The sequence below is a fragment of the Burkholderia sp. IT-111MI5 genome, from assembly GCF_949752865.1.
Classification (GTDB): Bacteria; Pseudomonadota; Gammaproteobacteria; order Burkholderiales; family Burkholderiaceae; genus Burkholderia; species Burkholderia pyrrocinia_C.
In genome coordinates, this window is record NZ_CATKIF010000007.1 from 1 (window position 1) to 54214 (window position 54214).

The window sequence follows — 54214 nt, forward strand, 5'->3', positions numbered from 1 at the left end:
TGCGGTGCGCGAAACGGCCGGTGTGCCGGCCGCGGCGTCAGTGCTGCCCGAACAGCGTCGCGAGCCGATCGACCGCCTCTTCGAGCCGCGAGTAGGCCGTCGCATAGGACAGACGGATATAGTCGCGCGGCGCATGGACGCCGAAGTCCATGCCGGGCACCAGCACGACGCCCGCGTCGTGCAGCATCGCCTGCGTGAGCGCGGCGCTGTCGCCGGCTGCCGGATGGGCGACGCCGCCGCAATGCGCATACACGTAGAACGCGCCGTCGGGCATCACCGGAACCGTGAAGCCGAGCCGTTCGAGCGCCGGTGCGATGAAATCGCGGCGGCGCTTGAATTCGAGCCGGCGCGCCTCGTAGATGTCGAGCGTGGCCGGCTCGAAGCACGCGAGCGCCGCGTGCTGCGCGAGTGCGGACGGGCAGATGAACAGGTTCTGCGCAAGCTTTTCGAACGTGCCGACCAGCGCGGGCGGCACGACGAGCCAGCCGAGCCGCCAGCCGGTCATGCTGAAATACTTCGAGAAGCTGTTCACCGTGATGACATCGTCGCCGAACGACAGTGCCGACACGGGCGCCGCGTCGTAGCTGAGCCCCTGGTAGATCTCGTCGACGATCGTGAAGCCGCCGCGTGCGCGCACGGCTGCGACGATTCGCTTCAGTTCGTCGGGTTCGAGCGACGTGCCGGTCGGGTTCGACGGCGACGCGAGCAGCACGCCGCGCGTGCGGTCGCCCCAGCGTGTGCGGACGTCGTCCTCGGTGAGCTGGAAGCGCGCGTCCGGGCCGCTCGGCACGAGCACCGCGCGGCCTTCGGCCGCCGCGACGAAGTGCCGGTTGCACGGATACGACGGGTCGGGCATCAGCACCTCGTCGTCGCGGCCGACGAGCGCGAGGCACGCGAGCAGCAGCGCGGCCGACGCGCCGGCCGTCACGACGATCCGTTCGGGGCTGATCGTGAGGCCGTACGCGCGCGCATAGTGCGCGGCGATCGCCTCGCGCAGCGGCGCAATGCCGAGTGCGCTCGTGTACTGCGTGACGCCGCGGCGCAGCGCGGCCGCGGCCGCTTCGACGACAGGCTCCGGCGCGGTGAAATCCGGTTCGCCGATGCCCATGTGGATAACATCGCGCCCGGAGGACTCGAGCCGCTGTGCCTCCTTCATCAGTTCCATCACATAGAAGGGCTGGATCGCGTCGACGCGTGCGGCGAGCGTGACGAGCGAATCGGCGGTGGTATTCATCGGTCGGGAGGGGGAGAGAATGAAAAACGGGCGCTTGCGCGCCCGTGGACAAACAAACGGTATCAGCCGTTGCGGCGCGCCTGCGTTTCGGCGGGGCGCAGCTTCGCGGCGAGCTTGTCGAGCACGCCGTTCACGTACTTGTAGCCGTCGGAGCCGCCGAACGTCTTCGCGAGTTCGACCGCTTCGTTGATGATCACGCGATACGGCGTTTCGACGTGGTGCGTGAGCTCGAACGTCGCGATCAGCAGCACGGCGCGTTCGACCGGCGACAACTGCTCGATCGGACGGTCCAGCGATGGCGTCAGCGCTTCGACGAGCGTCGCGTGCTCGCGGATCACGCCGTGCAGGATGGCTTCGAGCAGCTCCTTGTCAGCCTTGTCGTAACCGAGCGCGCCGCGCAGTTGCGCGTCGATCTCGCCGGAGGGCGCGCTCGACAGCAGCCACTGATACAGGCCCTGCGTCGCCAGCTCGCGCGATTGTCGGCGGGCGCTCTTCTTCATGCGCGCTCCTCTTCGTCGTCTTCGTCCTCTTCTTCGTCCTCGTCATCGTCGCCGAGCTGGTCGAGCGCCATCGTCAGGTTGGCCATCTCGACGGCGACGCGCGCCGCGTCACGACCCTTTTCGGTCATGCGCGCGACGGCCTGCTCGTCATTTTCGGTCGTCAGGACCGCGTTCGCGATCGGCAGGTTGAAGTCGAGGCCGATGCGGGTGATGCCCGCGCCGCTCTCGTTCGACACGAGTTCGAAGTGGTAGGTCTCGCCGCGGATCACCGCGCCGAGCGCGATCAGCGCGTCGAACTGGCCGCTTTCTGCCAGCTTCTGCAGCGCGAGCGGGATTTCCAGCGCGCCGGGCACCGACACGAGCAGCACGTCTTCACCGGTGACACCGAGGCGCTCCAGTTCCTCGACGCACGCGTCGGCGAGACCGTTGCACACGGGTTCGTTGAAGCGCGATTGCACGATGCCGATACGCAGGCCGTCGCCTTCGAGATTCGGTTGGTATTGTCCGATTTCCATGATCTTGTCCGTGGTGTGGATGAACGGTTATAGGGCGAAAGCGCCGTGGCGGGTTACGCGTTGGACGCCGGGCAGGACTTGGCTTCGCCGCCGGGCATCGGAATGAAGCCCGTGACTTCGAGGCCGTAGCCGGACATGCTGCCCAGCTTGCGCGGATTCGACAGCACCTGCATCTTGCCGACGCCGACATCGCGCAGGATCTGCGCGCCGATGCCGAACGTCTTGAAATCGACCGGCCGGCGCTTCAGCGCAGCGGCCTTTTCTTCCTCGTCGAACGCCTTGAAGACGTCGATCAGGTGTTCCTTCGTGTCGCCGCAGTTGAGCAGCACGATCACGCCGAGGTCGCGTTCCGCGATCTCGCGCATCGCGGCGTCGAGCGTCCACGAGTGCGTCGACACGCCGGTTTCGAGCAGGTCGAGCACCGACAGCGGCTCGTGCACGCGCACCGGCGTATCGACGTCGGGCGACGGCGCGCCGCGCACCAGCGCGATGTGCGGCGAACCGCTCGGCTGGTCGCGGTACAGCACCGCGCGGAACGTGCCGTGCGCGGTCTGCATCGTGCGCTCGGCGATCCGCTCGATGATCGATTCGGTGCGGCTGCGATAGTGGATCAGGTCGGCGATCGTGCCGATCTTCAGACCGTGTTCCTTCGCGAATTCGATCAGGTCGGGCAGGCGCGCCATCGTGCCGTCGTCCTTGATGATCTCGCAGATCACCGCGGCCGGCGTGAGGCCCGCGAGCGCGGTGAAGTCGCAGCCGGCCTCGGTGTGGCCCGCACGCACGAGCACGCCGCCCGGCTGCGCCATGATCGGGAACACGTGGCCCGGCTGCACGATGTGCTCGGGACGCACGTCGTGCGCGACCGCCGTGGCGATCGTGTGCGCACGGTCGGCGGCCGAGATGCCGGTCGTCACGCCTTCGGCCGCTTCGATGCTGACCGTGAACGCGGTGCCGTACTGCGTGCCGTTGCGGTAGGTCATCAGCGGCAGGTGCAGCTGCTTGCAGCGTTCCTGCGTCAACGTCAGACAAACCAGGCCGCGGCCGTACCTGGCCATGAAGTTGATCGCTTCCGGTGTGACGAATTCGGCGGCGATCACGAGGTCGCCCTCGTTTTCGCGGTCTTCTTCGTCGACCAGGATCACCATCCGGCCGGCTTTCAGCTCGGCGATGATGTCGAGCGTGGAGGCGAGCGTCATAAGGGGGCGAGAAAGAGGAAAGTGCGTATTTTACGCCAGCCGGACGGCGTTTCGGCTGGCGCGGGTTGCGCCCGGCCGGCAAGCGCTCCGGAAGTCGGTGCGGCCGGCCTGCGCGGCAGGCCCGGCCGGGCCGCCGCGCGTCATGCGTCACGCGTGCTCGTTGCGTCCGCCGAGGTAGTCGAGCTTGCCGAGCTCGACGCCGCTGTGGCGCAGGATGTCGTACGCGGTCGTCACGTGGAAGAAGAAATTGGGCAGCACGAAGTTCAGCAGGTACGACTGGCCGGTGAACTCGATCGGGCCGACGCGCATCTTCAGCACGATCTGGCGCGCCTCGCTGCCGTCGATCTGCGCGGCGTCGAAGCTTTTCAGGTAGTCGATCGTCTTCTGGATGCGCGCGTGCAGTTCGTCGAAAGTCTGCTCGACGTCCGGGTAGCTCGGAATCTCGGCGCCGGAGAGCCGCGCGGCGCAGCCCTTGGCCGTGTCGGTCGCGATGTAGACCTGGCGGACGAGCGGCAGCATGTCCGGGTAGAGGCGCGCGCCGACGAACACCGACGGGTCGATCTGCTTCTCGGCCGCGTGCGCCTGCGCCTTGCCGAGGATGTGCTGCAGGTTGGTCAGGCCGCGGATCAGGACGGGCAGCGAAGCCTGGTACATCGAGATGGACATGGGAACGACTCCTGTGGGAAGAGGGGCGGCCGGTACGCGGCGCGTCGTGCGTTGCGGCGTTGAAACCGCTGTCGACGCATCTTAGCGCGACGGCATGACCCGTGCGCGTCGTTGGCCGTTCGGCCGAGGATCGGGCCCGCGAGTCGACGAGCGGATGCGACGGGAATTGTTGCGATGGACCGCAGATATCGGAATCGACCGGCCGACCGGACAGGCGGCGGTTGGAAATGGGGCCAGGGAGTCGTCCCGTCATCGACGAGGCGGTGAAGCGCTGAAAGACGGATCGCCCGACGAGGCGGCAATGCGCTCATGGAGCGGCTCGCCGGTACACGTAGCGGTTCGCGCGCGACGGCCGGCGATTGTCGGAAAACGGCGGCGATGCGGACCCGGGCGGCCCGGGGCCGAACCGCCGGCCCCCATTCTCAAGAAAGCACGAAAAAGGACGATCAGTCCTGATGCATGCCTTGCGACGTCGACAGCATCCGCTCCACATACCGCGCGATCATGTCGACTTCGAGATTGACCTTGTCGCCGGCCTTCAGGTGGCGCAGCGTCGTGACCTCGACCGTATGCGGAATCAGGTTGATCGAGAATTCGCAGCCGTCCGCACGATCGTCGATCGTGTTGACGGTCAGGCTCACGCCGTTGACCGTGATCGACCCCTTGTACGCGAGATAGCGGCCGAGCTCGCGCGGCGCGACGATCCGCAGCTCGTGCGACTCGCCGACCGGAGCGAAGCGGGTCACGGTGCCGAGGCCGTCGACGTGGCCCGACACGATGTGCCCGCCGAGGCGGTCGTGCGCGCGCAGCGCCTTCTCGAGGTTCACTTCGCCGGGTTGCGCGAGGCCGACCGTGCGGTTCAGGCTTTCGCGCGACACGTCGACGTCGAACGCGGCGTCGGTCTTGTCGATCACCGTCATGCACGCGCCCTGGATCGCGATGCTGTCGCCCAGCGCGACATCGGCGAGGTCGAGCCCGCCGGCCAGCACGGTCAGGCGCACTCCGGCATCGGCCGACGTGCCGAGCGGATCGATCGATTCGATGCGGCCGACGGCCGCGACAATTCCGGTAAACATCGTGACGGTCCCGTTCAGTGCGTGGCGTCGGGCGGCGCGACACGCGCCAGGATCCGCAGATCGTCGCCGATCCGCTCGATACCGTGAAACGACAGTCGCGTGCGTGCGTCGAGGCTCGCCGGCGCGGCGAGGTCGAACATGCCGGCCGCGTCGGCGCCCAGCAGGCTCGGCGCGAGATAGACGAGCAATTCGTCGACGCAATGCTCGCGCAGCAGCGAGCCGTTCAGCTTGTGGCCGGCCTCGACGTGCAGTTCGTTGACGCCGCGCGCGCCGAGCGCCGCGAGCATCGCGGGCAGGTCGACCTTGCCGTGCGCATTCGCGAGCGACACGATTTCCGCGCCGCGCGACTTCAACACGTTCGCGCGCATTTCGCCGCTCGCATCGAGCCGGCCGCAGAAGATCAGCAGCGGAGGGCCTTCGAGCAGCCGTGCGTCGAGCGGCAGGTCGAGGCGGCTGTCGACCAGGATGCGCTGCGGCTGGCGCGGCGTGTCGATGCCGCGCACGGTCAGCAGCGGGTTGTCCTCGCGCACGGTGCCGATGCCGGTGAGGATCGCGCAGGCGCGCGCACGCCACGCGTGCCCGTCGAGGCGCGCGGCTTCGCCGGTGATCCACTGGCTTTCGCCGGACGGCAGCGCGGTGCGGCCGTCGAGCGACGCGGCGGTCTTCATCCGCACCCACGGGCGGCCGCGCGTCATCCGCGACACGAAGCCGATGTTCAGTTCGCCGGCTTCATGCGCGAGCAGCCCGCAGCGCACGTCGATGCCCGCGTCGCGCAGCATGCCGAGGCCGCGCCCCGACACCTGCGGATTCGGGTCTTCCATCGCGGCGACGACCTTCGCGACGCGCGCTTCGCTCAGCGCGTTCGCGCACGGCGGCGTGCGGCCGAAATGGCTGCACGGCTCGAGCGTCACGTAGACGGTCGAGCCCGCGACGTCGTGGCCGCGCGAGCGCGCGTCCTTCAGCGCCTGCACTTCCGCGTGGTCCTGGCCGGCCGGCTGCGTGAAGCCTTCGCCGATCACGTCGCCGTCCTTGACGATCACGCAGCCGACGCGCGGATTCGGCGCCGTCGTATACATGCCGCGCGCGGCGAGCGCGAGCGCGCGCTCCATATGGGCGAAATCGGTATCCGAGAACATGCGCGCGGCCCCGGGTCAGGCGGCGAGTGCCGCGAACGCGCGGCGCGCGGCCGCGAGCGTCGCGTCGATCACCGCGTCGTCGTGCGTGCTCGACACGAAACCTGCCTCGTACGCGGACGGCGCGAAGTACACGCCCTCGTCGAGCATCAGGTGGAAGAAGCGGTTGAAGCGCTCGGTGTCGCTCTTCGTGACTTCCGCGAAGCTGGTCGGCACGCGCTCCGCGAAGTAGAGGCCGAACATCGCGCCGATCGAGTCGGCCGCGAACGGCACGCCGGCCGCGCGCGCTTCGGCCGCGAGGCCGTCGGCGAGACGCTTCGTCTGCGCGGTGAGCGCGTCGTAGAAGCCCGGCGCCTGGATCAGCTGCAGCGTCTTCAGGCCCGCGGCGACCGCGATCGGGTTGCCCGACAGCGTGCCGGCCTGGTAGACGCCGCCGAGCGGCGCGAGGTGGGCCATGATGTCGCGGCGGCCGCCGAACGCGGCGGCCGGCATCCCGCCGCCGATCACCTTGCCGAGGCAGGTGAGGTCGGCCGTGATCCCGTAGTACGCCTGCGCGCCGCCGAGCGCGACGCGGAACCCGCACATCACCTCGTCGAAGATCAGCACGGCGCCGTGCTTCGTGCACAGCGCGCGCAGCGCATTCAGGAATTCGGGCGTGCCGCGCACGAGGTTCATGTTGCCGGCCACCGGCTCGACGATCACCGCGGCGATTTCATCGCCGAACGCGCCGAACGCTTCCTCGAGCGCGGCGACGTTGTTGTATTCGAGGACGGTCGTGTGCTTCGCGATGTCGGCGGGCACGCCGGCCGACGTCGGGTTGCCGAACGTCAGCAGGCCGGAGCCGGCCTTCACGAGCAGGCTGTCCGCGTGGCCGTGGTAGCAGCCCTCGAACTTGACGATGCGGCTGCGGCCCGTGAAGCCGCGCGCGAGACGCAGTGCGCTCATCGTGGCCTCGGTGCCGCTCGACACCATCCGCACCTGCTCGATCGACGGCACGAGCTTGCAGATTTCCTCGGCGATCTCGATCTCGGCCTCGGTCGGCGCGCCGAACGAGAAGCCGTCGGCCAGCACGTTCTGCACGGCCGACAGCACTTCCGGATGGACGTGGCCGACGATCATCGGGCCCCACGAGCCGATGTAGTCGATGTATTGCTTGCCGTCGGCATCCCAGAAATACGGGCCTTGCGCGCGCGCGACGAAACGCGGCGTGCCGCCGACCGAACGGAATGCGCGCACCGGCGAGTTGACGCCGCCGGGAATGGTATTCTGGGCGCGTTCGAAGAGGATCTGATTATTGGACATGGGCGAAACCTGCGAGAGAAGGGCGCGGGGGCCTGTGCACGGGCCGCGGCGCCTGGGCGGAACGATCGTCTGATTGTACCGGAGACGCGCGCGGCGGGCCCGCGAGACGGTCTGCGGCCTTTCGGCACGCGGACTGGAAAGGAGGGCCCGATTTGTCCCGGCGATCGGCCCGGTTATCGCGGCGGCTTGCGCTTGCCGGTCAGCTCCGCCCAACGCTTCTCGAGCGGGCCTTCGACCATCGGCTTGATCGACGTGCCGGAGCTCTGCGCATCCCAGGTCTGCACCGAGTACGGGTGGACGCGCAGCGCGTCGCGCGCGATCACGACGTCCTGGTGCGCGTCGACCAGCCAGTCGTACACGAAGTCGATGCATAGCCGGTAACCGCGCTTCGTCGACGGATCGGGCACCTCGTACGGCGCGCGCGTCACGTAGCCGGAGCCGAACACGCCCTTGGGCTCCTTCGCGACGCGGTGCAGGAATACGCGGTCGCCCGGCAGGATGCCGCGCGCGAAGCCGCAGCCCCACACGTCATGCACGGCCTCGCCGGCCTTCACGCGCGCGGCGACGTCGGGCAGTTCGGGCCATGGCCATTTCTTGGGGCTCCAGATCAGCAGGAAAGCGGTCATCGGTTCGGTCGTGCGTCGAATTGGTCAGACAAGAGAAGCAGGCAGCAGCAAGCTTAATCGAATCCGCGCGCGATCCCGCGAGACGGGCGCCGCGCCGGTGTTTCCCGGCCTGCTGCCGCACGCGGCCCGCAGCACGCAAAAAAGTTGCGCGTACAATCATGGGCCCGAGCGCGCCGTCCGCGGCGCGGCCTCCCGTCTTCACCGCCACGCGCGTCCCGATGCGCGCGGGCTCCATTCCGGATACCCATGTCTCACGTCGTCCGGCGCCGGCCCGATGCCCGGCTGATCCTGTTGCTCGGCGCGCTCGCCGCCTGCGGGCCGATCGCCACCGACATGTACCTGCCGAGCCTGCCGTCGATCGCCGACGGCTTCTCCGTCAGCCCCGGCGCCGCGCAGCGCACGCTGACGAGCTTCATGGCCGGCTTCTCGATCGGCATGCTGCTGTACGGCCCGCTGTCCGACACGTGGGGCCGCCGGCCCGTGCTGCTCGGCGGCATCGCGCTGTTCACGCTCGCGAGCATCGGCTGCTTCGTGTCGGGCTCGATCGACATGCTGATCGTCGTGCGCTTCCTGCAGGCGCTCGGCGCCGGCGCCGCGTCGGTGCTGGCACGCGCGATCGCGCGCGACGCGCACGAGCCGAGCGACGCGGCGAAGGTGCTGTCGATGGTCGCGATCGTCACCGCGGTCGGGCCGCTGCTCGCGCCGCTGATCGGCGGCCAGATCCTGCGCTTCTCGGGCTGGCGCGGCGTGTTTGTCGTGCTGGCCGTGTTCGGCGCGGTATGCGCGGCGACCGCGTACCTGCGCGTGCCCGAAACCTGGCCGAAGGAGCGGCGCAAGAGCACGGCCGTGCTCGCGTCGTTCGCGTCGTACGGGCGCATCCTGTCCGACCCCGTCGCATGGGGGCACATGCTGTGCGGCGGGATGGCATTCGCGTCGATGTTCTCGTACATCACCGCGACGCCGTTCGTGTACATCGAGTATTTCCACGTGTCGCCGCAGCACTACGGGCTGCTGTTCGGCCTGAACGTCGTCGGGATCATGATCGGCAACTTCGCGAACACGCGGCTCGTCGGCCGCGTCGGCTCGCTGCGCATCATCGCGGCCGCGTCGCTCGTGAGCTGCATCGCGTCGCTCGCGGTCGCGCTCGTCGCGCTGACCGGGTGGGGCGGGCTGTGGTCGATCGTCGTGTGCCTGTTCTTCGTCGTCGGCGTGGTCGGGATCCTGTCCGCGAACTGCACGACCGACCTCATGCATCGCTATCCGCACAACGCGGGCGCGTCGGCCGCCGTGTTCGGCGCGATGCAGCTCGCGCTCGGCGCGCTCGCGAGCGTCGCGATCGGCGCACTCGCGGACGGCACGCCGTTCGCGATGGGCGTGACGATCGGCGTCACGGGCGTGCTGTGTCTGGCCGGACGCTTCCTCGTGCTGCGCTGGCACGGGCGGCCGGTGAAAGCGGGCGCCTGAACCGGCGCAGCCGGGCGGCACAAAGAAAAACGCCACCGTGCGCGATGCGCCGGTGGCGTTTTTTCTTGGGGTGCGCGAAGCGGCTGACGCCGCGCCGTGCATCAATCCCGCGCGACGTCCTTCGCCGCCGGCGACGCGCCGTGGCTCAGCCAGTCGAGCACGTCGGCCGTTTCGTCGTCGCTCGCGCGCGCCTTCGCCTGCGCGACGGCCTCGGGCAGTTCGCCGTTCGGCGACGCGCGGCGGATCGCGACGCCGACCGCGAGGATGTCGATCATCAGCAGATGCAGGATCCGCGAGATCATCGACAGCTGCGACTCGCGCATCTCGATATGGTCGGTTTCGAGCGCGACGGTCGCGCGCTTCGCGAGCGGCGTGTTGCTCGACGTGATCGCGATCACCTTCGCGCCGGCCTGCATCGCGACGTCGAGCACGCGCAGCAGCTCGGGCGCACGCCCCGACTTCGACACCGCGACGATCACGTCGCCCTTGCCGAGCAGCGCGGCCGACGCGGCCTGCATGTACAGGTCGCCGTACGCGATCGTCGGGATCCCGAAGCGGAAGAACTTGTAGTGCGCGTCCTGCGCGACGATGTTCGAGTTGCCGAGCCCGTAGAACTCGATGCGCCGCGCGCCGTTCAGGATCTCGATCGCGTTCTCGACATGCTCGAAGTTCAGGTGCTCGCGCAACTGCAGGATCGCCGACACCGTGTTGTCGAGCACCTTCGCGCCGAAGTCGGTGGCCGTGTCGCCGAGATGCACCTGGCTGTGGCTCATCGGGATCGTGCCGGTGAGGCCGGTGGCGAGCTTCAGCTTGAAGTCCGACAGCCCCTGGCAGCCGAGCGAGCGGCAGAAGCGGATCACGGTCGGCTGGCTCACGTCGGCCTTGCGCGCGATGTCGACGATCGGATCGTTGATGATCGAGCGCGGATGGTTCAGCGCGAGATCGGCGACGCGGCGCTCGGCCGGCGTCAGCGCATCGCGCATCTGGCGGATCCGCTCGAACACGGCCGACGACGCGCCGCCCGAGCGGTTCGACAGTTGCTCCGCGAGGATCGCCGACACGCCGAGGAACGCCGGGTATTCGGCGGTGATCAGGTAGGTCGGGATGTTCTCGAGATAGTGCGTGAAGCGGCCCTTCGCCTCGAAGCGCGCGCGGAACGACGAGCGCGTGAACAGTTCGCCGAGCTTCAGCGCGACGCCGCCGCCGATGTACACGCCGCCGAGCGCGCCGAGCGTCAGCGCGACGCTGCCGGCGAACGCACCGAGAATCCCGCAGAAGCATTCGACCGTCTCGAGCGCGAGCGCTTCGCCCGCATGCGCGCGCTCGACGATCTCGACCGTGTCGACGCTTGCGGCGACGCGCTTCTTGTCGCGCGCGGCGAGCGCGCGATAGATGATCTCCATGCCGGGGCCCGCGCACACGCGCTCGAACGACACGTGCGGAAACTTCTTGCGCGCGTATTGCAGCACCAGGTCCTCGCGCTCGTCCTGCGGCGCGAACGACGCGTGGCCGCCCTCGCTGCCGAGCGCGATCCAGCGGTCGTCGGCCGGAATCAGCCCCGACACGCCGAGCCCGGTGCCGGGCCCGAGCAGCCCGATCACGCTGTTCTGGCGGCGCGTGCCGCCGCCGACCTGCACGCGCTGCGCGTCGGTCAGGCCCGGCAGCGCCATCGCGAGCGCGGTGAAATCGTTGACGACGAGCAGCGTGTCGAAGCCGAGCGCACGGCGCGTCGCCTCGATCGAGAAGCTCCAGTCGTGGTTGGTCATCGTGACCTGGTCGCCGTCGACCGGATTGGCGATCGCGATCGCCGCGTGGTTCACGCGGCTGATCTTCACGTCCTTCAGGTACTTGCGGATCGCGTCGGTGATCGTCGGATAGTCGGCGCCGGGATATACGCGGATCTGCGTGATCTCGCCCGGGCCGGTTTCCAGCGCGAAGCGCGCGTTGGTGCCGCCGACGTCCGCGAGCAGGCGCGGGCCGTCGGCATGCTGACCCGCGACGACCGCCTTAGTTTGCGCACCAGTAGACATCGAGCTGGGTCCCCTTGTCGTTGGCCAGTTGGGAAATCGCGTTCTTCTGCAGCGACGCGGCCGCGGCGTCGAGCACGGCGCGCTTGGCGGGGCCCGCGATCAGCAGGAACAGCCGGTCGACGCGCTTGAGCGCATCGAGCGAAAAGCTCACGCGCGCATGCGGCGCGGCGCCCGGATGTACGGCGACGAAACGCTCGGGCGTCGCGATCGCGTGGTCCCATTCGGGCGCGTCGGCGAAGATCGACGCGGTGTGGCCGTCTTCGCCCATGCCGAGCACCGCGACGTTCGGCACGCGGTAGTCGGCGTTCGCGTTCAGCGCGGCGACGTGCGCGTCGAGCGTGGCGCGCGTGTCGACGAGCGGCAGGAAGCGGGCAGGGGCCGCCGCGTGCTGCAGCAGCGTGTCGCGCACGAGGTGCGCGTTGCTGGCCGCGTCGTTTTCCGGCACCCAGCGGTCGTCGACCAGCGTCACGTCGACGCCGGCCCAGTCGAGCGCCGCATGCGACAGCGTTTGCAGGAACGGGCGCGGGCTCGTGCCGCCGGACACCGCGAGCGTCGGGCGCGCGGGGCCGGCGAGCGCGGCGCGCAGCGCGTCGCCGACGGCGCGCGCGAGCGCTTCGCTTTGCGCTTCCTGGGTGTCGAAAGCGTGGATCTCGATCACATCTCCTCCGGACTGCTTTGTATGTTCAAATCGTACGAATCGTGGGGCACGTTGCCGCACGCGGTCACGCGCGCGGCAACGGCCTGCATCAGTTTTCTTCTTCGAGCCAGCAGGTGTCGTGCTGCGCGAGCATCGCGCTCGCCGCGGCCGGCCCCCACGTGCCCGCCGCGTACGGCTTCGGCGGCTTCAGCGAGCGCGCCCATTCGTTCAGGATCGGCTCGACCCAGCGCCATGCGGCCTCCTGTTCGTCGCGCCGCACGAACAGCGCGAGCCGGCCGTTGATCACGTCGAGCAGCAGGCGCTGGTACGCCTCCATCTGCCCTTCCTTGAAGAACCGGTCGAACGCGAGGTCGAGGTGCACGCTCGCGAGGTTCATCCCTTCGCCGGGCTGCTTCGCGAGGCAGTACAGGCGGATCGTCTCGTTCGGCTGCAGCCGGATCACGAGGCGGTTCGAACCGGGACGCAGCGCGGTCGGCCCGAGCGCCGAATGCGGCACCGGGCGGAAGTTGACGACGATCTCCGCGACGCGGTCGGCGAGACGCTTGCCGGTGCGCAGGAAGAACGGCACGCCGGCCCAGCGCCAGTTCTCGATCTCGACCTTCAGCGCGACGAAGGTTTCGGTCTGGCTGTCGGGCTTCACGCCCGGCTCGGTCGCGTAGGCCGGCACCTGCGCGCCCTTGATCACGCCCGCATGATACTGGCCGCGCACGGCAACCTTGCCGATCTCGCGCGGATCGACCGGCTTCAGCGCGCGCAGCACGCGCAGCTTCTCGTCGCGCACCGAGTCGGAATCCATCGAGTGCGGCGGCTCCATCGCGACGATCGACAGCAGCTGCAGCAGGTGGTTCTGCACCATGTCGCGCAGCGCGCCGGTGTTGTCGTAGAAATCGCCGCGCGCTTCGACGCCGAGCTCCTCGGCGATCGTGATCTGGATGCTCTCGACCCATTCGCGGCGCCACAGCGGCTCGAACAGCGCATTGCCGAAGCGCAGCGCGAGCAGGTTCTGCACCGGCTCCTTGCCGAGGTAGTGGTCGATCCGGTAGATCTGGCCTTCCGCGAAGATCTCGCCGACCGCGTCGTTGATCGCATTCGACGAGCGCAGGTCGTAGCCGAGCGGCTTCTCGAGCACGATGCGCGAGCCTTCGCTCAGGCCGACCGACGCGAGCGCGTTGCAGATCGGCACGAACAGCGACGGGCCCGTCGCCAGATAGAACACGCGGATGCCGGGCAGCGATGCGATCGCATCGCGCAGCACGACGTAGTCTTCCGCGCGGCCGAGATCGAGCTTCACGTACTCGATGCGCTGGAGAAAGGACTTCCACGCGGCTTCGTCGAACGCCTTGCCGGCCGCCTTGACCGCATGCGGCTTCACATGCGTGTCGACCCACTCGAGATAACCCGCCTGATCCGATTCGTGCCGCGCCACGGCGACGATCCGGCCGCTCTCCGCCAGCATGTTCGCACGATGCGCTTCGAACAGCGCAGGCAGGATCTTGCGCATCGACAGATCGCCGGTGCCGCCGAAAAGTACGAAGGTAAAGCTGGAATCGGTATGCATGTGTCTCCGCCGGGTTTTGGGGTGCTGGGAAGCAATCCGTAGTGCGATAAAAATATTTTTGACACTGAATTGTAGTTTAACTACAATCCGCCGCAAGGGGTAGCACCTGGGTGAAGAAAAAAAGAAGTGCGGTCGATGAACTGCGCGAGCTTCGCCTTCGGGAGCGCCTTGTGCCGAATGTTATCGGACATTGACGGCGCGCATCGTCCGCGCACCGTTGGCCCCGGGCTCGCGTCGCATCATCGCGGCGGGCCAGAAACACAAAGAGGAGACACGCCGTTGAATCTCGATTCACGCTTTCTGTAAGAGCCCGGCCGGTCATCGGCCCCGTACGCTGCATGCGTCCCGCGGCTCGATTTCCCCGTCGTTATCAAGAAGCCGGTTCCCGGTCAGGGAACCTCACGAGTTGATTCAGTCTGGAGGAGATAAGTAATGAAAGTTCGCTCGATCATGGGTGCGCTCTGCGCGGCAGGTCTGATGGCTGGCGCCGTGGCGGCGCAGGCAGCCGAGAATGTAACGGTGCTGCACTGGTGGACCTCGGGCGGCGAGTCGAAGGCCGTCGGCGTGCTGAAGGACGACGTGCAGAAGCAGGGCTACGTGTGGAAGGACTTCGCGGTCGCGGGCGGCGCCGGCGCCGCGGCGATGACCGCGCTGAAGACCAAGGTGATCAGCGGCGACGCACCGTCGGCCGCGCAGATCAAGGGCCCGCTGATCCAGGACTGGGCCGACCAGGGCGTGCTCGTCAACATCGATTCCGCCGCCGGCGACTGGAAGCAGAACCTGCCGCCGGAAATCGACAAGATCATCAAGTACAAGGGCCACACCGTTGCCGCGCCGTTCTCGGTGCACCGCGTGAACTGGCTGTACATCAACAAGGCCGCGCTCGACAAGATCGGCGCGAAGGTGCCGACCACCTGGCCTGAATTCTTCGCGGTGGCCGACAAGCTGAAGGCCGCGGGCATCCAGCCGGTCGCGATGGGCGGCCAGCCGTGGCAGGACCTGACCCTGTGGGAAGACGTCGTGCTGTCGCAGGGCCCGGCGTTCTACAAGAAGGCGCTGGTCGATCTCGACCAGGCGACGCTGACGTCGCCGCAGATGCTGTCCGTGTTCGACACGGTGCGCAAGATCCAGGGCTACTTCGATACCGGCCGTAACGGCCGCGACTGGAACCTCGCGACCGCGATGGTCATCAACGGCAAGGCCGGCATGCAGTTCATGGGCGACTGGGCGAAGGGCGAGTTCGAGAACGCGGGCAAGAAGGCGGGCAAGGACTACATCTGCGCGGCGGTGCCGGGCACGGCGAATTCGTACACGTTCAACGTCGACTCGTTCGTGTTCTTCCAGCAGAAGGGCGACAAGGCCGCGACGCCGGGCCAGCTCGCGCTCGCGAAGACGATCATGACGCCGGACTTCCAGGAGCAGTTCAGCCTGCTGAAGGGCTCGGTGCCGGTGCGCCTCGGCGTGAAGATGGACAAGTTCGACGACTGCGCGAAGAAGTCGTATGCGGACGAACAGACCGCGATCAAGTCGGGCGGTTTCGTGCCGTCGCTCGCGCACGGGATGGCGCAGAGCGATGCGACCGCCGGCGCGATCACGGACGTCGTGACGAAGTTCATGAACTCGCAGCAGGATTCGAAGAGCGCGGTCGCCGCGCTCGCGAAGGCCGCGAAGGTCAAGTAACGCACGACAGGCGCCCGGCCGGACACGCTTCATCGGCCGGGCGTTTTTGCATGTGCAGCAAACGGGCTCGCCCGCGGGCCCGTGCCGTACCCGGCGCCGGCCCGGCCAGCGTCGCCCTCGTTCCAGGAGTCGAATCAAGTGGCTGCCCCTCTTAGCGGAAACGGATCCGGCGGTGCCGATGCACGGCGTACGTCGCCGATGTCGGCCCTCGCCGATCGCTGGATTCCGAAGCTCGTGCTCGCGCCGAGCGTCGCGATCGCCGTGGTGTTCATCTACGGCTTCATCCTGATTACCGGCTATCTGTCGCTGACCAACTCGCGACTGTTGCCGAACTACGAATTCGACGGCTTCGGCCGTTACTCGGACCTGTTCCAGAACGACGTGTGGTGGACCTCCGCCGCGAACCTCGGCTGGTTCGGGATTCCGTTCATCGCGATCTGCGTCGCGCTCGGGCTGTTCCTCGCGATCCTGCTCGACCAGCGGATCCGCAACGAAGGCGCGCTGCGCGCGATCTTCCTGTACCCGATGGCGCTGTCGTTCATCGTCACCGGCACCGCGTGGCAGTGGATCCTGAACCCGGGCCTCGGCCTCGAGAAGGTGATGCACGACTGGGGCTGGACGAGCTTCTCGTTCGGCTGGCTCGACGATCCGGACAAGGCGATCTTCTGCGTGGTGGTCGCGGCCGTGTGGCAGTCGACCGGCTTCGTGATGGCGCTGTTCCTGGCAGGGCTGCGCGGCGTCGACGCCGAGATCTTCAAGGCCGCACAGGTCGACGGCGCGACGCTGCCGACCATCTACCGCAAGATCGTGATCCCGAGCATGCGGCCGGTGTTCTTCTCGGTGCTGCTGATCCTGTGCCACATCACGATCAAGACCTTCGACCTCGTCGTCGCGCTGACGGCGGGCGGCCCGGGCACGTCGTCGTCGCTGCCGGCGATGTTCATGTATACGTTTTCGTTCAACCGCGGCCAGCTCGGGCTCGGCGCGGCGTCGTCGGTGATGATGCTCGCGACCGTGGTCGCGGTGCTGGTGCCGCTGATGTATATGGAATCGAGGAGCACCCGCAATGCAGCCTAAGATGACGATCAGCCGGGCAGTGATCTACGCGGCGCTGATCCTGTTCGCGCTGTATTTCCTGTTCCCGATCTACGTGATGCTGTCGACGTCGTTCAAGGACCTCGACCAGCTGCGCACCGGCAACCTGCTGACGCCGCCCACCAACTGGACCGTCGAGCCCTGGGTGAAGGCGTGGAGCGGTGCGTGTACCGGCGTGCGCTGCGACGGGATGAAGCCGTTCTTCCTGAATTCGCTGCAGATGGTGATCCCGGCCGTGCTGATCTCGTCGCTGATCGGCGCGTTCAACGGCTACGTGCTCACGCACTGGCGCTTTCGCGGCGCGGACGCGCTGTTCACGATGATGCTGGTCGGCTGCTTCATCCCGTTCCAGGTGATCCTGCTGCCGATGGCGCGCCTGCAGGGGATGCTCGGCCTCGCCAATACGATTCCCGGCCTCGTGTTCGTGCACGTCGTGTACGGGATCGCGTTCACGACGATGTTCTTCCGCAACTTCTACGTGAGCGTGCCGTCCGAGCTCGTGAAGGCCGCGCGCATCGACGGCGCGGGCTTCTTCACGATCTTCACGAAGATCCTGCTGCCCGTGTCGCTGCCGATCTTCATGGTGTGCCTGATCTGGCAGTTCACGCAGATCTGGAACGACTTCCTGTTCGGGATCGTGTTCTCCGGCGTCGATTCGATGCCGATCACGGTGGCGCTGAACAACCTCGTCAACACGTCGACGGGCGTGAAGGAGTACAACGTCGACATGGCCGGCGCGATCATCGCCGCGCTGCCGACGCTGCTCGTCTACATCGTCGCCGGCCGCTACTTCGTGCGCGGGCTGACGGCGGGCGCGGTGAAGGGGTAGGCGCGGCCTTATCCGATACGACGAACCGGCCGCGCACGTCGCGCGGCGCATCGAAACGAACCCGACGCGGCGCCGTAGCGCCGCGCGAGACGAGACAGAGGATTCACAGCATGGCAAGCCTTTCCATCCGTGACGTGTACAAGACCTACCCGAACGGGGTGCCGGTCCTGAAGGGTGTCGACATCGAGATCGAGGACGGACAGTTCCTGATCCTGGTCGGCGGTTCGGGCTGCGGGAAATCGACGCTGCTCAACATGATCGCCGGGCTCGAGACCGTGACGAGCGGCGAGATCTGCATCGACGGCAAGGTCGTCAACGACCTGTCGCCGAAGGATCGCGACATCGCGATGGTGTTCCAGTCGTATGCGCTGTATCCGTCGATGACGGTGCGCGAGAACATCTCGTTCGGCCTGAACATCCGCAAGGTGCCGAAGAACGAGCAGCAGCAGATCGTCGACCGCGTGTCGCAGATGCTGCAGATTCAGCACCTGCTCGACCGCAAGCCGGGCCAGCTGTCGGGCGGCCAGCGCCAGCGCGTCGCGATGGGCCGCGCGCTCGCGCGCGATCCGTCGCTGTTCCTGTTCGACGAGCCGCTGTCGAACCTCGACGCGAAGCTGCGCATCGAGATGCGCGCGGAAATCAAGCTGCTGCACCAGCGCCTCGGCACGACGATCGTCTACGTGACGCACGACCAGATCGAGGCGATGACGCTCGGCGACCGGATCGCGGTGATGAAGGACGGCGTGGTCCAGCAGTTCGGCGCGCCGCAGGAGATCTACGATTCGCCGGCGAACCTGTTCGTTGCCGGCTTCATCGGCGCGCCGCCGATGAACTTCATCAACGGCAAGCTGGTCGAGCAGGGCAGCGGGATCGCGCTCGAGATCGACACGGGCCTCGCGCGCAGCGCGCTGAAGCTGCCGTTCGACGCGAAGCGGATGAACGGCCACGTCGGCCGCGAAGTGATCCTCGGCCTGCGTCCGGAGCGCATCACCGACGCACGCAACGCGCACAACGGCGAGGCGTCGAGCCTGCAGCCGATCGACGTGCGCGTCGACGTGACCGAGCCGACCGGGCCGGACACGCACGTGTTCGCGCAGGTGAACGGCAAGCGCATCGTGAGCCGCGTGCATCCGGCCGCGAACCCGCAGCCGGGGCAGACGCAGTCGCTGCTGTTCGACGTGTCGAAGGCCGTGCTGTTCGATCCGGCATCGGAAGAACGGATCGCGTGATGCGGCGTTCGCGCTGAATGAAGGAGAAGGGGCCGACTCGAATGAGCGGCCCCTTTTGTTCTGGCGCTGAAGTTGGCGCTGCGGCGGCAGTCAGTGCGGCAGCCGCACGTCGAACTTGAACGTCGCCAGCCGCGCGGCGAGGATGAAGCCGGTCGCGAGCAGCACGCTGTACACCGAATCGAACTGCAGCCACACGAGCAGCAGGTAGAACCAGCAGCCGACGAATGCGCAGGTCGCGTAAGGCCGCGAATCGCGCAGGATCAGCGGGATGTCGTTGCACAGCACGTCGCGGATGATCCCGCCGACCACGCCGGTGATCACGCCCATCATCACCGCGATGAAGCGCGGCATTTCGGCGTCGAGTGCGATCGACGTGCCCGAGATGCTGAAGATGCCGAGCCCGATCGCGTCGGCGACCAGCAGCAGCCGCTCGGCCGACAGCCGCGACAGCATCCGCAGCACGAACGGCGCGAACAGCGCGAGCACGAAGATCGCGATCACGTAGTCGTCGTGCACGACCCAGTAGAACGGCCGGCGCTCGAGCAGGATGTCGCGCAGCGTGCCGCCGCCGAACGCGGTGGCGAGCGCGACGACGAACGTGCCGACCGAGTCGAGGCGGTTCTTGCGTGCCTCGATGAAACCCGAAATCGCAAACGCCAGCGTGGCGATCGCCTCCAGTACGGCGATCGCGAGCGTCAGCCTAGGATGCGGCACGCGGCCCCCGGTCGGCCGGCGCCGCGAGTGGCTGCAGCAGCACGAGCACCGCGCCCGCGCCGCCGTCGATGCCGCGCGCCTCGCAGAACGCGATCACTTCTTCCTTCTGCACGAGCCACGCGCGCACCTTGCCCTTCAGCACGGGTTCCTTGCCGATCGAGCCGAGCCCCTTGCCGTGGATCACGCGCAGGCAGCGCAGCCCCTTCTTGCCGGCTTCGCGGATGAATTCGGCAAGCGCGTCGCGCGCCTCGTCGCGGCGCATCCCGTGCAGGTCGAGCTGCGCCTGCACGATCCACGCGCCGCTCCTCAGCTTGCGCACCACGTCGCGGCTGATGCCGGGGCGGTGGTAATACAGCGAGTCGTCGCTGTCGAGCAGCGTTTCGGGATCGAATTCGTCGGACAGTGTCGCGTTCAGCACGGCTTCCTCGTCGCGCTGCGTCTGCTTCGGCACCGGGTCGGGCGGCATGCGGCCGGACGCTGCGCGCGGCGGCGCGTTCAGCGGCCGGATCGCGCCGATTTCGTTGCGGAACAGGTTCGCGTCGGCTTCCGCCTTGCGCTCGGCCTTCGCGGTTTCGATGCGCTCGCGTTCGCGGCGATCGGCTTCGCCTTGCAGCGACTTGCGCAGCGCGCCGAGGCCGGCGAGGCCCTGGCCGCGCAATGCGGCCGGATCGGGCGCGGGCGGCGCGGCGGCCGGCGCGGGGTTCGCGGGACGGGCGGCGATCTGCCGCTTCGCGGGATCGCTCGGATGGGGCTGGTTCTTCGCCATGATTCGATAACAGGGCAGGCGCGTTCGGGCGCGCGGGCAAAAAAAAGCCGCTGCGCGGCGGCAGCGGCTTTCCGGTCGGGCCCGCTTCGCGGCAGCGGACGCCATTGTAGCGCCCGGCGCCGCACGGCTTGCGGCTTACTTCTTGTCGTGCAGGCTTTCGAGGTAGCGCTGCGCGTCGAGCGCGGCCATGCAGCCCGTGCCCGCGCTCGTGATCGCCTGGCGGTACACGTTGTCCTGCACGTCGCCTGCGGCGAACACGCCCGGCACGCTCGTCGACGTCGCGTTGCCGTGCAGGCCGCTCTTCGTCAGGATGTAGCCGTCCTTCATCTCGAGCTGGCCCTGGAACAGGTCGGTGTTCGGTTTGTGGCCGATCGCGACGAACACGCCCTGCACGTTCAGGTCTTCCGTCGCGCCGGTCTTCACGTTCTTGATGCGCAGGCCCGTGACGCCCGAATCCGCACCCGTCACTTCGTCGAGCACGTGATCCCACTTGATGTCGACGACGCCTTCCTTTTCCTTCTCCAGCAGGCGGTCGATCAGGATCGGCTCCGCGCGGAACTTGTCGCGGCGGTGGATCACCGTGACCTTCTTCGCGATGCCCGTCAGGTAGAGCGCTTCCTCGACGGCCGTGTTGCCGCCGCCGATCACCGCGACTTCCTGGCCGCGATAGAAGAAGCCGTCGCAGGTCGCGCAGGCCGACACGCCCTTGCCCATGAAGTGTTCTTCGGACGGCAGGCCGAGATACTGCGCGGACGCGCCGGTCGCGATGATCAGCGAGTCGCACGTGTATTCGCCCGAGTCGCCGATCAGGCGGATCGGCTGCTCGTGCAGTTTCGCGGTGTGGATGTGGTCGAAGACGATTTCGGTATTGAAGCGCTCGGCGTGCTCGAGGAAGCGCGCCATCAGCTCCGGACCCTGCACGCCTTTCGCATCTGCCGGCCAGTTTTCGACATCGGTCGTGGTCATCAGCTGGCCGCCCTGCGCGATGCCGGTGATCAGCACCGGGGACAGGTTGGCGCGTGCTGCATAGACGGCAGCCGTGTAGCCGGCGGGGCCGGAACCGAGAATCAGGACTTTGGCGTGTTTGGGCGTGGACATGTGCGAATCCGTAAAAGGCGGCCGCGGCGGGCGGGATAGGGCTCGCCGTACGATCCGGGGTTGACCGGGATGCCGTCATAGATGGGTATCAGTCGCGCATTATAAAGGCCCCGTTGCTGCGCTGCCGAACGAGAGTTTCAATCGTGCCGATAGCGTTTCGCGGCGAGCCTCCCGCGCCGGCGCGGCGGGCCGGGCAGGCGGCCGGCTTGCAGCGGTGCGTTGTCGCAGGTCCGGTCAAGGGAGCGGTCGTCCGGCCGGCTTGCGGTCGCCGGCGGCGCCCGGTTCGGCACCCCGTCCCCGTTATGTAACCGTCATTTACACTTGGCGGCCCGGTGCAGCGTTTACAATAAGCGCGATCGAACGACAGGCGGGCGCACGGCTCGTCCTCTTTATACGGATTCATGGCAAAAGCTCCTTATTCCGCCCAGGCACAGGCGTTGCCGCACCGGATGTCGAAGCTCCTCACGGAGATCCGCTGGATTCTCCAGGTCGCGCTATGCGCATTTCTGGTGATGGCCCTGCTGAGCTACAGCCGGCGCGATCCGAGCTGGACGCACGCCGCGCAGGTGGACCACATCTCGAACTGGGCCGGCCGCGTCGGCGCGTGGACGGCCGACATCATCCTGCTGCTGTTCGGCCTGTCGGCCTACTGGCTGATCGTGCCGCTCGGCCGGCGCATCGCCGTCAACTACCGCCGCATCACGCGCCACGAGGCGATTCCCGACGAACCGGAGCGGCCGATCGGCTGGCTCACCGAGATCTTCGCGTTCGTGCTCGTCGTGCTCGCGTGCGACGGCATCGAGGCGCTGCGGATGTGGTCGCTGAAGGTGCAGTTGCCGCGTGCGCCGGGCGGCGTCGTCGGCGAGGCCGTAGCCGGTGCGATGTCGCATGCGTTCGGCTTCACGGGCGGCACGCTGCTGCTGCTGATCGCGCTCGCGATCGGCCTGTCGCTGTATTTCCGCTTCTCGTGGCTGTCGGTCGCCGAGCGCGTCGGCGGCGCGATCCTGTCCGCCGTCAACGTCGCGAAGCTGCGCCGCGAGGCCGAGCGCGACCGCAAGCTCGGCGAGGCCGCGGCCGTGCGCCGCGAAGGCAAGGTCGAAGAGGAGCGCGTACGCATCGAGGATCACGAGCCCGTGACGATCGTGCCGCCGGTCGTCACGCCGGCGAAGTCCGAGCGCGTCGAGCGCGAGCGCCAGGTGCCGCTGTTCACCGACCTGCCGGGCGATTCGACGCTGCCGCCGGTGTCGCTGCTCGATCCCGCGCCGAAGACGCAGGAAGCGATTTCGGCCGATACGCTCGAATTCACGTCGCGCCTGATCGAGAAGAAGCTGAAGGATTTCGGTGTCGAGGCGAGTGTGGTCGCCGCGTATCCGGGCCCGGTCGTCACGCGCTACGAGATCGAGCCGGCCACCGGCGTGAAGGGCAGCCAGATCGTCAACCTCGCGAAGGATCTCGCGCGCTCGCTGTCGCTCGTGTCGATCCGCGTCGTCGAGACGATCCCCGGCAAGAACTACATGGCGCTCGAACTGCCGAACCAGCGCCGCCAGACCGTGCACCTGTCCGAGATCATCGGCTCCGAGGTGTATGCGGCCGCATCGTCGGCGCTGACGCTGAGCCTCGGCAAGGACATCGGCGGCAAGCCCGTGTGCGCGGATCTCGCGAAGATGCCGCACCTGCTCGTCGCCGGCACGACCGGTTCGGGCAAGTCGGTCGGGATCAACGCGATGATCCTGTCGCTGCTGTACAAGGCGACCGCCGAGCAGGTGCGCCTGATCCTGATCGATCCGAAGATGCTCGAAATGAGCGTCTACGAAGGCATCCCGCACCTGCTGTGCCCGGTCGTCACCGACATGCGCCAGGCCGGCCACGCGCTGAACTGGACGGTCGCGGAGATGGAGCGTCGCTACAAGCTGATGAGCAAGCTCGGCGTGCGCAACCTCGCGGGCTACAACAACAAGATCGACGACGCGGCCAAGCGCGAGGAAAAGCTGCCGAACCCGTTCAGCCTGACGCCGGAAGATCCCGAGCCGCTTGGCCGCCTGCCGAACATCGTCGTCGTGATCGACGAGCTGGCCGACCTGATGATGGTCGTCGGCAAGAAGGTCGAGGAACTGATCGCGCGGATCGCGCAGAAGGCGCGCGCGGCCGGCATCCACCTGATCCTCGCGACGCAGCGTCCGTCGGTCGACGTGATCACCGGCCTCATCAAGGCGAACGTGCCGACGCGGATCGCATTCCAGGTGTCGTCGAAGATCGACTCGCGCACGATTCTCGATCAGATGGGCGCCGAATCGCTGCTCGGGATGGGCGACATGCTGTACCTGCCGCCGGGCAGCGGGCTGCCCGTGCGCGTGCACGGCGCGTTCGTCGGCGACGACGAAGTGCATCGCGTCGTCGAGAAGCTCAAGGAGCAGGGCGAGCCGAATTACGTCGAAGGCCTGCTCGAAGGCGGCACCGCCGACGGCGACGAGGGCTCGGCCGGCGCGGGAACCGGCGAAGGCGGCGGCGAGTCTGATCCGCTGTACGACCAGGCGGTCGAGATCGTCATCAAGAACCGCCGCGCGTCGATCTCGCTCGTGCAGCGGCATCTGCGGATCGGCTATAACCGCGCGGCACGGCTGCTCGAGCAGATGGAGCAGTCGGGGCTCGTATCGGCGATGTCGTCGAGCGGCAACCGCGAAATTCTTGTGCCGGCGCGCGACGCGGAATGAGTCCGCGGCGCCCGCAGCGCCGGCCACCCACGGAGAAAACCGCAATATGCAGCAACATTCGTTCGCAATGTCTCTTCGTTCGACGCGGCGCTGGCTCGGTGCGGCGCTCGCCGGCGCATCGCTGATGCTCGCGGCGACGCACGCGTTCGCGGGCGGCACCGAGCAACTGAAGGCCTTCGTGTCGCAGGTGCGTTCGGCGAAGGGCGACTTCACGCAACAGATCGTCAAGGCACCGGCCAAGGGCGCGAGCGCCGTGCAGGCCGCGCCGAAGCCCACCGACAATTCGAGCGGCACGTTCGTATTCGCGCGGCCGGGCAAGTTCATCTGGACGTACCAGAAGCCGTACCAGCAGGTGCTGCAGGCCGACGGCGACAAGCTCTACGTGTACGACCGCGACCTGAACCAGGTCACCGAGCGCAAGCTGAACGGCGCGCTGGGCGCGAGCCCCGCCGCGATCCTGTTCGGCAGCAACGATCTCGACAAGAACTACACGCTGCGCGATGCCGGCGAGAAGGGCGGCATCGAATGGCTCGAGATGCTGCCGAAGGCGCAGGACACGCAATTCCAGCGGATCGGCATCGGCTTCCGGAACGGCACGCTCGCCGCGATGGAGCTGCATGACGTGTTCGGCAACGTCACGCTGCTGACGTTTACGAACATTCAGACGAATCCGCCGCTGAAGGGCGATACGTTCAAGTTCGTCGTGCCGAAGGGCGCCGACGTGATCAACGGCTGACCGGCGCCGCGCGCCGCTTTTCCGCAACGGGCCTGCCGGCGACGGCAGGCCCGTGTCGTTTCGGGAGCTGGCCGCAGGCGCGGGCCACTGGGCACCGGGCGCGGCGGCGCCGTTGCGCGGCTGTCATAATGTCGGGTCCGGCGGCCGGTTCGGCCGCCATCGTTTGATGTGGAGCGAGGGTTCATGTCCGACCTGTTTCAAGTCGAGCCGCGCCGGCCGCTCGCCGAGGCGCTGCGGCCGAAGACGCTCGCCGAGGTGATCGGCCAGACGCATTTGCTGGGCGAAGGCAAGCCGCTGCGGCTCGCGTTCGAATCGGGCAAGCCGCATTCGATGATCCTTTGGGGGCCGCCCGGCGTCGGCAAGACGACGCTCGCGCGGCTCACCGCGCTCGCGTTCGACTGCGAGTTCATTGCGCTGTCCGCGGTTCTCGGCGGCGTGAAGGACATCCGCGAATCGATGGAGCAGGCGAAGGACACGCTGAACCGCACCGGTCGCCACACCATCCTGTTCGTCGACGAGATCCACCGCTTCAACAAGGGGCAGCAGGATGCATTGCTGCCGTTCGTCGAGTCGGGGCTTGTGACCTTCATTGGAGCTACGACCGAGAACCCGAGCTTCGAGGTCAACTCGGCCTTGCTGTCGCGTGCGCAGGTGTACGTGCTGAAGTCGCTGGACGACGACGAGATGCGCCAGTTGCTGAAGCGCGCGCAGGAAATCGCGCTCGACGGCCTCGCGTTCGACGACAAGGCGATCGATACGCTGGTCGGTTATGCGGACGGCGACGCGCGGCGCTTCCTGAACCTGCTCGAACAGGCGCAGACGGCAGCATCGTCGGCCGGCGTCGCGACGATCGACGCCGATTTCGTCAGCAGCGCGATGACGCTGAACGCGCGTCGCTTCGACAAGGGCGGCGACAACTTCTACGACCAGATCTCGGCGCTGCACAAGTCGGTGCGCGGGTCGAGCCCCGACGGCGCGCTGTACTGGTTCTGCCGGATGATCGACGGCGGCGCGGATCCGAAGTATCTCGCGCGGCGCATCGTGCGGATGGCGTGGGAAGACATCGGCCTCGCCGATCCGCGCGCGCTGCAGATGGCGAACGACGCGGCAGAGACCTACGAGCGGCTCGGCTCGCCGGAAGGCGAACTCGCGCTCGGGCAGGCGGTGATCTATCTCGCGTGCGCGGCGAAGAGCAACGCGGGCTACAACGCGTTCAACCAGGCGATGGCGTTCGTGAAGCAGGACAAGTCGCGCGAGGTGCCCGTGCATCTGCGCAACGCGCCGACCAAGCTGATGAAGGAACTCGGCTACGGCCACGCGTACCGTTACGCGCACGACGAACCGAACGCGTATGCGGCCGGCGAGACGTACCTGCCGGACGGGGTGCGCGAGCCGCACTGGTACAAGCCGGTGCCGCGCGGGCTCGAATCGAAGATCGCCGACAAGCTCGCGTGGCTGCGCGAGCTCGACCGCGAGGCCGGCAAGAAGGGTTGACGGGCGACGCGCGGCCCGGCCGGCGCCGTTCCGGATGCGTCAGCGCTTGCGGCCCGGCTGTTGTTTCTTCCAGTACTCGAACGGCTCTTCGTGGCAGTCGATGTCGAGCTCGGCGACTCGCGCGTGCAGGCGTTCCTGCGCGTCGGCGATCGCGAGGTTGTAGATCGCGGGCGCGATCTCCTCGACGAAGAAGTGCAGCAGCGCGCCAGCCTGGATGTTGCCGATCGGCTCGTCCATGTTTTCTGTGAAATAGCGTTGCAGCGACGCGATTGCGCGGTCGCGTACTTCCTTGTCCAGTTCGATGGCCATCGGGTTCCTTTGAAGGGCGGTGATGCGGAGGCGGGGGCGTCGTACGGCGCGTTGCGTGCGGCCGGTGCAGGCGGTTCGCTGTCCGCAATGGTTTGGCACAATGTGACGCCCCGGCCGCTCAGGCGAGCCGGCATGGCGATACTGCCACGACCGGCCGTTTTCGGGCATCGTCCATCAGGCCGGTGCCGTGGCGGTCGCGCGGTGCGTTAGAATTCCCGTCTCATACAACGATTTTCCAAGTCCTCCCATGCTCGACATCCAGTTGCTGCGCAAAGACCTCGACGGCGTCGCGAAGCGCCTCGCCGATCGCGGCTACACCCTCGACATCGCCGCGTTCTCCGCACTCGAAGCGGAACGCCGCGCGATCCAGACCCGCACCGAAGAGCTCCAGGCGCGCCGCAACAGCCTGTCGAAGCAGATCGGCGCGATGAAGGGGAAGGGCGAGGACACGTCGGCCGTGATGGCCGAGGTCGGCGGGATCGGCGACGAGATGAAGGCGGGAGAAGCCAAGCTCGGCGACATCCAGGCACGCCTGTCCGACCTGATGCTGGGCATGCCGAACGTCGCGCACGAAAGCGTGCCGGTCGGCAACGACGAAGCCGACAACGTCGAGGCGCGCCGCTGGGGCACGCCGCGCCAGTTCGATTTCGAGGTGAAGGATCACGTCGATGTCGGCACGCCGCTCGGCCTCGATTTCGAGACGGGCGCGAAGCTCGCCGGCGCGCGCTTCACGATGCTGCGCGGCCCGATCGCACGCCTGCACCGCGCACTCGCGCAGTTCATGATCGACACGCACACGCAGCAGCACGGCTATACCGAGACGTACACGCCGTACATCGTGAACCCGGAGATCCTCTACGGCACGGGCCAGCTGCCGAAGTTCGCGGACGACATGTTCCGGGTCGAAAAGGGTGGCGCGGAGAACACGGTCACGCAATACCTGATCTCCACGTCCGAGATCTCGCTGACGAACACCGTGCGCGAGTCGATCGTCGACGCGTCCGCGCTGCCGATCAAGCTGACCGCGCATTCCCCGTGCTTCCGCTCGGAAGCCGGTTCGTATGGCCGCGACACGCGCGGGATGATCCGCCAGCACCAGTTCGACAAGGTCGAGATGGTGCAGGTCGTCGCGCCGGAAACGTCGTACGCGGCGCTCGACGAGATGGTCGGCCATGCGGAAGCGATCCTGCAGAAGCTCGGCTTGCCGTACCGCGTTATCACGCTGTGCACGGGCGACATGGGCTTCTCGGCCGCGAAGACGTTCGACCTCGAGGTGTGGCTGCCCGCGCAGAACACCTATCGCGAGATCTCGAGCTGCTCGAACACCGAGGCGTTCCAGGCGCGCCGGATGCAGGCGCGTTTCCGCAACGCGCAGGGCAAGCCCGAGCTCGTGCATACGCTGAACGGTTCGGGTCTTGCGGTTGGCCGTACGCTCGTCGCGGTGCTGGAGAACTACCAGAATGCGGACGGCTCGGTCACGGTGCCGGAAGTGCTGCGTCCGTACATGGGCGGCATGGAGCGGATCGACGCGCCTGCACAGGCGTCGTGAAATCGGCTGCCTAAGCCCTCGCAAAAAAATTTGCGGAAGGGGCTTGTCAGCTCAGAAAAGATCGTTTTATAATCTTTTCTTTCCCGGACATGACCAACCGGGAAATGCAGTAAAACGGAGAGGTGGCAGAGTGGTCGAATGTACCTGACTCGAAATCAGGCGTACGGTTTCCCCGTACCGTGGGTTCGAATCCCACCCTCTCCGCCAGAACACGAAACCCCTTGACCCGGAAGGATCAAGGGGTTTTTCGTTTTGGGGCTGCGGCGCGATGTGTCGATTGCCGTTGCAGTGGCAACGGTTTTGGCCATCGGCACATCGGACGTGCTGATGCGATGACGACGAACTGCGCGACACGAGCGTGTCGCGTCTTCGATGCAACTGCGCCGCATGGCAAGCACCGCGACCCAATGACGAACCAGCTGTCGAAAGCCCTGAAGGTTTTGCACAGCTGACTGCCGTCTCGCAGTCGTGGACATCCGCGGCGCTCGTCGAGCAGGCGAACGCGCTGCGGCACGCGGTGGCCGGGTTCCGAAGGAACCGGATGCCTGCGCGGCGGCAGCGTTCAGCGGTGTGCGCCATGGCGAGCGCGTGCCGACTCCCGCCGGCCCGCCATCCGCAATCACGCCGCGGCCGGATACTGCGCGAGCACCCTGTCGCGAATCGACGGCTTGATGTTCGATTGCGCCATGTCGCCGCGATAGTGCGCGACGACGCGCGGATTCATCACGCGATACCAGAGCGGCGGCACGTACGCGAACAGGATCATCGTCGCGTAGCCGGCCGGCAGTTGCGGCGAGTCGTCGAAGTGGCGCAGCGCCTGGTACGAGCGCGTCGGATTCGCGTGATGGTCGGCATGCCGCTGCAACTGGTACAGGAACAGGTTGGTGACGACGTGATTGCTGTTCCACGAATGCTGCGGCGTGCAGCGCTCGTAGCGGCCGCTCGGCAGCTTGCGGCGGCCGAGCCCGTAGTGCTCGACGTAGTTCACGACTTCGAGCAGCGACGCGCCGTAGACAGCCTGGATCACGAGGAACGGGATCACCACTTTGCCGGCCATCGCGATTGCGATGCCCCACACGACGACGGTCATCGCCCATGCGTGCAGCACCTCGTTGCGCCAGGTCCACGGCGAATGGCCAAGCCGCTCGAGGCGTGCTTTTTCAAGCCGCCATGCCGAGCGGATGCTGCCGGTCACGGTGCGCGGCAGGAACGCCCAGAACGACTCGCCGTAGCGCGCGCTCGCCGGGTCCTCGGCCGTCGCGACGCGTACGTGGTGGCCGCGGTTGTGCTCGACGTAGAAGTGACCGTACGCGACCGGCGCGAGCGTGATCTTCGCGAGCCAGCGTTCGAAGCGGTTCGTCTTGTGCCCGAGCTCGTGCGCGGTATTGATCGAGATGCCCGTCGCGGCGCCGAGCGACAGCGCGAAGCCGACGTAGTCGTACCACGCGAGCGTGTGCGTGCCGACGATCCATACGCACATGAAGAACGCGACGTACTCGACGAGCGTCGCGAGATAGACGATGAACCGGTAATAACGCTCCCGTTCGAGGTGCGGCACGACGGCTTCGGGCGGATTGTCGCGATCGTCGCCGATCAGCGTGTCGAGGATCGGGATCACGCCGAACGCGAACAGCGGGCCGAACCACCAGAACACGTGAAAGCCCGTCGAAAGCGCGAGCTGGGCGGAGAGGATCGGCAGCGTGATCGTCAGCGCGCCGAGCAGCCACAGATATCGCTTGCCATCCGACCAGCCCGAAGCCGATCCGTCGGTCATTGCCATTGTCTCCCTCCAGTCGGCCGGCCCGGTAGGCGACCGCATGCACGGTTGTTCGAATCCTCGTTGGCCCGCGACACGCGCGGTGGCACCGGATCGTCGTCCGGTTCTGCCTGTTATACGACCCGTGCGCACGCTTTCCAAACCCCGGCGCTAGGCGCGACGCTCCAAACGAAGGGGCGCGTGCGACGCATGTCGGGAAGGGCCGGCGCGCGCCGATTGAAACATGCCGGGGAGGCCGGATCGGCTCGCGTGATCCGCGTGTTTATCAGATGATTGGCGCGTGTGGCGCGCGGGTATCGCCTCGCGGGCTCGCAACGAATGTTGCGGCGCAATAAGCGAAATGGGGCTGGTATCGGCGGGGCACCTGTTTCGGCTACATATGTTACGGAACATTACGGCCTTCGGGACGAGATGCAAAGCGCCCGAAACGCGTCTGCCGCGTATCGCAAGGCGAACGAAGCGAGGCGTCGAACGAAGAGGCCGCGGCTGCCGTCCATCGACACGCGTCGATACGCCGATGCTGCACCTGCACACCGGTTGGTACACGCCGCCGGCGGCGACGCCTGTCGCCTTTCGATTCGCGCCGCCGTTTGAAAATTACGATTTGACTCATGCCCCGCTTTCGGTTGAAGCTACTAGCTTGCTGTCCGAAGGGGGCTGTGCCTGCATGAGTTCGACCTTGACCGTTCGTCGTATCGTTGCCGACCAGGGCGGCGTGTATCGCGAACTCCGCGCCGCGTCGCTGCGTGAGCCCTACGCACCCGGCGAAGCGCCGGAGGCCGAATTGCTGAACGTCGAAACGGACGCCGCGTCGGCAATTGCCGCGCAACGTGCCGTGTCCGACGAGTCGACGACTTTCCTGCTGTACACCGAAGGCCATCCGGCCGGCATGATCGGCGCGTATTTCGACAACACGCCCGATCGGCGTGCGTTCGTCAGCGAGCTGTGGGTCGCGCACGCGGTGCGTCACCTGCGCGGCGGCGTGCTGCTGCTGGAAACGGCCACCGCGTGGCTCGCCGAGCGCGGCGCTCAGGAGGTCTATGCATGGATCGCCGATGCGAACCGCAACGCGATCCGTTTCTACGAGCGCGCGGGTTTCGGCAACACCGGCGAACACGCGCCGATCGCGCGGATGCCCGGCGCGATGAAGTCGCTGTTCGTGTCGCAAGTGAAGCACTGAAGTGACGCCCGCGCGGCGCGATGAAGGTCTGGTCGCCCGCTTGCCTGCCCGCCTGCCGGTTGCGCGCCCGCCAGGGCCATCGCAACCCGGTGTCCCAAAAATAATGGCCGCGCGCGTGGACGCCTGTAAAATACGCAAAAAATTTTTGCAGAGTGTCCATGTCGCTTAAAAAATCGCCATTCTTCGAGCTGCGCAGCGGATCGGTCGATACGTTGCTGTTCACCGTGAAGACGACCGATCTCGACGCGTTGCGTGCCGAACTGGTCAAGCGCTTCGAAGCGACTCCCGAGTTTTTTGCCGACGATGTCGTCGCGATCGACGTCCGCCGTCTGGCGGAGGGCGAGCGCGTCGCGCTGGCCGATATCCGCCAGATGCTGAACGATGTGCGGATGCGTCCGGTGGGCGTGGTCGCATCGGCAACGCAGGGCTGGGCGGGGGAAGCCGGCCTGCCGTTGCTCGAGGCGCGCGATCGCCGCGCGCCGAAGCCGGCCGAGGGCTCGGAAGCGTCGCCGGTCGCCGAGGCCGTCGTCGCTGCAGCCGCCGCGGCGGCGCCCGAGCAGGCGTCCGAGCCGGCGCCGGCGTCGAACCAGACGGGCGGCCAGACGCTCGTGATCGACCGGCCGTTGCGTTCGGGGCAGCAGATTTACGCGAAAGGAGACCTCGTGGTGCTCGCGCCGGTCAGTCACGGCGCGGAGATCATCGCGGAAGGCAATATCCACATCTACGCGCCGTTGCGCGGCCGCGCACTCGCGGGCGTGCACGGCAATCACGACGCGCGCATTTTCTGCACGTGTCTCGAACCGGAACTGATTTCGATCGCGGGTATCTATCGAACAACCGAGAACCCGTTGCCCGCCGAAGTACTGGGCAAGGCGGTGCAGATCCGGCTCGAAGAGGAAAAACTGATGATCGAACCGCTGCGCCTGACGTAATTCACGCGGTGCGCGCCGGATCGATCGGCTCTCATTGACGAACACAGGGTATTGGGTAAATGGCAAAAATCATCGTGGTGACCTCGGGCAAGGGCGGCGTGGGCAAGACGACGACGAGCGCGAGCTTTGCGTCCGGTATCGCGCTGCGCGGCCACAAGACGGCCGTGATCGACTTCGACGTCGGCCTGCGCAACCTCGATCTCATCATGGGCTGCGAGCGCCGCGTGGTGTACGACCTCGTGAACGTGATCCAGGGCGAAGCGAACCTGAACCAGGCGCTGATCAAGGACAAGAAGTGCGAGAACCTGTTCATCCTGCCGGCGTCGCAGACGCGCGACAAGGATGCGCTGACGCGCGACGGCGTCGAGAAGGTGCTGAACGACCTGGTCGCGATGGACTTCGAATACATCGTCTGCGATTCGCCGGCCGGCATCGAGGCCGGCGCGCTGCACGCGATGTACTTTGCGGACGAAGCGCTGATCGTCACGAACCCGGAAGTGTCGTCGGTGCGCGACTCGGACCGCATTCTCGGCATCCTGTCGTCGAAGACGAAGCGCGCGACCGAAGGCAAGGATCCGATCAAGGAACACCTGCTGATCACGCGCTACAGCCCGAAGCGCGTGAGCGAAGGCGAGATGCTGTCGCTCGAGGACATCAGCGAGATCCTGCGCATCAAGCTGATCGGCGTGGTGCCCGAGTCGGAAGCCGTGCTGCACGCGTCGAACCAGGGCCTGCCGGCCGTGCACATCGACGGCACCGACGTCGCCGAAGCGTACAAGGACGTCGTCGCGCGCTTCCTCGGCGAGGACAAGCCGCTGCGCTTCACCGATTACCAGAAGCCGGGCCTGCTGCAGCGCCTCTTCGGCAGCAAGTAACGGAGGCCGCCCATGTCCATCCTTTCGTTTCTCCTCGGCGAGAAGAAGAAGTCCGCATCGGTCGCGAAGGAGCGCCTGCAGCTCATCATCGCGCACGAACGGGTCGGCGGCCGGCCGCCGGCCGACTACCTGCCGGCGCTGCAGAAGGAGCTCGTCGCGGTCATTTCGAAGTACGTCCATATTTCGGACGATGACATCCGCGTGAGCCTCGAGCGCCAGGACGATCTCGAAGTCCTCGAAGTGAAGATCGAGATCCCGCAAGCCTGACCCTTGCCTGTCCCTCCGCACGGCGGCATCCGCCGCCGTGCGCGTCTTACGCCCTGTTGCACTTTCGGGCACGCCGTAACAACGCGTCTGTCGGCCGTTATCGGTCCTCCCGCATTGAACGAATACGCTTTGCGTTACTTGTTCAACCAGGAGGTTGTGATGGCTGTCTCTACCGTTCACCGTCGTATCGTTTCGCTCGCGCTGTTTGCCGCGGGCCTGTCAGCCGTCGCCGCGCCGTTTGCCGCGCATGCGGACGAGATTCTCGTCGGCGCACCCGTGATCGCGCCGCAGGGCCGCGTGGTCGTCGCCGAGCCGGTCGCCGTGCGTACCGAGGAAATCGTCGTCGTCGCGCCGAATGCGCCGCCGCCCGTGCGCTACGAGGTCCTGCCGACGGTGCGGGCGGGCTATGTGTGGGAGCGCGGTCACTGGCACTGGGACCATGGGCGCTACGTGTGGATCGGTGGTCACTGGGAAGCCGAGCGCGTCGGCATGCAATGGGTGCCGGGCCATTGGGACCAGCGCGGTCCGAACTGGTTCTGGACCCGCGGCCACTGGGCGTGATGGAGGCGCGTGATGAAAAGAACCGCAATCGCCATCGCGCTCGTCGCGATCACGCTGGCCGGGTGCATCGTCGTGCCGGCGCGGCCCGTCTACTACCGGCCGGCACCCGTCGTGATCTACTGAGCGTCGCGTGGGCCGGGCTGCGCCGGGGCGTGCGTGCCGGGCGCCGCCGGCCCAGCGTCGTGCGCTGCCGTCGCGTGTGCGGCGTGTTCGCCCGGCGCAGCGGCAGCCGGCGCGTCGCTGCCTTCGTCGCGCAGCGTGTCGAGCGGATCGGCGGGCGCGGCGGTCGCATCCTGCGGCTCAGTGACGCCGGTCGTCGCGGCACCCGCCGCGGTGGCCGCGGCCGGTTCTGCGGCCGCAGCGGGCGGCGCGAGATAGCGCTGCGCGAGCGTTTCGTAGAGCGGCGGCGCGAAAAAGCGCGACACGCGGCTCGACACGAGCGCGGTGGCCATCAGCGAAATCACGAGCGCGTGGCCGTTGATCATCTCCATCACGATCACGAACGACGTGATCGGCGACTGCGTGACGGCCGCAAGATAGCCGACCATCGCGAGCGCGATCAGCATCGGCAGGCTCATGTTGCCGAACACGATGTGCAGCAGGTTGCCGAACCCGGCGCCGATCGACAGCGACGGTGCGAAGATCCCGCCCGGGATGCCCGGCAGGTACGACGCGACCATCGACACCATTTTCAGGAACGGGTAGAACACCGACAACTGCTCGCGGCCGTCGAGCAGGCCGCGCGCCTCGGCATAGCCGCTGCCGAACGTCGTGCCGCCCGACACGAGGCCGGCGACGGCGATCACGAAGCCGCATAGCGCGGCGAACGCGATCGGCCGCTCGCGATACAGGCCGAGCAGTTGCGCAGGCAGCCAGCGGCCCGTATTGAGCAGCAGCCAGCAGAACAGGCCGCCCGCGATGCCCGTCACGATCGCGGTGACCAGCACCGCGAGCGCCAGCAGCTTCGGAAAATGGAGGCCGGCATCGATCGTGCCGAAATACGTGTAGTTGCCGTTCAGGCCGAGCGCGACGACGCCGGCGAGGATGATCGCGGTGATCAGCACGCCGCTCGCGCGCGCGGAGAAGCTGCGGGTCAGCTCCTCGATCGCGAACACGATTCCGGCGAGCGGCGTATTGAATGCGGCCGACAGCCCGGCCGCCGCGCCGGCCAGCACCAGCTGGCGTTCGATCTGCGCGTTCGAGCGCGGGTAGAAGCGCCGCAGGTTGAACATCAGCGCCGCGCCGACCTGCACGGTCGGCCCTTCGCGGCCGATCGTGAAGCCGCCCAGAATGCCCAGGAACGAGACCAGCACCTTGCCGAACAGGATGCGCAGCGTCAGCAGCCGTGCGCCGAACGCACTCGGGCGCGCATGCAGCGTCGCGATTACCTGCGGGATGCCGCTGCCCTCGGCGCCGCGGAAGAAGCGGCGTGTGATCCATACCGACAGGGCGGCGATCGCCGGCGTCAGCAGCAGCGGCAGCCACGTGGCATGATCGCGCATCGTGCGGAACGTCTCGTAGCCCCAGTCGATCAGCCGCGCATAGAGCACGGCCGCGAGGCCGACGACGATCGCGCCTAGCCAGAAAACGCCGTACTGGCGCCAGATTCGCAGCGAGCGGCGGGTGAGAGCAGGAAACAGCGCGGGAAGGGCGGGGCGTGGCATCGGCGCGGGCCGGAAGGCAAAGACCGCATTATAAGAACGAACCGCAGCCACGCCGTGTGCGACAGCGTTTCGCAAGCTTGATGCATTTTGTTACAAACGTAATGTCGAAGTAATGTTCGCGCACGGCAACCGTCGCTAGCATGCCGAAATGGTCGTCAATCCCCACATATCGTGAAACGCATCCTCATCGTAAAAGTGACGTCGCTCGGCGACGTCGTCCAGACGCTACCCGTCGTCGCGGACCTGCATCGCGCCTTTCCCGGCGTGACGGTCGACTGGGCCGTCGACGAATCGTGCGCCGAGGTCGTGCGCTGGCACCCGGGCGTGAGCGCCGTCCTGTGCGCACCGCTGCGACGCTTCAAGAAGCTCCGGAATGCCGGCGACCTGAAGGCGATCTCGGCGTCGATCGGCGCGTTGCGCGCGCACCGCTACGATGCCGTCATCGACCTGCACGGCGTCTACAAGAGCGCGATCATTTCCGCGCTGGCGCGCGCCGCGCGCCGCTTCGGCTACCAGACGCAGGATCTCGGCGAAACGGGCGCACGCTTCGCGTATTCGCATCGCTTCGGCCCGCGGCCGGACTGCGACGCATGGCACGGGATGCGCGTGAGCGCCGGCGAGGCGTTCGGCTACGTGCCCGAAGGCGTCGCCACGTACGGCATCGTCGCGCCGCAGGACGCGAGCCTGCCGGCCGCCGTGACCGACGGCGCGCCGTTCATGCTGCTGTTCCATGCGACGTCCAATCCCGACAAGAAATGGCCGGCCGACCACTGGGCCGCGCTCGCCACGCAGATGATGGCGCGTGGCGTGCGCGTGCTGGTGCCGTGGGGATCGGCTGCCGAGCATGACGATGCGCAGGACATCGCCGCGCGCGCGCCGGGCGCGATCGTGCTGCCCGCGATGACCGTGCGCGAACTCGGTGCGGCGCTCGGCCGGGCCGCGCTCGTGGTGGGGGTCGATACGGGGTTCGTGCATATGGCGCACGCGCTGCAGCGGCCGACCGTGATGATTTTCGTCGCGACGTCGCGTCACCATTGCGGCATCGGCGGCGCACCGAATGCACTGTCGATCGGCGAGCCGGGCACGATCCCGTCCGTCGAGCAGGCGCTCGACGCGATCGATACGGTCGATCCTGCGTATGGCGCGCTGCGCGCGCGGCTGACCGCCTGACGCAGCGGGCCGGGCCGGTTCAGGCCAGCAGCGCCTCGACCGTGATGACGGCGGCGATGGCCGCCAGATTCGCCAGCAGCGCCTCGAACACGAGGCCGCGCCATGTCTTCGGCCGGAAGCGCAGCGCGAGCAGCAGCGCGCCACCCAGCGCGAGCGCGAGGATCAGGACGAGATCGGCATTGCCGAGGCGGATGTTCATGGCGGCGGCTCCTTCGGGGCGGGATCCGGGGGGCGCGCAGCGGCGCGCCCAGGATCGAGTATAGGTAGTGCCGGTCGCTGCACAACCCGGGCCGCCCCGGAGTCTCAGACGAGCGACGCGTCGCGCGTTTCGCGCATCAGCAGCACGCCGACCAGGCTGATCGCCGCCGCGACCGAGACGTAGCCGCCAACCCACGACAGCCCGCCGCGCGCAGCCAGCAGTTGCGCGATATACGGCGCGATCGATGCGCCGAGAATCCCGCCGAGGTTGTACGCGACGCCCGCGCCCGTGTAGCGGACGTTGGTCGGGAACAGTTCCGGCAGCAACGCGCCCATCGGCGCGAACGTCACGCCCATCAGGAACAGTTCGATCGTCAGGAACAGCGCGACGAGCGGCATCGAGCCGCTGCCGAGCAGCGGTTCCATTGCAAAACCCGACAGCAGCGCGGCGATTGCGCCGACCACGAGCACCGGCTTGCGGCCGAAACGGTCCGATGCCCACGCGGAAAGCGGCGTCGCGAGCCCCATGAACACGACCGCGAAACACAGCAGGCCGAGGAAGCTCTGGCGCGGAATATGCAGCGCCGACACGCCGTACGACAGCGAGAACACCGTCGAGATATAGAACAGCGTGTAGCAGACGACCATCGCGAGCGCGCCGAGCAGCGTCGGCTGCCAGTGTTGCGTGACGAGCGTCGCGACCGGCACGCGCACGCGCTCGTTGCGGTCGAGCGCCGCCTGGAACGCGGGCGTTTCGGTGATCTTGAGCCGCACGTACAGGCCGACCGCGACGAGCACTGCGCTGACCAGGAACGGGATGCGCCAGCCCCAGCTGCGGAACTGCTCGTCGGACAGCGATAGCGCGAGCGCGAAGAACAGCCCGTTCGACATCAGGAAGCCGACCGAGGGCCCGAGCTGCGGGAACATCCCGAACCAGCCGCGCTTGCCCTGCGGCGCGTGCTCGGTCGCGAGCAGCGCTGCGCCGCCCCATTCGCCGCCGAGGCCGATCCCCTGGCCGAAGCGCAGCACGCACAGCAGCACCGGCGCGAGCGTGCCGATCGCGTCGTAGCCGGGCACGAAGCCGATCGCGGTGGTGGACACGCCCATCACGAGCAGCGACGCGACGAGCGTCGATTTGCGGCCGATGCGGTCGCCGAAATGCCCGAACAGGAACGAGCCGATCGGGCGCGCAATGAACGCGATGCCGAACGTGACGAATGCGGACAGCGCCTGCGCGGTCGCGGAGCCGTGCGGGAAGAAGACGGGGCCGATGACGAGCGCGGCGGCCGTCGCGTACACATAGAAATCGTAGAACTCGATCGCGGTGCCGATGAAGCTCGCGAACACGATGCGCCGGTGGCTGACGGCGCCGGCCGAGCCGGTTGCGTGTGCAACGGCCGGGGGAGATGCGGACATGGATGTCTCCGTTTTGTCGTTGGGGCGGTCGGCTGTGCGTGCGCTCGGGCAGGCGGACGCCTGCCGGGGGCAGCCGAGCGGATGATGCGGTGGAGGCGTGGACGCGCGCCGTGGCGCGAACGTCACCCGCCGGTCGACGATGGAGACGGGTACGTCGCCGCCGCCCGGTGCCGGCGTGGTCGGCTCGCATGCCGGGTGGGGCGCGCGAACGCGCGCGCGGCGTGATGGCCGCGCGATTGCGGAAAATTATAGCCAGCGCCGCCGCACACCGGCAATCGCGGCGCGGCGGGCGGTCAGTCGAGCGATTGCGCCTGCGCGGACGCAGTGCTTTGCAACTGGAAGTGGCCGTCGTCGTTGAAGAGCCAGCCTTCCATCATTTCGATCTGACCGTTGCCGTCGAGCAGTCGCGACGGCGGCGCCGGCAGCGGCGCCGAGCGGCGCAGCGACGCGAGCGCGAGCGCTTCCGCTTCGCTGTCGCCGTTGCTGCGATAGACGGAGGCGTTGACGAGGCGGCCGTTGCGATCGACGGTGAATGCGACGACGACGAGCGAGCGGAGCATCGCCTGCGGTGTGCCGTGCAGTACGCCGGACGGATTGCGTTCGGCAACGCGTTGCGCGATCTCGACGCGATACTGGGCGCGGCTCGCGCTGCGCGTGATCGACGGAATCGTCAGGACCGGGTGCAGCGACGGCGGCGGCGTGATCGTGCATGCGGCAAGCATGGTGGCGACGGCCAGCGCAGCAACACGCAGCCGGTCGACGCGCGGATGGAGAACGGGGCGCATGGGAGATAGCCAGAAGTGACTATAAAAAAATGATAGGCGTGCGCACGCAAGCCGATATCGGGAGAAACGCATAACGCGCGATGCGAGACGTTGCGATCGCTGATGATGACGGTCGGGCGCCGCATCGCACGTCGCGATGTGACGTGACATGTGACAGCGCGCTCGACTCGCTCGCGTTACGGCAGCGCACGCGCATGCCGGCGCGCCATGTTGCAAGTTTGAAAGCTTGAAAGGCGCGGCGCGCGAGTCTCGCGCAGGCTCGCGTCGATCGTCCGGCTGCGCGTAGCGGTCGCCGAATGCGGCACTGCGACCGACACCCGCACAATCACATGCGATGTCCTTCGTCCGGTTCAGAAGCCGTGCGTGACGAGCGACAGCACCGACAGGTCGGGATGCGTGCCGTCGATGATGCTCTTGCCGATGTGCACGGCTTCGTGGACTGCTTCATCGATGCTCGCGAAGCTTTCCTCGCCGTCCGCGTGGAACGGCACTGCGTGGCCGGGCAGTGCGGGATTCGCGCCCGGATGGCACACGTAGCCGGTGTACGTGTAGCGCGTGTCGCTGCCGGGCGCGGCGGCCGGCACGACATGGATCTCGAAGCCTTCGTAATCGACGTGATCCGTCGGTGTCGACAGTTCGGTCATGGCGATCTCCGTGTGCCGCGCGCAGGGGTGGCGTGTGCGGCATCGAGTACGCGGCGGCGGTCGTGTCGCCGTGTTGAACGAATTCTAGGTGATCGCGGGGCGGGCCGGGAGGCTTCCGGCGGGGCGCGACAGCGGCCGTTGCGCGGATTCGGTTGTGCGCTGCCGCGAGCGCGAGTTCCGCCTCGACGGACGCGCTCGCGCGCATGGCTGCGTCACTGTTTGCAGCGCGCGTCCTTTCGCTGCACGACGACGATCACCGGGTACTTCTGGCCGTGGTCGAGCTCCACGCGCGCCACGACGGTCAGCGTTGCCGGATCGGAATCGTCGTATACGCTGACCTGTTCGTTCCGCAGGTAGGTCACGCCGGTGCAGTTCGACGTGCGCCCGTCGTCCGACACCTTGCACTGGAGATCGTTGTCCTTCAGGTAGTTGTAGGGCGACGGGCTCGCGAGGTATTCGCTCAGGCCGCGCGGCGAGCCGCCGACGCCGGTCACGTAAGCGATCGCGCACGACGCCTGCGCGCCGCTGCCGGAGGCGGTGTCGGCCGCCGCGTGCGTGCTGACGGCAGCCAGCATGGCGACGAGCGACGAGACGATGAAGGGTTTCATGACGTGGGTTTCCCGTTTTCGCGAATCGGAGCGCGGGATTGTAACGGCAACCGGTGCGATGCGTCGGAACGTTGGGGCAGGGGCGTGCGGACAAACAAAAACCCCGTCATTCAGCGAATGGACGGGGTTTGGCGAATTTCCTGGCGGAAGCGGTGAGATTCGAACTCACGGACAGTTTCCCGTCGCTGGTTTTCAAGACCAGTGCCTTAAACCGCTCGGCCACGCTTCCACGCGAGGCGGCATTGTAACCGAAATGCCGCCGCTGTCGACCGGAGTCGGCATCGCTTCAATCGTCGCGCAGGAACAATTCCTGCAGGTCGTTGAGGAAACGCTGGCCGAGCGGCGTCGGCGCGATCTGCGTGAAATCGCGCGTGATCAGCCCGCGCCGTTCCGCTTCCTTCAGCGCCGGCTCGATCGTGCTCATCGGCAGGCCCGTGCGTTCGGCGAAGCTGTGCACGGGGAAGCCCTCGACGAGCCGCAGCGTGTTCAGCATGAACTCGAACGGCAGGTCGCGCGCGCCGACTTCACGCTCTTCCTGCACGGCCGCGCCGGCCATCGCCTGCTCGATGAAGGTCGCCGGATGCTTGTAGCGTGCCTGCCGCAGGATCCGGTTCGGGAACGACAGCTTCGTGTGCGCGCCCGCGCCGATCCCGAGATAGTCGCCGAAGCGCCAGTAGTTCAGGTTGTGCTTGCACTGATGATTCGGCTTCGCGTAAGCGGAAACCTCGTAGCGCCCGTAGCCGGCCTCGGCCGTGCGCGCGTGGATCCATTCCTGCATGTCGGCCGACGCGTCGTCGTCGGGGACGACCGGCGGGAACTTCGCGAACAGCGTGTTCGGCTCGAGCGTCAGGTGATACAGCGACAGATGCGGCGGCGCGAACGACAGCGCGGTCTCGATGTCCGTGCGGCATTCGTCGAGCGTCTGGTTCGGCAGCGCGAACATCAGGTCGAGGTTGAAGTTGTCGAAGTTCTTCGCGGCGATCTCGACGGCCGCGCGCGCCTGCGCGGTGTCGTGAATCCGGCCGAGCGCCTTCAGGTGCGCCTCGTTGAAGCTCTGGATGCCGACCGACAGCCGGTTCACGCCGCTTGCGCGGAACTGCGCGAACTTCGCGGCCTCGAACGTGCCCGGATTCGCCTCGAGCGTGATCTCGGCATCGGCGTCGAGCGGCAGCAGCGCGCGCACGTCGGACAGCATCCGGTCGAGACCGGCCGCCGACAGCAGGCTCGGCGTGCCGCCGCCGATGAACACGGTATGCACCTGCCGTCCCCACACGAGCGGCAGCGCCTGCTCGAGATCGGCGCGCAGCGCGTCGAGATACTCGGTTTCAGGGAATCGTTCGCCTTTCCACTCGTGCGAGTTGAAATCGCAGTACGGGCACTTGCGCACGCACCACGGAAAATGCACGTACAGCGCGAGCGGCGGCAGCGACGTGAGCCGCACCTGTCCGGGCGACGTGAACGTCGCCACGACGCGCGCGCCGGTTTCCGCGGCCTGGCTCATGCGACCTCCCGCAGCGGATAGGTATCGGGCACGGTCATGCTTCCTCCGCGAGCCGCGCAAGCAGCGCCTTCAGCGCAAGCGCGCGATGGCTGTGCGTGTTCTTCACGGCCGGCTCGAGTTCGGCTGCCGTCGCGCCGAGCGACGGCAGGTAGAAATACGGGTCGTAGCCGAATCCGTGCTCGCCGCGCGGCGCGTCGACGATCTCGCCGGCCCAGCGCCCTTCGGCGAACAGCGGCTCGGGATCGTCCGCATGGCGCACGAGCGCGAGCACGCAGCAATAGTATGCGCGCCGGTCGTCGACGCCGCGCAACTGCTCGACGAGATACGCGTTGTTCGCCGCGTCGCCGTTGTCGCGGCCGGCGCGCTGCGCGTAGCGCGCCGAATAGACGCCCGGCGCGCCGCGCAGCACGCGCACGCACAGGCCCGAATCGTCGGCGATCGCCGGCAGCCCGGTGAGCCGCGACGCGTGCCGTGCCTTCGTCAGCGCGTTCTCGATGAACGTGCCGAAAGGTTCGTCCGCCTCGGGCACCGCAAGGTCGCCCTGCGGCACGATCTCGATGCCGACCGTCGAGAACAGCGCGGTGAATTCGCGCAGCTTGCCGGGGTTGTTCGACGCGAGAACGATGCGCGACAGCGGCGCGATGGTGCGATCGTCAGGCATGGCCGGCGCCCAGGACGTCCTTCTGCAGCTGCACGAGCTCGGCGATCCCGCCCTGCGCGAGGTCGAGCAGCGCGTTCATCTCGGCGCGCGAGAACGGCACGCCTTCGGCCGTGCCCTGGACTTCGACGAAACCGCCGGCGCCCGTCATCACGACGTTCATGTCGGTGTCGCAGCGCGAATCTTCCGCGTAGTCGAGGTCGAGCACCGGTGCGCCTTCGTACACGCCGACCGAGATCGCGGCGACGTGGTCGGTGAGCGGCGAGCGCGTGAGCTTGCCGGCCGCCATCAGCTTCGACACGGCATCGTGCGCGGCGACGAATGCGCCGGTGATGCTCGCCGTGCGCGTGCCGCCGTCAGCCTGGATCACGTCGCAGTCGATGTGGATCGTGCGCGGGCCGAGCGCCTCGAGATCGAACACCGCGCGCAGCGCGCGGCCGATCAGGCGCTGAATTTCCTGCGTGCGGCCCGTCTGCTTGCCGCGCGCGGCTTCGCGGTCGCTGCGCGTGTGCGTCGCGCGCGGCAGCATCCCGTATTCGGCGGTCAGCCAGCCTTGCCCGCGATCGCGCAGGAATTCGGGCACGCGCTCGGCGACGCTCGCGGTGCAGAGCACCTTGGTGTCGCCGAATTCGACCAGCACGGAGCCTTCCGCATGTTTCGTGTAGTGGCGCGTGAGGGCGACCTTGCGCAGTTCGTCGGCGCGGCGGCCGCTCGGGCGGGAAAGGGAGGACGTCATGTGGGAATCGCGGAAGGAGAGGAAACCCCGATTTTAGCGCCGAACGGCGGGCTTGCCCGGCGGGGTGGTCCGCAAAAATGGGATAATGCGCGCTTCCCGCCCCGCGCTGGTCCGATGCGCCGGGCGCCTCGACATATCCCCGCCCGCGAGGGCAACCAGACGGCGAGACGAACCATGATCTACAGCATGACGGGCTACGCGAGCGCGACGCGCGAACTCGCAACGGCCACCGGCAACGGCGGCACCAGCGTGTCGGTCGAACTGCGCACCGTGAACTCGCGCTTCCTCGACCTGAATTTCCGGATGCCGGACGACGTGCGCGCGTGCGAACCCGCGCTGCGCGAAATGCTGATGAACAAGCTGTCGCGCGGCAAGGTCGACGTGCGCATCAACCTGCAGCGCGGCGAACAGAGCATCGGCGCGGGCGCGCTGAACCAGTCGGCGCTCGGCCAGCTTGCCGATCTCGAGCGCGCGGTGCTCGACTCGTTCCCGGGCGTCGGCCGCCTGCGCGCGGGCGAGATCCTGCGCTGGCCCGGCGTGATCGCCGAAAGCGGCGTGTCGGCCGACGCGATCCGCGACGCGGTGCTCGCATGCGGCAAGGAAGCGATCGGCGAACTCGTCGTCGTGCGTTCGCGCGAAGGCGCGCAACTGGCGACGATGCTGCTGTCGAACGTCGCCGAGATGGAAGCGATCGTCGCGCGCATCACGCCGCTCGTGCCGGAGCTGATCGCGAAGCATCAGCAGAAGATCGTCGAGCGGCTGCAGGAAGCGCTCGGCATCGCGGCGCCCGAAGGCAGCGCGCCGATCGTGACGCGCGAGGAAGCCGCGGAACGCATTCGTCAGGAAGTGACGATGTACGGGATCCGGATCGACATCGCGGAAGAGCTGTCGCGGCTCACCGCGCACCTGAACGAAACGCGTCATGTGATCGAGAAGGGCGGCCGCGTCGGCAAGCGTCTCGACTTCATGATGCAGGAGCTGAATCGCGAAGCGAACACGCTCGGCTCGAAGGCGGCGGCGAAGGAACTGGCCGACGCGTCGATGGCGCTCAAGCTGTTGATCGAGCAGATGCGCGAGCAAGTGCAAAACCTGGAGTAACGCAACATGATCGAATCCACTCACGACGGCCACGCCGCGCATTCGCTGCACGGCGGCGTCTATCCCGGCAACCTGTTCATGGTCGTCGCACCGTCGGGCGCCGGCAAGTCGACGCTCGTGAATGCGCTGCTGTCGAAGGACAGCGACATCTGCCTGTCGATCTCGTACACGACGCGCAAGCCGCGCCCGGGCGAACAGGACGGCCAGCATTACCACTTCACGACCGTCGACGATTTCCGCACGCGTCACGCGGCGCACGAATTCCTCGAGAGCGCGGAAGTGCACGGCAACTATTACGGCACGTCGCGCGTCTGGATCGAAGAACAGATGAAGAACGGCCACGACGTGCTGCTCGAGATCGACTGGCAGGGCGCATTGCAGGTGAAGAAGCAGTTCCGCAATGCGGTCGGCATCTTCATCCTGCCGCCGTCGCTCGACGCGCTCGAGGAGCGTTTGAAGAAGCGCGGCCAGGACGAGCCGAACGTGATCACGCGGCGTCTGCTTGCCGCCGGCAGCGAGATCGCGCACGCGTCGGAAGCGGAATACGTGGTGATCAACGAGAATTTCGAGCGTGCGCTCGCGGAGCTCGAATGCATCGTCGCGGCGACGCGCCTGCGCTTTGCTTCGCAGTACGCGCGACACGCCGAGCTGTTCATCGAGCTCGGCATCCATCTGCCCCACGCGGAATGACGCGGGGCACGAGGGACATAAGGTAGAATAAGCACTATATTCAGAAGGAATTACCAACATGGCTCGCATTACCGTCGAAGACTGCCTGAAGCAAATCCCGAATCGCTTCGAACTGGCGCTCGCCGCCACCTATCGCGCGCGGCAGCTCGCGCAAGGCCATACGCCGAAGATCGAAAGCCGCGACAAGCCGACCGTCGTCGCGCTGCGCGAGATCGCCGCCGGCCAGGTCGGTGTCGAGATGCTGAAGAAGGTGCCGGTGTAACGCGCATCCGGCCCGTTCCAGCCATGTAGTCCACGCGCGCAACGACTCGACCTGGAGGCGAATATGAGCACCACCCCATCGTCCGCCTCCGCGGATTCGACCACCGAAGCCACGGCCCAGTCGCCTGCGCGCCAGTACATCGACGCGGTCCTCGAACAGTCCTTCCGGCATCTGTTCGGGCCGACCGCCACTCCGGAGCAGCCGCGCAAGCACGGCGTCGTTTCGATCGCGAAACTGACGGCCGCGCTTGCCGAGTATCTCGCCCCGGACGAAATCAAAGAGGTCAAGGCGGCGTTCCACTTCAGCGACGAAGCCCACCTCGGTCAATATCGCCAGAGCGGCGAACCCTACATCACCCATCCCGTCGCCGTCGCCGAAATCTGCGCCGGCTGGAAGCTCGACGCGCAGGCCGTGATGGCCGCGCTGCTGCACGACGTGATGGAAGACCAGGGCGTGACCAAGAACGAGCTGGCCGAACGGTTCGGCCCGAAGGTCGCCGAACTGGTCGACGGCTTGTCGAAGCTCGACAAGATGGAATTCCGCAGCCGCGAGGAAGCGCAGGCGGAAAACTTCCGCAAGATGCTGCTGGCGATGGCGCGCGACGTGCGGGTCATCCTCGTCAAGCTCGCCGACCGCCTGCACAACATGCGCACGCTCGGCGCGGTGCCGATGGAAAAGCGCCGCCGCGTCGCGCGGGAAACGCTCGACATCTATGCGCCGATCGCGCACCGGCTCGGGTTGAACAACACGTATCGCGAGCTGCAGGACATGAGCTTCGCGAACTTCAATCCGCATCGCTACGCGACGCTCGAGAAGGCCGTGAAGGCCGCGCGCGGCAACCGCCGCGAAGTGATCAGCAAGATCCTCGAGGCCGCGCAGCGCGCGATGGCCGACGCGAAGATCGACGCCGAGATCACCGGCCGCGAAAAAACCATCTACAGCGTCTACCGCAAGATGCGCGACAAGCAGTTGTCGTTCTCGCAGGTACTCGACGTGTACGGCTTTCGCGTCGTCGTAGACAGCCCGCTCGACTGCTACACGTGCATCGGCGCGCTGCACTCGCTGTACAAGCCGGTGCCCGGCAAGTTCAAGGACTACATCGCGATCCCGAAGATCAACGGCTATCAGTCGCTGCACACGACGCTCGTCGGCCCGTTCGGCGCGCCGATCGAGTTCCAGGTGCGCACGCGCAAGATGCACGAGATTGCCGAGGCGGGGGTCGCCGCGCACTGGCTGTACAAGAACGGCAGTGCGGATCTCAGCGACGTGCAGAAGCGCGCGCACCAGTGGCTGAAGTCGTTGCTCGACATCCAGAGCGAAGCCGGCGATTCGAGCGAATTCCTCGAGCACGTGAAGATCGACCTGTTCCCCGACGCGGTCTACGTGTTCACGCCGAAGTCGAAGATCATGGCGCTGCCGCGCGGCGCGACGGCGCTCGATTTCGCCTATTCGATCCACAGCGATCTCGGCAACCAGTGCGTGGCCGTGAAGATCAACAACGAACTGCTGCCGCTGCGCACCGAGCTGAAGAGCGGCGACATCGTCGAGGTGATCACCGCGCCGTACTCGAAGCCGAACCCCGCGTGGCTCGGCTTCGTGCGTACCGGCAAGGCGCGCTCGGCGATTCGTCACTACCTGAAGACGATGCGCCTGAACGAATCCGTGCAGCTTGGCGAGCGGCTCGTCGACCAGAGCCTGAAGGGCTATGGTCTCGCGCTGGCCGACGTTGCGCCGGAGGTGTGGGAAAAGCTCGTGCAGTGGACGGGCAACAAGAGCCGTCAGGAAATTTTCGCGGATATCGGCCTCGGCCGCCGCGTCGCCGCGGTGATGGCCAAGCGCATCGAGGTGCTGATGAGCGGCCGCGACGCGGACGACGACCTGCCGAAGTCCGAGCGGCATCCGGCGCATCATGCGCCGCCGGTCGTGATTACCGGTACCGAAGGGATGTCCGTGCAGTTGTCGGCATGCTGCCGGCCGATTCCGGGCGATGCGATCATGGGCTACATCGGCATCGGCTTGGGGATGGCGATTCATACGACCGATTGCCGCGTCGCGCAGCGCATCCATCGCCGCGATCCGGGCCGCTGGATCGACGTCGAATGGGCGCCGCAGCCGGGCCGACTGTTCGATGTCGCGGTGAAGGCGCTCGTGAAGAACACGAAGGGCATCTTTGCACGCGTCGCGGCGGACATCACGTCGGCCGACGCGAACATCGTCCATATCGCGATGGACGAGGATCTGACGCACGAATCGACGGTGCTGCGTTTCGTGATCCAGGTCAGCGATCGCGTGCATCTCGCGAACGTGATGCGGCGCGTGCGAACCAATCCGGACGTGATGCGGATCATGCGCGAGCGCTCGACCGACGACGGCGCGCATGCGCGCCACGACGGCGGCATGCGCATCGAGCGCGAACGGCAGGATTATTGACGCGTACCCGTCTTGCGGGAGATCGTTCAACGGCGGCCGATGGCCGCCGTTTTCATGTGTGCTGTGGAGCGAAGGTGCGGCCTTGCCGGCGCTCTTCCGAAGCGCATCGGGCGCTCGCAAATCGGGGCGTGAATGACGGGGGAGGGGCAGAAAAGAAAAAGGGCCTTCCCGGAGGAAAGCCCTTTTAAGGTGGCGCGGCTGGCAGGATTCGAACCCACGACCCCTTGGTTCGTAGCCAAGTACTCTATCCAACTGAGCTACAGCCGCACGCAAAACGGTACTGCTTCAACTGTCGGAACCTTCTGCGATGGGAAGGCCCCCAAAAAGGTGGCGCGGCTGGCAGGATTCGAACCCACGACCCCTTGGTTCGTAGCCAAGTACTCTATCCAACTGAGCTACAGCCGCACGCAAAACAAAACACTACTACTTCGAACTGAAAGGGCCTTCGGTTTGGAAGGCCCTCGAAAAGGTGGCGCGGCTGGCAGGATTCGAACCCACGACCCCTTGGTTCGTAGCCAAGTACTCTATCCAACTGAGCTACAGCCGCACGCAGAAGCGAAATTATAGCAGGGTTGTATAAAAAGGGAAGCCTTATTCGCGAATTACGCGGCGCGACCTTGGCGGGGCGCCCTTCGTGTACCCTTGGAGCATCAGTCATCCACGTGTTGAATCTGCATCATGAACAAGGCGTTTGTCAAAGAGTCGGACGGTGACGACGACGATCTCGACCAGGCTCAACCCGCGATTCCCGCGGGCGCGAAGAACTACATCACGCCGGCCGGCCACAAGCGGCTGCGGGACGAGCTGCTGAACCTGATCGACGTCGAGCGCCCCGAGGTCGTGCGGCTCGTGTCGTGGGCCGCGTCGAACGGCGACCGGTCGGAGAACGGCGACTACATCTACGGCAAGCGGCGGCTTCGCGAGATCGATCGCCGCATCCGCTTCCTGACGAAGCGGCTCGATCTCGCCGAAGTCGTCGACGCGAGTCGTCAGGAGAATGTCGACCAGGTGTTCTTCGGCGCAACGGTCGATTACGAGACGCCGGACGGCGAGGACCACACGGTCACGATCGTCGGGATCGACGAGGTCGATCTCGACCACGGCTGCGTCAGCTGGATTTCGCCGGTCGCGCGTGCGCTGATCAAGGCGAAGATCGGCGATACCGTTACGCTGATGACGCCGGCCGGCCCGCAGCCGATCGACATACTCGACGTCCGCTATCCGGCACCGGGCGCCTGAGCGGCGGCCCACGTATTCCGGCAAAGAAAAAGCGCCCCGGCGGGGCGCTTCGTCATCCGGCGTGAAGCGGATGCGCCGGTCGCTCAGAAGCGATGGCGCAGGCCGGTCGTGACCGCGATCTGCTTGTTGGTCGACGATGCGGCGCCCAGCCCGTTGATGTTGGCGCCGATCGGCAGGCCGTCCGCCAGCACCCGCTGATATTCGCCCTGCAGGTATACGTCGGTGCGCTTCGACAGCGCATAGTCGGCCTGCAGGTTGAACTGGTGCCAGCTCGGCTTCTGGCCGTCGAGACGGCCGTCGGTGTACGTGTACGAGCCCGCGAGCGACAGCGCCGGCGTGAGCGCATAGCGGCCGTTCAGTTCGTAGTTGTTGAAGCGGGTGCCGCCCGCCAGCGGAATGCCGCCCGACACGCCGGATTGGCCCGCGCTGATGCCGGCCGAATTGGTCAGGCGCGTCTGCGTGAACACGAAGCCCGCGGTCGCCGGCCCGAACGTGTAGTTGAGGCCCCCGCCCCAGGTGCGCTGGCGGCTGGCCGCGAAGGTCCAGTCGCCGGCGACCGCGCCAGGATCGGTTGCCGCGAGCGCCAGCGAATTGATGTTGTTGTTCAGCTGCATGTACGCGGCCGCGACGTTGAAGCCCATGAAGCTGTACGACGCGCCGACGCTGTACGCGCGGTTGTTCGAGAAGCTGGACGAATTCGAGAAGCCGTACAACGCGCCGAACTTCAGCCCGTTGTAGTTCGCGCTCTGGTACTTGACCGAGTTGTTGATCCGGAACGAGTTGTTCAGGTTGTCGTTGTCGAACGGGTGCGCGAACTGGGTGCCGCCGTACTGCGTACCGGTCAGCGACAGCGGGCCGAGATAGTCGACGACGCTGTCGTATTGCCGGCCCAAGGTCAGCGAACCGTAGCTGTCGTGCGCGAGGCCGACGAACGCTTGCCGGCCGAATTCGCGGCCGTTCTGCTTCAGCGTGCCGTTGTTGATGCCGAAGCCGTTTTCCAACGTGAAGATCGCTTTCAGGCCGCCGCCGAGATCCTCGGTGCCGCGCAGGCCCCAGCGACTGCCGTTGATCGAGCCGCTCGTTTCCTGCCACGCGCTGTGGCCGTGCTGGTTGTTCGTGTAGGTAATGCCGGCGTCGATCAGTCCGTATAGCGTGACGCTGCTTTGCGCATGGGCGACGGTCGCGAACGCGCCCGACAAGGCGGCGACAATCAGGGTCTTTTTCATGGATCTGTCTCCAAACAGGATGATATCGATCGAACCTGCTGCCGAACCGGCATGTTTGGGTGACGCTGTGACCGGCCCGGCAGAGCGGCGGTGCGCGTATCAGAAAGCCATTTGCAGTGTACGGAGTGCTCGGAGCGGACGAGGGTCACGCTTTAAGCAATAGTGTATTTTGGAATCCGCAAAGATAGACAAACATGTGGAAACCGTTATCCATCAAGGGTTTGCGGCAGCGCAGCGAATGGAAATGGTGATCAGGACTGCGTAACGGGCGTTGCGTGATCGCGACAGGCGATCAGAAGGAGGGGGCGGCAGCTCTAGCGCGATTATTGACGCATCGGCAATAGAGGTTTGTGTGGAGCATGGCTAATGAAAGGTTGTTCTCTCGCTATACTGCGATCTCTGCTTTCCGAAGCAGACTTTTTCGTTGACGGAAAAGATCTCCAAACCTTTGTCGGCGCGACTTCCCAGTCGCGCTTTTTTTTGCCCGCTTTCCGTGTGCTATTGCGCGTACGAGCGCCGCTTCTTGCGCTTGCCCGCCGGCGCAGCTTCCTCGGTCTCGGTGTGCGGCGGCGTATAGGTCCAGTCTTCCATCACGTAGTGGCGTGCGTCCAGCGGCGATGCGAGCAGGTTCTGCCAGTGATCGCCGTGCCACGTCGTATCGAACTCGGTGTCGCACGGCGCTTCGCGAGCGGACTCGGCCAAGGCGCGGGACTTGCGACGTACGCGTCCGAGCCGGCTCGCGAAGCGCTTGATTCCGTCCAGCCACATGACCTTCTCCTTCCTTTCGGCGTTACACCAGCATCGCAACGTCCCCGGATTTCCGCAACCCGGAAAAAACCCGAGGATTTTACCGAGTCGATTTGTCCCCGGTAGGATTTTCATGGCCGAGATTATTGCTGATCCGATCCCGGTAATATTGACAGGTTTTTGATGGGAATCAATTAATCAAAGGCGATGGGGTACCGATTCCAATGGCATTAGCGCTTTTTTGATAAAGAGGTCGTCAAAAATTTTCTTGACGCACCCGGATTGTCCAATTTATAAAGTCAGCACTCCGTCCTCGGGCGGCGTGCTGGTGCGGGTGCTGGCGCAATGTTTCGGGATTTCGGGAAACGGCTATAAAAATAGCTTTTTTGATCTAAACGAGTGGGGAACGAAGACATGGATACCGGTATCGTGAAATGGTTTAACGATGCTAAAGGTTTTGGCTTTATTACGTCGGACAATGGCGGCGAAGATTTGTTTGCGCACTTTTCCGAAATCCGGATGGACGGCTTCAAGACGTTGAAGGAAAATCAGCGTGTTTCATTCGACGTGAAAGTCGGGCCGAAAGGCAAGCAGGCAGCGAATATCCAGGCGGTCTGACGCGCCACGCATTGCCGATCACGTCCGGCCCCCGCATGGCGGGGGCTTTTTGTTTTCCGGGGGCGGATCGTTCCCGTCCGTGCTGGCGGCGAACACGCGTGCCGGTGCATACTCACGGAAGCATCGTTTCCGTGTCTTTTCATGTCCGATTCCCGCCTGTCCGATCCCGCCAGCGAACAACCGCTCGTCTTCGTCGACCTTGAAACCACCGGTGGCTCGTCCGCCGAGCATCGCATCACCGAAATCGGCGTGGTCGAAATCGGCCCGCTCGGCGTGTCGACGTGGACGACGCTCGTCAATCCGGGCCAGTCGATTCCGCCATTCATCCAGCAACTGACGGGCATTTCGGACGAGATGGTGCGCGACGCGCCGTCGTTCGCGTCGCTTGCGCCGGCGCTGTTCGAGCGGCTCGACGGCAAGCTGTTCGTTGCACACAACGCGAGTTTCGACCGCGGTTTCCTGCGCGCCGAGTTCGAGCGTGCCGGCTTCGCGTTCAATCCCGATGTGCTGTGTACGGTGCGGCTGTCACGCGCGCTGTTCCCGCGCGAATCGCGGCACGGGCTCGATGCGTTGATCGAACGGCATGGTCTCGTTCCGGCTGCGCGCCACCGGGCGCTCGCGGATGCCGACCTGCTCTGGCAGTTCTGGCGTCAGCTGCACGACATCGTGCCGCTCGAGCGGCTGCGCGACCAGATCGCGCGTACGACGCGCCATTTCCGTCTGGCCGGCGATCTGACCGAAGCCTGGCTCGACACCGCGCCGGCCGGGTGTGGCGCATACGCTTTGTTCGGGGAGGGTGACGCAGCGCTGTATGTCGGTCGCAGCGTGCGCGTGCGGCAGCGGCTGCGTGCGCTGCTGACGGGCGAGCGGCGCTCTTCGAAGGAAATGCGGCTCGCGCAGCAGGTGCGGCGTGTCGAATGGCACGAGACCGGTAATGAACTGGGCGCGATGCTGGCCGAAGCGCAATGGATCGCCCGGCTGCGTCCGTCGTACAACCGGCGCCCGGCGGCCGATACGGCCCGTGCGGGCGGTGCGCCCTGGCCGTTCGACGGGGCCGTTGCGTTCGAGGCGAACGGCGAGCGCCGCCTGTTCCATGTGATCGACGGCTGGCGCTACCTCGGTTCGGCCGAATCGCTCGATGCGGCCGTCCGGCTCGTGGCCGACGCGGCGGACGGCACGTTCGAACCCTTTACTCATCGCCTGCTGCAGACGCATCTCGCGCGCGGGCTTCAACTGATCCCGCTTGCTGCGCTGACGCCCGCAGGTTGAGCGCAGCGGCGCAATCCGCGCCTGCGGTGCCTGCCTGCCGCGTCAGCCGATCGCGCTTGCGCCGCCGGCCGAACAGACATGCGACAGCGCAGTGTCGAGCGCCCGCGTCTGCGTCGAGTCGTAGCGTGTGAGCGTCTTCCAGTTCGCGATGCTGCGAGCAAGCCGCGCCTGGCAATCGGGCGCATCGCGCAGCGGCGCGACTTGCGCGAGGCCCGCGAGCATTTTCTGCGTCAGCCGGTCGAGCGCCGGGCGCGTGCTGGTCGCGAGATCGGGTGGTGTGCCCTCGGGCGGCCGCGTCGCGCGCCAGGTCGCGAACAGTGCGTTCTGTATGTCCTTGCTCGCAGCGATCTGATCCTCGAAGAACGTCCGTGCGAACGCAGGATCGACGCCGGCCTCTGCCGCGCGCTTCTCGACCGACGTGAGCAGTGCCGCTTCGCGCGGCTGGTCCTCGATCGCCTTGTGATTCGCCCATTTCCATCGCGCGACCGGTTCGGCGAGCGCGAGGCGCTGTGACGCGAGCGCGACGACGTTGGTGAGGGCGGTGTCATCGCCGTCTGCGGTGGCGATGCGCGGCGACGAAAAGAGGGCGACGCCGAGCGCGGCGACAGCGACGCTGGCACGAATGGCTTGCTTCATCGGAATGATCGGGAGAGCCGGGCGGGCCGGACGTGGAAAACCAGAAGAATAGACGAAGACAGTCGCGCGGCGTAGCGACGCGACAGGAGAATCAGCAGGCGAGCTGATCCGGCACCGTCAGGCTGTTGCGGCCCGGGTGCGACGCGAATTGCGCGCGATGCGCAGCGATGAACCGCACGATAGCGATGATCGACACGCGGCGGTTACAGAACCGAACAGGCGTTCACTTCGGCGAGTACAGCTTGTGCTGCTCGTCGAAGAATGCCCGGACGTGCTCGGGCAATTCGGCGAGGAATTCCACGCCGACGGGTTCCGGATCCGGGCTCATCACTTGCTCGGGCGGTGGCATGCGAGTTGGTCTTTCGTCCATGGTTGTTTCTCCAGCAGGTTCGATGATTATCAACCTCGTGCTTGGATTTGTGCCAGAGACGAATCGTTAGATTTTGTCTCTGTTGTATTAACGGCACATGCGCTGCGATGCCGACTATTGCGTCCTGAGCGATCGGTAACGATCGGGCCGCTTGTTATACTTGCGCGCACTTTTTCCTGGACCGCGATGAAACGAACGACGCGATGGATCGGCCTTGTATGGCTGGCGTTGGTACTGAACGTACTGTCGCCCGTCATCGGCTATGCGCGTCTTGCGTCGAGCGGCTCCGGCGAGCTCACGCTCGAGTTGTGCAGTGCAGCGGGCGCCCGCCAGGTCGTGCTCGCGCAGTCGGGCGACGACCGCGACACATCGTCGTTCGATCATGCCGGCGTGCCGCACTGCGTGTACTGCCCGGGCTTCGCGGCGAACGTCGCACTCGGCGCGAGCCTGCCCGCTATGCCGGGCTTCGTACGGACGTTCGCCTACCGC

53 protein-coding genes and 5 tRNA genes (1 of these 58 cut by a window edge) are annotated in these 54214 nt (G+C 66.7%); 24 read left to right on the forward strand and 34 right to left on the reverse strand.

Annotation, left to right across the window (positions count from 1 at the left end):
• Window positions 1–37 precede the first annotated feature (37 nt).
• The 9 genes from ACM6JT_RS05670 to ACM6JT_RS05710 all read right to left on the reverse strand — a co-directional run bounded on the left by ACM6JT_RS05670 (window position 38) and on the right by ACM6JT_RS05710 (window position 8248).
• On the reverse strand, window positions 38–1234 hold the full coding sequence (locus ACM6JT_RS05670; protein WP_414856091.1) for a pyridoxal phosphate-dependent aminotransferase: 1197 nt from the start codon (window positions 1232–1234) through the stop codon (window positions 38–40).
• Between the two features lie 62 nt (window positions 1235–1296).
• The gene (gene nusB / locus ACM6JT_RS05675) at window positions 1297–1734 is read right to left on the reverse strand and encodes a transcription antitermination factor NusB (protein WP_034182947.1); all 438 of its coding nucleotides are present in this window, start codon (window positions 1732–1734) and stop codon (window positions 1297–1299) included.
• Window positions 1731–2249, reverse strand: a complete 519-nt coding sequence (ribH, locus tag ACM6JT_RS05680; RefSeq protein ID WP_011351235.1) for a 6,7-dimethyl-8-ribityllumazine synthase — start codon at window positions 2247–2249, stop codon at window positions 1731–1733. Before ribH ends, nusB begins: the two co-directional genes overlap by 4 nt.
• 53 nt (window positions 2250–2302) lie before the next feature.
• On the reverse strand, window positions 2303–3445 hold the full coding sequence (gene ribBA, locus ACM6JT_RS05685) for a bifunctional 3,4-dihydroxy-2-butanone-4-phosphate synthase/GTP cyclohydrolase II (protein ID WP_034182948.1): 1143 nt from the start codon (window positions 3443–3445) through the stop codon (window positions 2303–2305).
• Between the two features lie 147 nt (window positions 3446–3592).
• Entirely contained in the window at window positions 3593–4111 is a 519-nt protein-coding gene (locus tag ACM6JT_RS05690) for a DUF1993 domain-containing protein (protein WP_414856092.1), read from the reverse strand.
• Between the two features lie 446 nt (window positions 4112–4557).
• Window positions 4558–5187 carry a riboflavin synthase gene (locus ACM6JT_RS05695; protein ID WP_414856093.1) on the reverse strand — a complete coding sequence of 210 codons (630 nt, stop codon included), beginning with the start codon at window positions 5185–5187 and terminating at the stop codon, window positions 4558–4560.
• A 14-nt stretch (window positions 5188–5201) separates the two neighbouring features.
• Complete coding sequence (gene ribD, locus ACM6JT_RS05700; protein ID WP_034182951.1) at window positions 5202–6323, reverse strand: bifunctional diaminohydroxyphosphoribosylaminopyrimidine deaminase/5-amino-6-(5-phosphoribosylamino)uracil reductase RibD; 1122 nt, start codon at window positions 6321–6323, stop codon at window positions 5202–5204.
• Window positions 6324–6338: 15 nt separating this feature from the next.
• Window positions 6339–7622: a glutamate-1-semialdehyde 2,1-aminomutase gene (gene hemL / locus ACM6JT_RS05705; protein ID WP_414856094.1), complete on the reverse strand. Its 1284-nt coding sequence runs from the start codon at window positions 7620–7622 to the stop codon at window positions 6339–6341.
• Between the two features lie 173 nt (window positions 7623–7795).
• Window positions 7796–8248 (reverse strand): hypothetical protein, encoded by a 453-nt coding sequence (locus tag ACM6JT_RS05710; protein ID WP_034182952.1) that lies wholly within the window; start codon window positions 8246–8248, stop codon window positions 7796–7798.
• A gap of 246 nt (window positions 8249–8494) precedes the next feature.
• Between ACM6JT_RS05710 and ACM6JT_RS05715 the strand changes: the two genes are divergently transcribed.
• On the forward strand, window positions 8495–9712 hold the full coding sequence (locus ACM6JT_RS05715; protein WP_034182953.1) for a Bcr/CflA family multidrug efflux MFS transporter: 1218 nt from the start codon (window positions 8495–8497) through the stop codon (window positions 9710–9712).
• Window positions 9713–9813: 101 nt separating this feature from the next.
• On the opposite strand, the gene ACM6JT_RS05720 is transcribed toward ACM6JT_RS05715, so the two are convergent.
• From ACM6JT_RS05720 to zwf, 3 genes are all read right to left on the reverse strand, one after another.
• Window positions 9814–11742 carry a bifunctional transcriptional regulator/glucokinase gene (locus tag ACM6JT_RS05720; RefSeq protein ID WP_034182954.1) on the reverse strand — a complete coding sequence of 643 codons (1929 nt, stop codon included), beginning with the start codon at window positions 11740–11742 and terminating at the stop codon, window positions 9814–9816.
• Window positions 11720–12400, reverse strand: a complete 681-nt coding sequence (gene pgl / locus ACM6JT_RS05725) for a 6-phosphogluconolactonase (protein WP_175748790.1) — start codon at window positions 12398–12400, stop codon at window positions 11720–11722. The genes ACM6JT_RS05720 and pgl overlap by 23 nt, the downstream gene beginning before the upstream one ends.
• An 88-nt stretch (window positions 12401–12488) precedes the next feature.
• Entirely contained in the window at window positions 12489–13958 is a 1470-nt protein-coding gene (gene zwf / locus ACM6JT_RS05730; protein ID WP_034182956.1) for a glucose-6-phosphate dehydrogenase, read from the reverse strand.
• 432 nt (window positions 13959–14390) lie between these two features.
• Between zwf and ACM6JT_RS05735 the strand changes: the two genes are divergently transcribed.
• From ACM6JT_RS05735 to ACM6JT_RS05750, 4 genes are all read left to right on the forward strand, one after another.
• Complete coding sequence (locus tag ACM6JT_RS05735; RefSeq protein WP_414856095.1) at window positions 14391–15638, forward strand: ABC transporter substrate-binding protein; 1248 nt, start codon at window positions 14391–14393, stop codon at window positions 15636–15638.
• A 138-nt stretch (window positions 15639–15776) separates the two neighbouring features.
• The gene (locus ACM6JT_RS05740) at window positions 15777–16715 is read left to right on the forward strand and encodes a carbohydrate ABC transporter permease (RefSeq protein ID WP_034182958.1); all 939 of its coding nucleotides are present in this window, start codon (window positions 15777–15779) and stop codon (window positions 16713–16715) included.
• Window positions 16705–17562 (forward strand): carbohydrate ABC transporter permease, encoded by an 858-nt coding sequence (locus ACM6JT_RS05745; RefSeq protein WP_105393441.1) that lies wholly within the window; start codon window positions 16705–16707, stop codon window positions 17560–17562. The genes ACM6JT_RS05740 and ACM6JT_RS05745 overlap by 11 nt, the downstream gene beginning before the upstream one ends.
• A gap of 110 nt (window positions 17563–17672) precedes the next feature.
• Window positions 17673–18791, forward strand: a complete 1119-nt coding sequence (locus tag ACM6JT_RS05750) for an ABC transporter ATP-binding protein (RefSeq protein WP_131947152.1) — start codon at window positions 17673–17675, stop codon at window positions 18789–18791.
• 90 nt (window positions 18792–18881) lie between these two features.
• Here the strand turns inward: ACM6JT_RS05750 and ACM6JT_RS05755 are convergent, their stop codons facing one another.
• From ACM6JT_RS05755 to trxB, 3 genes are all read right to left on the reverse strand, one after another.
• Window positions 18882–19505: a trimeric intracellular cation channel family protein gene (locus tag ACM6JT_RS05755; RefSeq protein WP_034182961.1), complete on the reverse strand. Its 624-nt coding sequence runs from the start codon at window positions 19503–19505 to the stop codon at window positions 18882–18884.
• On the reverse strand, window positions 19492–20271 hold the full coding sequence (locus ACM6JT_RS05760) for a Smr/MutS family protein (protein WP_034182962.1): 780 nt from the start codon (window positions 20269–20271) through the stop codon (window positions 19492–19494). The genes ACM6JT_RS05755 and ACM6JT_RS05760 overlap by 14 nt, the downstream gene beginning before the upstream one ends.
• A 135-nt stretch (window positions 20272–20406) precedes the next feature.
• Window positions 20407–21369 (reverse strand): thioredoxin-disulfide reductase, encoded by a 963-nt coding sequence (gene trxB, locus ACM6JT_RS05765; RefSeq protein WP_407971258.1) that lies wholly within the window; start codon window positions 21367–21369, stop codon window positions 20407–20409.
• 401 nt (window positions 21370–21770) lie between these two features.
• Between trxB and ACM6JT_RS05770 the strand changes: the two genes are divergently transcribed.
• From ACM6JT_RS05770 to ACM6JT_RS05780, 3 genes are all read left to right on the forward strand, one after another.
• Window positions 21771–24080, forward strand: a complete 2310-nt coding sequence (locus ACM6JT_RS05770; RefSeq protein WP_034182964.1) for a DNA translocase FtsK — start codon at window positions 21771–21773, stop codon at window positions 24078–24080.
• 46 nt (window positions 24081–24126) lie between these two features.
• On the forward strand, window positions 24127–24816 hold the full coding sequence (gene lolA, locus ACM6JT_RS05775; RefSeq protein WP_034182965.1) for an outer membrane lipoprotein chaperone LolA: 690 nt from the start codon (window positions 24127–24129) through the stop codon (window positions 24814–24816).
• A gap of 183 nt (window positions 24817–24999) precedes the next feature.
• Window positions 25000–26310 carry a replication-associated recombination protein A gene (locus ACM6JT_RS05780; protein ID WP_034182966.1) on the forward strand — a complete coding sequence of 437 codons (1311 nt, stop codon included), beginning with the start codon at window positions 25000–25002 and terminating at the stop codon, window positions 26308–26310.
• 39 nt (window positions 26311–26349) lie between these two features.
• Here the strand turns inward: ACM6JT_RS05780 and ACM6JT_RS05785 are convergent, their stop codons facing one another.
• Window positions 26350–26619, reverse strand: a complete 270-nt coding sequence (locus tag ACM6JT_RS05785) for a DUF2164 domain-containing protein (protein ID WP_034182967.1) — start codon at window positions 26617–26619, stop codon at window positions 26350–26352.
• A gap of 247 nt (window positions 26620–26866) precedes the next feature.
• On the opposite strand from ACM6JT_RS05785, the gene serS reads away from it, so the two are divergent.
• Window positions 26867–28168, forward strand: coding sequence for a serine--tRNA ligase (gene serS, locus ACM6JT_RS05790; protein ID WP_034182968.1), 1302 nt, complete (start codon window positions 26867–26869; stop codon window positions 28166–28168).
• 116 nt (window positions 28169–28284) lie between these two features.
• A tRNA-Ser gene (locus tag ACM6JT_RS05795) sits at window positions 28285–28375 on the forward strand.
• Between the two features lie 412 nt (window positions 28376–28787).
• On the opposite strand, the gene ACM6JT_RS05800 is transcribed toward ACM6JT_RS05795, so the two are convergent.
• Entirely contained in the window at window positions 28788–29948 is a 1161-nt protein-coding gene (locus ACM6JT_RS05800; protein WP_414856096.1) for an alkane 1-monooxygenase, read from the reverse strand.
• 514 nt (window positions 29949–30462) lie between these two features.
• On the opposite strand from ACM6JT_RS05800, the gene ACM6JT_RS05805 reads away from it, so the two are divergent.
• The 5 genes from ACM6JT_RS05805 to ACM6JT_RS05825 all read left to right on the forward strand — a co-directional run bounded on the left by ACM6JT_RS05805 (window position 30463) and on the right by ACM6JT_RS05825 (window position 33760).
• A complete protein-coding gene (locus tag ACM6JT_RS05805) occupies window positions 30463–31125 on the forward strand; it encodes a GNAT family N-acetyltransferase (protein WP_243565290.1) in 663 nt (220 codons plus the stop codon).
• A gap of 158 nt (window positions 31126–31283) precedes the next feature.
• Window positions 31284–32057 carry a septum site-determining protein MinC gene (minC, locus tag ACM6JT_RS05810; RefSeq protein ID WP_105391859.1) on the forward strand — a complete coding sequence of 258 codons (774 nt, stop codon included), beginning with the start codon at window positions 31284–31286 and terminating at the stop codon, window positions 32055–32057.
• Window positions 32058–32116: 59 nt separating this feature from the next.
• Complete coding sequence (gene minD / locus ACM6JT_RS05815) at window positions 32117–32932, forward strand: septum site-determining protein MinD (protein WP_034182973.1); 816 nt, start codon at window positions 32117–32119, stop codon at window positions 32930–32932.
• A gap of 12 nt (window positions 32933–32944) precedes the next feature.
• Window positions 32945–33199 (forward strand): cell division topological specificity factor MinE, encoded by a 255-nt coding sequence (gene minE, locus ACM6JT_RS05820; protein ID WP_006476634.1) that lies wholly within the window; start codon window positions 32945–32947, stop codon window positions 33197–33199.
• 159 nt (window positions 33200–33358) lie between these two features.
• Window positions 33359–33760: a YXWGXW repeat-containing protein gene (locus ACM6JT_RS05825; protein WP_131946371.1), complete on the forward strand. Its 402-nt coding sequence runs from the start codon at window positions 33359–33361 to the stop codon at window positions 33758–33760.
• A gap of 116 nt (window positions 33761–33876) precedes the next feature.
• Here ACM6JT_RS05825 and ACM6JT_RS05830 read toward each other — a convergent pair whose 3' ends face one another.
• Window positions 33877–35424: a chloride channel protein gene (locus ACM6JT_RS05830; protein WP_414856097.1), complete on the reverse strand. Its 1548-nt coding sequence runs from the start codon at window positions 35422–35424 to the stop codon at window positions 33877–33879.
• A gap of 171 nt (window positions 35425–35595) precedes the next feature.
• Here ACM6JT_RS05830 and waaC point away from each other — a divergent pair, with 171 nt between their 5' ends.
• Entirely contained in the window at window positions 35596–36594 is a 999-nt protein-coding gene (gene waaC, locus ACM6JT_RS05835) for a lipopolysaccharide heptosyltransferase I (protein WP_034182976.1), read from the forward strand.
• Between the two features lie 19 nt (window positions 36595–36613).
• Here waaC and ACM6JT_RS05840 read toward each other — a convergent pair whose 3' ends face one another.
• The 9 genes from ACM6JT_RS05840 to rph form a co-directional block, all read right to left on the reverse strand.
• Window positions 36614–36793 (reverse strand): hypothetical protein, encoded by a 180-nt coding sequence (locus ACM6JT_RS05840; RefSeq protein WP_034182977.1) that lies wholly within the window; start codon window positions 36791–36793, stop codon window positions 36614–36616.
• A 104-nt stretch (window positions 36794–36897) separates the two neighbouring features.
• Entirely contained in the window at window positions 36898–38208 is a 1311-nt protein-coding gene (locus ACM6JT_RS05845; protein ID WP_034182978.1) for an MFS transporter, read from the reverse strand.
• Between the two features lie 293 nt (window positions 38209–38501).
• Complete coding sequence (locus ACM6JT_RS05850) at window positions 38502–38993, reverse strand: TonB family protein (RefSeq protein ID WP_181152260.1); 492 nt, start codon at window positions 38991–38993, stop codon at window positions 38502–38504.
• 350 nt (window positions 38994–39343) lie between these two features.
• The gene (locus tag ACM6JT_RS05855; RefSeq protein WP_034182979.1) at window positions 39344–39637 is read right to left on the reverse strand and encodes a hypothetical protein; all 294 of its coding nucleotides are present in this window, start codon (window positions 39635–39637) and stop codon (window positions 39344–39346) included.
• Window positions 39638–39849: 212 nt separating this feature from the next.
• Window positions 39850–40245 (reverse strand): hypothetical protein, encoded by a 396-nt coding sequence (locus tag ACM6JT_RS05860; RefSeq protein ID WP_034182980.1) that lies wholly within the window; start codon window positions 40243–40245, stop codon window positions 39850–39852.
• Between the two features lie 141 nt (window positions 40246–40386).
• A tRNA-Ser gene (locus tag ACM6JT_RS05865) sits at window positions 40387–40474 on the reverse strand.
• Between the two features lie 57 nt (window positions 40475–40531).
• A complete protein-coding gene (gene hemW / locus ACM6JT_RS05870; RefSeq protein ID WP_034182981.1) occupies window positions 40532–41746 on the reverse strand; it encodes a radical SAM family heme chaperone HemW in 1215 nt (404 codons plus the stop codon).
• A 34-nt stretch (window positions 41747–41780) separates the two neighbouring features.
• Window positions 41781–42407: an RdgB/HAM1 family non-canonical purine NTP pyrophosphatase gene (gene rdgB, locus ACM6JT_RS05875; RefSeq protein WP_111017612.1), complete on the reverse strand. Its 627-nt coding sequence runs from the start codon at window positions 42405–42407 to the stop codon at window positions 41781–41783.
• Complete coding sequence (gene rph / locus ACM6JT_RS05880; RefSeq protein ID WP_105391851.1) at window positions 42400–43140, reverse strand: ribonuclease PH; 741 nt, start codon at window positions 43138–43140, stop codon at window positions 42400–42402. The genes rdgB and rph overlap by 8 nt, the downstream gene beginning before the upstream one ends.
• 174 nt (window positions 43141–43314) lie before the next feature.
• Here rph and ACM6JT_RS05885 point away from each other — a divergent pair, with 174 nt between their 5' ends.
• The 4 genes from ACM6JT_RS05885 (at window position 43315) to ACM6JT_RS05900 (ending at window position 47620) form a co-directional block, all read left to right on the forward strand.
• Window positions 43315–44238 carry a YicC/YloC family endoribonuclease gene (locus ACM6JT_RS05885; RefSeq protein WP_034182984.1) on the forward strand — a complete coding sequence of 308 codons (924 nt, stop codon included), beginning with the start codon at window positions 43315–43317 and terminating at the stop codon, window positions 44236–44238.
• 6 nt (window positions 44239–44244) lie between these two features.
• The gene (gene gmk / locus ACM6JT_RS05890) at window positions 44245–44928 is read left to right on the forward strand and encodes a guanylate kinase (RefSeq protein WP_034182985.1); all 684 of its coding nucleotides are present in this window, start codon (window positions 44245–44247) and stop codon (window positions 44926–44928) included.
• A 58-nt stretch (window positions 44929–44986) separates the two neighbouring features.
• Window positions 44987–45190 (forward strand): DNA-directed RNA polymerase subunit omega, encoded by a 204-nt coding sequence (gene rpoZ / locus ACM6JT_RS05895; protein WP_006025620.1) that lies wholly within the window; start codon window positions 44987–44989, stop codon window positions 45188–45190.
• Between the two features lie 63 nt (window positions 45191–45253).
• Window positions 45254–47620: a RelA/SpoT family protein gene (locus tag ACM6JT_RS05900; RefSeq protein WP_034182986.1), complete on the forward strand. Its 2367-nt coding sequence runs from the start codon at window positions 45254–45256 to the stop codon at window positions 47618–47620.
• A gap of 190 nt (window positions 47621–47810) precedes the next feature.
• Here ACM6JT_RS05900 and ACM6JT_RS05905 read toward each other — a convergent pair.
• The 3 genes from ACM6JT_RS05905 to ACM6JT_RS05915 form a co-directional block, all read right to left on the reverse strand.
• Window positions 47811–47887 (reverse strand) — tRNA-Arg (locus ACM6JT_RS05905).
• A gap of 61 nt (window positions 47888–47948) precedes the next feature.
• Window positions 47949–48025, reverse strand: a tRNA-Arg gene (locus ACM6JT_RS05910).
• 65 nt (window positions 48026–48090) lie between these two features.
• Window positions 48091–48167: transfer RNA gene (locus ACM6JT_RS05915), tRNA-Arg, on the reverse strand.
• A 131-nt stretch (window positions 48168–48298) separates the two neighbouring features.
• Here ACM6JT_RS05915 and greB point away from each other — a divergent pair.
• Entirely contained in the window at window positions 48299–48859 is a 561-nt protein-coding gene (gene greB / locus ACM6JT_RS05920) for a transcription elongation factor GreB (protein WP_034182987.1), read from the forward strand.
• Window positions 48860–48942: 83 nt separating this feature from the next.
• Here greB and ACM6JT_RS05925 read toward each other — a convergent pair whose 3' ends face one another.
• Both ACM6JT_RS05925 and ACM6JT_RS05930 read right to left on the reverse strand, forming a co-directional pair.
• Entirely contained in the window at window positions 48943–50085 is a 1143-nt protein-coding gene (locus ACM6JT_RS05925; protein WP_034182988.1) for a porin, read from the reverse strand.
• Between the two features lie 498 nt (window positions 50086–50583).
• A complete protein-coding gene (locus ACM6JT_RS05930) occupies window positions 50584–50853 on the reverse strand; it encodes a hypothetical protein (protein ID WP_034182989.1) in 270 nt (89 codons plus the stop codon).
• A gap of 393 nt (window positions 50854–51246) precedes the next feature.
• Between ACM6JT_RS05930 and ACM6JT_RS05935 the strand changes: the two genes are divergently transcribed.
• Together ACM6JT_RS05935 and ACM6JT_RS05940 are read left to right on the forward strand one after the other, a co-directional pair.
• Window positions 51247–51450: a cold-shock protein gene (locus ACM6JT_RS05935; RefSeq protein WP_006476615.1), complete on the forward strand. Its 204-nt coding sequence runs from the start codon at window positions 51247–51249 to the stop codon at window positions 51448–51450.
• A gap of 141 nt (window positions 51451–51591) precedes the next feature.
• Window positions 51592–52719 carry an exonuclease domain-containing protein gene (locus tag ACM6JT_RS05940; RefSeq protein WP_414856098.1) on the forward strand — a complete coding sequence of 376 codons (1128 nt, stop codon included), beginning with the start codon at window positions 51592–51594 and terminating at the stop codon, window positions 52717–52719.
• Window positions 52720–52761: 42 nt separating this feature from the next.
• Here the strand turns inward: ACM6JT_RS05940 and ACM6JT_RS05945 are convergent, their stop codons facing one another.
• Together ACM6JT_RS05945 and ACM6JT_RS05950 are read right to left on the reverse strand one after the other, a co-directional pair.
• Window positions 52762–53355: a chorismate mutase gene (locus ACM6JT_RS05945; protein ID WP_414856099.1), complete on the reverse strand. Its 594-nt coding sequence runs from the start codon at window positions 53353–53355 to the stop codon at window positions 52762–52764.
• Window positions 53356–53578: 223 nt separating this feature from the next.
• A complete protein-coding gene (locus ACM6JT_RS05950) occupies window positions 53579–53683 on the reverse strand; it encodes a chorismate mutase (RefSeq protein ID WP_162484450.1) in 105 nt (34 codons plus the stop codon).
• A gap of 228 nt (window positions 53684–53911) precedes the next feature.
• Here ACM6JT_RS05950 and ACM6JT_RS05955 point away from each other — a divergent pair, with 228 nt between their 5' ends.
• Window positions 53912–54214, forward strand: the 5' portion of a protein-coding gene (locus ACM6JT_RS05955) for a DUF2946 domain-containing protein (protein WP_034182992.1). It continues 87 nt past the right edge of the window; only the first 303 of its 390 coding nucleotides appear in the window; it begins with the start codon at window positions 53912–53914; its stop codon lies off the right edge, out of view.

What these genes read in the sequence shown, in the direction of transcription:
- ACM6JT_RS05670 (WP_414856091.1), bottom strand. Translation starts at nt 1,234, where the DNA reads ATGAATACCACCGCCGATTCGCTCGTCACGCTCGCCGCACGCGTCGAC.
- nusB (WP_034182947.1), bottom strand. Translation starts at nt 1,734, where the DNA reads ATGAAGAAGAGCGCCCGCCGACAATCGCGCGAGCTGGCGACGCAGGGC.
- ribH (WP_011351235.1), bottom strand. Translation starts at nt 2,249, where the DNA reads ATGGAAATCGGACAATACCAACCGAATCTCGAAGGCGACGGCCTGCGT.
- ribBA (WP_034182948.1), bottom strand. Translation starts at nt 3,445, where the DNA reads ATGACGCTCGCCTCCACGCTCGACATCATCGCCGAGCTGAAAGCCGGC.
- ACM6JT_RS05690 (WP_414856092.1), bottom strand. Translation starts at nt 4,111, where the DNA reads ATGTCCATCTCGATGTACCAGGCTTCGCTGCCCGTCCTGATCCGCGGC.
- ACM6JT_RS05695 (WP_414856093.1), bottom strand. Translation starts at nt 5,187, where the DNA reads ATGTTTACCGGAATTGTCGCGGCCGTCGGCCGCATCGAATCGATCGAT.
- ribD (WP_034182951.1), bottom strand. Translation starts at nt 6,323, where the DNA reads ATGTTCTCGGATACCGATTTCGCCCATATGGAGCGCGCGCTCGCGCTC.
- hemL (WP_414856094.1), bottom strand. Translation starts at nt 7,622, where the DNA reads ATGTCCAATAATCAGATCCTCTTCGAACGCGCCCAGAATACCATTCCC.
- ACM6JT_RS05710 (WP_034182952.1), bottom strand. Translation starts at nt 8,248, where the DNA reads ATGACCGCTTTCCTGCTGATCTGGAGCCCCAAGAAATGGCCATGGCCC.
- ACM6JT_RS05715 (WP_034182953.1), top strand. Translation starts at nt 8,495, where the DNA reads ATGTCTCACGTCGTCCGGCGCCGGCCCGATGCCCGGCTGATCCTGTTG.
- ACM6JT_RS05720 (WP_034182954.1), bottom strand. Translation starts at nt 11,742, where the DNA reads ATGTCTACTGGTGCGCAAACTAAGGCGGTCGTCGCGGGTCAGCATGCC.
- zwf (WP_034182956.1), bottom strand. Translation starts at nt 13,958, where the DNA reads ATGCATACCGATTCCAGCTTTACCTTCGTACTTTTCGGCGGCACCGGC.
- ACM6JT_RS05735 (WP_414856095.1), top strand. Translation starts at nt 14,391, where the DNA reads ATGAAAGTTCGCTCGATCATGGGTGCGCTCTGCGCGGCAGGTCTGATG.
- ACM6JT_RS05745 (WP_105393441.1), top strand. Translation starts at nt 16,705, where the DNA reads ATGCAGCCTAAGATGACGATCAGCCGGGCAGTGATCTACGCGGCGCTG.
- ACM6JT_RS05750 (WP_131947152.1), top strand. Translation starts at nt 17,673, where the DNA reads ATGGCAAGCCTTTCCATCCGTGACGTGTACAAGACCTACCCGAACGGG.
- ACM6JT_RS05760 (WP_034182962.1), bottom strand. Translation starts at nt 20,271, where the DNA reads ATGGCGAAGAACCAGCCCCATCCGAGCGATCCCGCGAAGCGGCAGATC.
- trxB (WP_407971258.1), bottom strand. Translation starts at nt 21,369, where the DNA reads ATGTCCACGCCCAAACACGCCAAAGTCCTGATTCTCGGTTCCGGCCCC.
- ACM6JT_RS05770 (WP_034182964.1), top strand. Translation starts at nt 21,771, where the DNA reads ATGGCAAAAGCTCCTTATTCCGCCCAGGCACAGGCGTTGCCGCACCGG.
- lolA (WP_034182965.1), top strand. Translation starts at nt 24,127, where the DNA reads ATGCAGCAACATTCGTTCGCAATGTCTCTTCGTTCGACGCGGCGCTGG.
- ACM6JT_RS05780 (WP_034182966.1), top strand. Translation starts at nt 25,000, where the DNA reads ATGTCCGACCTGTTTCAAGTCGAGCCGCGCCGGCCGCTCGCCGAGGCG.
- ACM6JT_RS05785 (WP_034182967.1), bottom strand. Translation starts at nt 26,619, where the DNA reads ATGGCCATCGAACTGGACAAGGAAGTACGCGACCGCGCAATCGCGTCG.
- serS (WP_034182968.1), top strand. Translation starts at nt 26,867, where the DNA reads ATGCTCGACATCCAGTTGCTGCGCAAAGACCTCGACGGCGTCGCGAAG.
- ACM6JT_RS05800 (WP_414856096.1), bottom strand. Translation starts at nt 29,948, where the DNA reads ATGGCAATGACCGACGGATCGGCTTCGGGCTGGTCGGATGGCAAGCGA.
- ACM6JT_RS05805 (WP_243565290.1), top strand. Translation starts at nt 30,463, where the DNA reads ATGCTGCACCTGCACACCGGTTGGTACACGCCGCCGGCGGCGACGCCT.
- minC (WP_105391859.1), top strand. Translation starts at nt 31,284, where the DNA reads ATGTCGCTTAAAAAATCGCCATTCTTCGAGCTGCGCAGCGGATCGGTC.
- minD (WP_034182973.1), top strand. Translation starts at nt 32,117, where the DNA reads ATGGCAAAAATCATCGTGGTGACCTCGGGCAAGGGCGGCGTGGGCAAG.
- minE (WP_006476634.1), top strand. Translation starts at nt 32,945, where the DNA reads ATGTCCATCCTTTCGTTTCTCCTCGGCGAGAAGAAGAAGTCCGCATCG.
- ACM6JT_RS05825 (WP_131946371.1), top strand. Translation starts at nt 33,359, where the DNA reads ATGGCTGTCTCTACCGTTCACCGTCGTATCGTTTCGCTCGCGCTGTTT.
- ACM6JT_RS05830 (WP_414856097.1), bottom strand. Translation starts at nt 35,424, where the DNA reads ATGCCACGCCCCGCCCTTCCCGCGCTGTTTCCTGCTCTCACCCGCCGC.
- ACM6JT_RS05840 (WP_034182977.1), bottom strand. Translation starts at nt 36,793, where the DNA reads ATGAACATCCGCCTCGGCAATGCCGATCTCGTCCTGATCCTCGCGCTC.
- ACM6JT_RS05845 (WP_034182978.1), bottom strand. Translation starts at nt 38,208, where the DNA reads ATGTCCGCATCTCCCCCGGCCGTTGCACACGCAACCGGCTCGGCCGGC.
- ACM6JT_RS05850 (WP_181152260.1), bottom strand. Translation starts at nt 38,993, where the DNA reads ATGCGCCCCGTTCTCCATCCGCGCGTCGACCGGCTGCGTGTTGCTGCG.
- ACM6JT_RS05855 (WP_034182979.1), bottom strand. Translation starts at nt 39,637, where the DNA reads ATGACCGAACTGTCGACACCGACGGATCACGTCGATTACGAAGGCTTC.
- ACM6JT_RS05860 (WP_034182980.1), bottom strand. Translation starts at nt 40,245, where the DNA reads ATGAAACCCTTCATCGTCTCGTCGCTCGTCGCCATGCTGGCTGCCGTC.
- hemW (WP_034182981.1), bottom strand. Translation starts at nt 41,746, where the DNA reads ATGAGCCAGGCCGCGGAAACCGGCGCGCGCGTCGTGGCGACGTTCACG.
- rdgB (WP_111017612.1), bottom strand. Translation starts at nt 42,407, where the DNA reads ATGCCTGACGATCGCACCATCGCGCCGCTGTCGCGCATCGTTCTCGCG.
- rph (WP_105391851.1), bottom strand. Translation starts at nt 43,140, where the DNA reads ATGACGTCCTCCCTTTCCCGCCCGAGCGGCCGCCGCGCCGACGAACTG.
- ACM6JT_RS05885 (WP_034182984.1), top strand. Translation starts at nt 43,315, where the DNA reads ATGATCTACAGCATGACGGGCTACGCGAGCGCGACGCGCGAACTCGCA.
- gmk (WP_034182985.1), top strand. Translation starts at nt 44,245, where the DNA reads ATGATCGAATCCACTCACGACGGCCACGCCGCGCATTCGCTGCACGGC.
- rpoZ (WP_006025620.1), top strand. Translation starts at nt 44,987, where the DNA reads ATGGCTCGCATTACCGTCGAAGACTGCCTGAAGCAAATCCCGAATCGC.
- ACM6JT_RS05900 (WP_034182986.1), top strand. Translation starts at nt 45,254, where the DNA reads ATGAGCACCACCCCATCGTCCGCCTCCGCGGATTCGACCACCGAAGCC.
- greB (WP_034182987.1), top strand. Translation starts at nt 48,299, where the DNA reads ATGAACAAGGCGTTTGTCAAAGAGTCGGACGGTGACGACGACGATCTC.
- ACM6JT_RS05925 (WP_034182988.1), bottom strand. Translation starts at nt 50,085, where the DNA reads ATGAAAAAGACCCTGATTGTCGCCGCCTTGTCGGGCGCGTTCGCGACC.
- ACM6JT_RS05930 (WP_034182989.1), bottom strand. Translation starts at nt 50,853, where the DNA reads ATGTGGCTGGACGGAATCAAGCGCTTCGCGAGCCGGCTCGGACGCGTA.
- ACM6JT_RS05935 (WP_006476615.1), top strand. Translation starts at nt 51,247, where the DNA reads ATGGATACCGGTATCGTGAAATGGTTTAACGATGCTAAAGGTTTTGGC.
- ACM6JT_RS05940 (WP_414856098.1), top strand. Translation starts at nt 51,592, where the DNA reads ATGTCCGATTCCCGCCTGTCCGATCCCGCCAGCGAACAACCGCTCGTC.
- ACM6JT_RS05945 (WP_414856099.1), bottom strand. Translation starts at nt 53,355, where the DNA reads ATGAAGCAAGCCATTCGTGCCAGCGTCGCTGTCGCCGCGCTCGGCGTC.
- ACM6JT_RS05950 (WP_162484450.1), bottom strand. Translation starts at nt 53,683, where the DNA reads ATGAGCCCGGATCCGGAACCCGTCGGCGTGGAATTCCTCGCCGAATTG.